This window comes from Acinetobacter sp. BMW17 (assembly GCF_001592855.1).
In the GTDB taxonomy this organism is placed as follows: Bacteria; Pseudomonadota; Gammaproteobacteria; order Pseudomonadales; family Moraxellaceae; genus Acinetobacter; species Acinetobacter johnsonii.
The window spans coordinates 1-56,487 of the sequence record NZ_LSOD01000025.1; the positions used below are offsets into that span (position 1 = coordinate 1).

The 56,487-nt window shown below is 40.7% G+C and carries 59 protein-coding genes and 1 pseudogene (1 of these 60 only partly in view); 35 read left to right on the plus strand and 25 right to left on the minus strand.

All coding sequences use genetic code 11. The features are described 5' to 3' along the window. Window positions 1-214 precede the first annotated feature (214 nt). Window positions 215-394, plus strand: coding sequence for a hypothetical protein (locus AXW61_RS07020; protein WP_062033624.1), 180 nt, complete (start codon window positions 215-217; stop codon window positions 392-394). A gap of 155 nt (window positions 395-549) precedes the next feature. On the opposite strand, the gene AXW61_RS07025 is transcribed toward AXW61_RS07020, so the two are convergent. Beyond that, the gene (locus tag AXW61_RS07025; RefSeq protein WP_062033627.1) at window positions 550-780 is read right to left on the minus strand and encodes a DUF2171 domain-containing protein; all 231 of its coding nucleotides are present in this window, start codon (window positions 778-780) and stop codon (window positions 550-552) included. Between the two features lie 183 nt (window positions 781-963). Next, complete coding sequence (locus tag AXW61_RS07030) at window positions 964-1,506, minus strand: DapH/DapD/GlmU-related protein (RefSeq protein ID WP_062033630.1); 543 nt, start codon at window positions 1,504-1,506, stop codon at window positions 964-966. 514 nt (window positions 1,507-2,020) lie between these two features. Here AXW61_RS07030 and AXW61_RS07035 point away from each other — a divergent pair. Further along, window positions 2,021-2,239, plus strand: coding sequence for a hypothetical protein (locus AXW61_RS07035; protein ID WP_004696033.1), 219 nt, complete (start codon window positions 2,021-2,023; stop codon window positions 2,237-2,239). Between the two features lie 336 nt (window positions 2,240-2,575). Here AXW61_RS07035 and AXW61_RS07040 read toward each other — a convergent pair whose 3' ends face one another. Both AXW61_RS07040 and AXW61_RS07045 read right to left on the minus strand, forming a co-directional pair. Further along, complete coding sequence (locus AXW61_RS07040; protein ID WP_062033633.1) at window positions 2,576-3,166, minus strand: hypothetical protein; 591 nt, start codon at window positions 3,164-3,166, stop codon at window positions 2,576-2,578. Window positions 3,167-3,255: 89 nt separating this feature from the next. Next, window positions 3,256-3,954 carry an exonuclease domain-containing protein gene (locus AXW61_RS07045; RefSeq protein ID WP_062033883.1) on the minus strand — a complete coding sequence of 233 codons (699 nt, stop codon included), beginning with the start codon at window positions 3,952-3,954 and terminating at the stop codon, window positions 3,256-3,258. Window positions 3,955-4,445: 491 nt separating this feature from the next. Between AXW61_RS07045 and AXW61_RS07050 the strand changes: the two genes are divergently transcribed. From AXW61_RS07050 to rnk, 3 genes are all read left to right on the plus strand, one after another. Next, window positions 4,446-5,690 carry an alpha/beta fold hydrolase gene (locus AXW61_RS07050; RefSeq protein ID WP_010327182.1) on the plus strand — a complete coding sequence of 415 codons (1,245 nt, stop codon included), beginning with the start codon at window positions 4,446-4,448 and terminating at the stop codon, window positions 5,688-5,690. A gap of 156 nt (window positions 5,691-5,846) precedes the next feature. Then, window positions 5,847-7,100 carry a serine hydroxymethyltransferase gene (gene glyA, locus AXW61_RS07055; protein WP_005400534.1) on the plus strand — a complete coding sequence of 418 codons (1,254 nt, stop codon included), beginning with the start codon at window positions 5,847-5,849 and terminating at the stop codon, window positions 7,098-7,100. Between the two features lie 170 nt (window positions 7,101-7,270). Further along, window positions 7,271-7,675: a nucleoside diphosphate kinase regulator gene (gene rnk / locus AXW61_RS07060; protein WP_004696044.1), complete on the plus strand. Its 405-nt coding sequence runs from the start codon at window positions 7,271-7,273 to the stop codon at window positions 7,673-7,675. 33 nt (window positions 7,676-7,708) lie between these two features. Here rnk and AXW61_RS07065 read toward each other — a convergent pair whose 3' ends face one another. After that, complete coding sequence (locus AXW61_RS07065; RefSeq protein WP_062033636.1) at window positions 7,709-8,374, minus strand: hypothetical protein; 666 nt, start codon at window positions 8,372-8,374, stop codon at window positions 7,709-7,711. 161 nt (window positions 8,375-8,535) lie between these two features. On the opposite strand from AXW61_RS07065, the gene AXW61_RS07070 reads away from it, so the two are divergent. The 4 genes from AXW61_RS07070 to ahpF all read left to right on the plus strand — a co-directional run bounded on the left by AXW61_RS07070 (window position 8,536) and on the right by ahpF (window position 13,172). Next, entirely contained in the window at window positions 8,536-9,324 is a 789-nt protein-coding gene (locus AXW61_RS07070) for a hypothetical protein (protein ID WP_062033640.1), read from the plus strand. A 19-nt stretch (window positions 9,325-9,343) separates the two neighbouring features. Continuing rightward, a complete protein-coding gene (locus AXW61_RS07075; protein WP_062033643.1) occupies window positions 9,344-10,477 on the plus strand; it encodes a toxic anion resistance protein in 1,134 nt (377 codons plus the stop codon). Window positions 10,478-10,510: 33 nt separating this feature from the next. After that, entirely contained in the window at window positions 10,511-11,437 is a 927-nt protein-coding gene (locus tag AXW61_RS07080) for a hypothetical protein (RefSeq protein WP_062033646.1), read from the plus strand. A 169-nt stretch (window positions 11,438-11,606) separates the two neighbouring features. Then, on the plus strand, window positions 11,607-13,172 hold the full coding sequence (gene ahpF, locus AXW61_RS07085; RefSeq protein ID WP_062033649.1) for an alkyl hydroperoxide reductase subunit F: 1,566 nt from the start codon (window positions 11,607-11,609) through the stop codon (window positions 13,170-13,172). Between the two features lie 286 nt (window positions 13,173-13,458). Here the strand turns inward: ahpF and AXW61_RS07090 are convergent, their stop codons facing one another. The 3 genes from AXW61_RS07090 to AXW61_RS07100 form a co-directional block, all read right to left on the minus strand. Continuing rightward, window positions 13,459-13,713, minus strand: a complete 255-nt coding sequence (locus tag AXW61_RS07090) for a YfhL family 4Fe-4S dicluster ferredoxin (protein ID WP_062033652.1) — start codon at window positions 13,711-13,713, stop codon at window positions 13,459-13,461. A gap of 14 nt (window positions 13,714-13,727) precedes the next feature. Next, complete coding sequence (gene yegQ / locus AXW61_RS07095) at window positions 13,728-15,128, minus strand: tRNA 5-hydroxyuridine modification protein YegQ (protein WP_062033655.1); 1,401 nt, start codon at window positions 15,126-15,128, stop codon at window positions 13,728-13,730. A gap of 463 nt (window positions 15,129-15,591) precedes the next feature. Further along, complete coding sequence (locus AXW61_RS07100) at window positions 15,592-16,023, minus strand: Cd(II)/Pb(II)-responsive transcriptional regulator (RefSeq protein WP_062033658.1); 432 nt, start codon at window positions 16,021-16,023, stop codon at window positions 15,592-15,594. Between the two features lie 76 nt (window positions 16,024-16,099). On the opposite strand from AXW61_RS07100, the gene AXW61_RS07105 reads away from it, so the two are divergent. Then, window positions 16,100-16,738, plus strand: a complete 639-nt coding sequence (locus tag AXW61_RS07105) for a cation transporter (protein ID WP_062033661.1) — start codon at window positions 16,100-16,102, stop codon at window positions 16,736-16,738. Between the two features lie 142 nt (window positions 16,739-16,880). Here the strand turns inward: AXW61_RS07105 and AXW61_RS07110 are convergent, their stop codons facing one another. Next, window positions 16,881-17,723, minus strand: a complete 843-nt coding sequence (locus AXW61_RS07110) for a hypothetical protein (RefSeq protein ID WP_062033664.1) — start codon at window positions 17,721-17,723, stop codon at window positions 16,881-16,883. A gap of 251 nt (window positions 17,724-17,974) precedes the next feature. On the opposite strand from AXW61_RS07110, the gene AXW61_RS07115 reads away from it, so the two are divergent. Then, entirely contained in the window at window positions 17,975-18,541 is a 567-nt protein-coding gene (locus AXW61_RS07115) for a TetR/AcrR family transcriptional regulator (RefSeq protein ID WP_062033666.1), read from the plus strand. A 389-nt stretch (window positions 18,542-18,930) separates the two neighbouring features. Here AXW61_RS07115 and AXW61_RS07120 read toward each other — a convergent pair whose 3' ends face one another. The 3 genes from AXW61_RS07120 to AXW61_RS07125 form a co-directional block, all read right to left on the minus strand. Further along, a complete protein-coding gene (locus tag AXW61_RS07120; RefSeq protein WP_240487441.1) occupies window positions 18,931-19,539 on the minus strand; it encodes a DUF2071 domain-containing protein in 609 nt (202 codons plus the stop codon). Window positions 19,540-19,574: 35 nt separating this feature from the next. Then, a complete protein-coding gene (locus AXW61_RS17770) occupies window positions 19,575-19,730 on the minus strand; it encodes a hypothetical protein (RefSeq protein WP_240487442.1) in 156 nt (51 codons plus the stop codon). Between the two features lie 108 nt (window positions 19,731-19,838). Further along, entirely contained in the window at window positions 19,839-20,618 is a 780-nt protein-coding gene (locus AXW61_RS07125) for a ferredoxin--NADP reductase (protein WP_004982408.1), read from the minus strand. Between the two features lie 102 nt (window positions 20,619-20,720). Between AXW61_RS07125 and tsaA the strand changes: the two genes are divergently transcribed. Beyond that, a complete protein-coding gene (gene tsaA, locus AXW61_RS07130) occupies window positions 20,721-21,431 on the plus strand; it encodes a tRNA (N6-threonylcarbamoyladenosine(37)-N6)-methyltransferase TrmO (RefSeq protein WP_062033669.1) in 711 nt (236 codons plus the stop codon). A 5-nt stretch (window positions 21,432-21,436) separates the two neighbouring features. On the opposite strand, the gene AXW61_RS07135 is transcribed toward tsaA, so the two are convergent. Beyond that, window positions 21,437-22,693 carry a DUF4010 domain-containing protein gene (locus AXW61_RS07135; protein ID WP_062033672.1) on the minus strand — a complete coding sequence of 419 codons (1,257 nt, stop codon included), beginning with the start codon at window positions 22,691-22,693 and terminating at the stop codon, window positions 21,437-21,439. Window positions 22,694-22,901: 208 nt separating this feature from the next. On the opposite strand from AXW61_RS07135, the gene AXW61_RS07140 reads away from it, so the two are divergent. The 4 genes from AXW61_RS07140 to AXW61_RS07155 all read left to right on the plus strand — a co-directional run bounded on the left by AXW61_RS07140 (window position 22,902) and on the right by AXW61_RS07155 (window position 27,267). Next, the gene (locus tag AXW61_RS07140) at window positions 22,902-24,659 is read left to right on the plus strand and encodes a GspE/PulE family protein (RefSeq protein ID WP_062033680.1); all 1,758 of its coding nucleotides are present in this window, start codon (window positions 22,902-22,904) and stop codon (window positions 24,657-24,659) included. Window positions 24,660-24,760: 101 nt separating this feature from the next. Continuing rightward, window positions 24,761-25,123 carry a NirD/YgiW/YdeI family stress tolerance protein gene (locus AXW61_RS07145; RefSeq protein ID WP_062033682.1) on the plus strand — a complete coding sequence of 121 codons (363 nt, stop codon included), beginning with the start codon at window positions 24,761-24,763 and terminating at the stop codon, window positions 25,121-25,123. A 144-nt stretch (window positions 25,124-25,267) separates the two neighbouring features. Then, window positions 25,268-25,930: a response regulator transcription factor gene (locus AXW61_RS07150; protein ID WP_062033684.1), complete on the plus strand. Its 663-nt coding sequence runs from the start codon at window positions 25,268-25,270 to the stop codon at window positions 25,928-25,930. After that, a complete protein-coding gene (locus AXW61_RS07155) occupies window positions 25,930-27,267 on the plus strand; it encodes a HAMP domain-containing sensor histidine kinase (protein ID WP_062033686.1) in 1,338 nt (445 codons plus the stop codon). Before AXW61_RS07150 ends, AXW61_RS07155 begins: the two co-directional genes overlap by 1 nt. 122 nt (window positions 27,268-27,389) lie before the next feature. On the opposite strand, the gene AXW61_RS17160 is transcribed toward AXW61_RS07155, so the two are convergent. Beyond that, window positions 27,390-27,557, minus strand: coding sequence for a hemin uptake protein HemP (locus AXW61_RS17160; RefSeq protein WP_004696105.1), 168 nt, complete (start codon window positions 27,555-27,557; stop codon window positions 27,390-27,392). A 150-nt stretch (window positions 27,558-27,707) separates the two neighbouring features. Between AXW61_RS17160 and AXW61_RS07160 the strand changes: the two genes are divergently transcribed. Beyond that, a complete protein-coding gene (locus AXW61_RS07160; protein WP_062033687.1) occupies window positions 27,708-28,607 on the plus strand; it encodes an NUDIX domain-containing protein in 900 nt (299 codons plus the stop codon). A 12-nt stretch (window positions 28,608-28,619) separates the two neighbouring features. Here AXW61_RS07160 and AXW61_RS07165 read toward each other — a convergent pair whose 3' ends face one another. Both AXW61_RS07165 and mrcB read right to left on the minus strand, forming a co-directional pair. Next, window positions 28,620-29,168 carry a hypothetical protein gene (locus AXW61_RS07165; RefSeq protein WP_062033690.1) on the minus strand — a complete coding sequence of 183 codons (549 nt, stop codon included), beginning with the start codon at window positions 29,166-29,168 and terminating at the stop codon, window positions 28,620-28,622. 21 nt (window positions 29,169-29,189) lie between these two features. Further along, window positions 29,190-31,586, minus strand: a complete 2,397-nt coding sequence (gene mrcB / locus AXW61_RS07170) for a penicillin-binding protein 1B (protein WP_062033693.1) — start codon at window positions 31,584-31,586, stop codon at window positions 29,190-29,192. Between the two features lie 151 nt (window positions 31,587-31,737). Here mrcB and AXW61_RS07175 point away from each other — a divergent pair, with 151 nt between their 5' ends. The 3 genes and pseudogenes from AXW61_RS07175 to AXW61_RS17775 all read left to right on the plus strand — a co-directional run bounded on the left by AXW61_RS07175 (window position 31,738) and on the right by AXW61_RS17775 (window position 33,574). Then, window positions 31,738-32,676 carry an NAD(+) kinase gene (locus AXW61_RS07175; RefSeq protein ID WP_004696112.1) on the plus strand — a complete coding sequence of 313 codons (939 nt, stop codon included), beginning with the start codon at window positions 31,738-31,740 and terminating at the stop codon, window positions 32,674-32,676. A gap of 3 nt (window positions 32,677-32,679) precedes the next feature. Further along, complete coding sequence (locus AXW61_RS07180) at window positions 32,680-32,946, plus strand: DUF1315 family protein (RefSeq protein ID WP_062033696.1); 267 nt, start codon at window positions 32,680-32,682, stop codon at window positions 32,944-32,946. Between the two features lie 204 nt (window positions 32,947-33,150). Then, a pseudogene (locus tag AXW61_RS17775) lies at window positions 33,151-33,574 on the plus strand (hypothetical protein). Between the two features lie 28 nt (window positions 33,575-33,602). Here AXW61_RS17775 and AXW61_RS07185 read toward each other — a convergent pair. Next, complete coding sequence (locus tag AXW61_RS07185) at window positions 33,603-34,598, minus strand: glycosyl transferase family protein (RefSeq protein ID WP_062033698.1); 996 nt, start codon at window positions 34,596-34,598, stop codon at window positions 33,603-33,605. Between the two features lie 411 nt (window positions 34,599-35,009). On the opposite strand from AXW61_RS07185, the gene AXW61_RS07190 reads away from it, so the two are divergent. Further along, on the plus strand, window positions 35,010-36,353 hold the full coding sequence (locus AXW61_RS07190; protein ID WP_004696118.1) for a dicarboxylate/amino acid:cation symporter: 1,344 nt from the start codon (window positions 35,010-35,012) through the stop codon (window positions 36,351-36,353). A 142-nt stretch (window positions 36,354-36,495) separates the two neighbouring features. Beyond that, entirely contained in the window at window positions 36,496-37,638 is a 1,143-nt protein-coding gene (locus AXW61_RS07195; RefSeq protein WP_005400559.1) for an acyl-CoA dehydrogenase family protein, read from the plus strand. 52 nt (window positions 37,639-37,690) lie between these two features. Here AXW61_RS07195 and AXW61_RS07200 read toward each other — a convergent pair whose 3' ends face one another. Next, window positions 37,691-38,209: a DJ-1/PfpI family protein gene (locus AXW61_RS07200; protein ID WP_062033700.1), complete on the minus strand. Its 519-nt coding sequence runs from the start codon at window positions 38,207-38,209 to the stop codon at window positions 37,691-37,693. Window positions 38,210-38,665: 456 nt separating this feature from the next. Between AXW61_RS07200 and pheA the strand changes: the two genes are divergently transcribed. The 4 genes from pheA to AXW61_RS07220 all read left to right on the plus strand — a co-directional run bounded on the left by pheA (window position 38,666) and on the right by AXW61_RS07220 (window position 43,658). Continuing rightward, window positions 38,666-39,775 (plus strand): prephenate dehydratase, encoded by a 1,110-nt coding sequence (pheA, locus tag AXW61_RS07205; protein ID WP_004696123.1) that lies wholly within the window; start codon window positions 38,666-38,668, stop codon window positions 39,773-39,775. A 64-nt stretch (window positions 39,776-39,839) separates the two neighbouring features. After that, window positions 39,840-40,931 carry a histidinol-phosphate transaminase gene (gene hisC / locus AXW61_RS07210; RefSeq protein ID WP_062033701.1) on the plus strand — a complete coding sequence of 364 codons (1,092 nt, stop codon included), beginning with the start codon at window positions 39,840-39,842 and terminating at the stop codon, window positions 40,929-40,931. 3 nt (window positions 40,932-40,934) lie between these two features. Then, window positions 40,935-43,184 (plus strand): bifunctional prephenate dehydrogenase/3-phosphoshikimate 1-carboxyvinyltransferase, encoded by a 2,250-nt coding sequence (locus AXW61_RS07215; protein ID WP_062033886.1) that lies wholly within the window; start codon window positions 40,935-40,937, stop codon window positions 43,182-43,184. Window positions 43,185-43,292: 108 nt separating this feature from the next. Further along, window positions 43,293-43,658 (plus strand): hypothetical protein, encoded by a 366-nt coding sequence (locus AXW61_RS07220; protein ID WP_058869966.1) that lies wholly within the window; start codon window positions 43,293-43,295, stop codon window positions 43,656-43,658. Window positions 43,659-43,771: 113 nt separating this feature from the next. On the opposite strand, the gene AXW61_RS07225 is transcribed toward AXW61_RS07220, so the two are convergent. Next, complete coding sequence (locus AXW61_RS07225; RefSeq protein ID WP_062033707.1) at window positions 43,772-44,212, minus strand: DUF2147 domain-containing protein; 441 nt, start codon at window positions 44,210-44,212, stop codon at window positions 43,772-43,774. 393 nt (window positions 44,213-44,605) lie between these two features. Beyond that, window positions 44,606-45,235, minus strand: a complete 630-nt coding sequence (locus tag AXW61_RS07230; protein ID WP_010327145.1) for a hydrolase — start codon at window positions 45,233-45,235, stop codon at window positions 44,606-44,608. Between the two features lie 126 nt (window positions 45,236-45,361). On the opposite strand from AXW61_RS07230, the gene yaaA reads away from it, so the two are divergent. Continuing rightward, the gene (gene yaaA, locus AXW61_RS07235) at window positions 45,362-46,141 is read left to right on the plus strand and encodes a peroxide stress protein YaaA (protein WP_062033711.1); all 780 of its coding nucleotides are present in this window, start codon (window positions 45,362-45,364) and stop codon (window positions 46,139-46,141) included. 16 nt (window positions 46,142-46,157) lie between these two features. Further along, complete coding sequence (locus AXW61_RS07240; protein WP_062033889.1) at window positions 46,158-46,784, plus strand: hypothetical protein; 627 nt, start codon at window positions 46,158-46,160, stop codon at window positions 46,782-46,784. Here the strand turns inward: AXW61_RS07240 and AXW61_RS07245 are convergent. Next, the gene (locus AXW61_RS07245) at window positions 46,781-48,208 is read right to left on the minus strand and encodes a deoxyribodipyrimidine photo-lyase (protein WP_062033713.1); all 1,428 of its coding nucleotides are present in this window, start codon (window positions 48,206-48,208) and stop codon (window positions 46,781-46,783) included. The genes AXW61_RS07240 and AXW61_RS07245 overlap by 4 nt on opposite strands. 228 nt (window positions 48,209-48,436) lie before the next feature. Here AXW61_RS07245 and AXW61_RS07250 point away from each other — a divergent pair, with 228 nt between their 5' ends. From AXW61_RS07250 to AXW61_RS07265, 4 genes are all read left to right on the plus strand, one after another. Then, a complete protein-coding gene (locus tag AXW61_RS07250) occupies window positions 48,437-48,676 on the plus strand; it encodes a hypothetical protein (protein WP_240487443.1) in 240 nt (79 codons plus the stop codon). A 369-nt stretch (window positions 48,677-49,045) separates the two neighbouring features. Further along, complete coding sequence (locus AXW61_RS07255; RefSeq protein ID WP_004696144.1) at window positions 49,046-50,368, plus strand: NCS2 family permease; 1,323 nt, start codon at window positions 49,046-49,048, stop codon at window positions 50,366-50,368. Window positions 50,369-50,435: 67 nt separating this feature from the next. After that, window positions 50,436-51,437 carry an adenosine deaminase gene (locus AXW61_RS07260; RefSeq protein WP_062033719.1) on the plus strand — a complete coding sequence of 334 codons (1,002 nt, stop codon included), beginning with the start codon at window positions 50,436-50,438 and terminating at the stop codon, window positions 51,435-51,437. Between the two features lie 54 nt (window positions 51,438-51,491). Further along, window positions 51,492-51,854, plus strand: coding sequence for a hypothetical protein (locus AXW61_RS07265; RefSeq protein ID WP_062033722.1), 363 nt, complete (start codon window positions 51,492-51,494; stop codon window positions 51,852-51,854). A 26-nt stretch (window positions 51,855-51,880) separates the two neighbouring features. Here the strand turns inward: AXW61_RS07265 and AXW61_RS07270 are convergent, their stop codons facing one another. Beyond that, complete coding sequence (locus tag AXW61_RS07270; RefSeq protein WP_171254056.1) at window positions 51,881-52,450, minus strand: cytochrome b; 570 nt, start codon at window positions 52,448-52,450, stop codon at window positions 51,881-51,883. 221 nt (window positions 52,451-52,671) lie between these two features. Between AXW61_RS07270 and AXW61_RS07275 the strand changes: the two genes are divergently transcribed. From AXW61_RS07275 to rnhB, 3 genes are all read left to right on the plus strand, one after another. Beyond that, window positions 52,672-53,049, plus strand: a complete 378-nt coding sequence (locus AXW61_RS07275) for a hypothetical protein (protein ID WP_062033729.1) — start codon at window positions 52,672-52,674, stop codon at window positions 53,047-53,049. Between the two features lie 138 nt (window positions 53,050-53,187). Continuing rightward, on the plus strand, window positions 53,188-53,550 hold the full coding sequence (locus tag AXW61_RS07280; RefSeq protein WP_004696154.1) for a hypothetical protein: 363 nt from the start codon (window positions 53,188-53,190) through the stop codon (window positions 53,548-53,550). A gap of 62 nt (window positions 53,551-53,612) precedes the next feature. Further along, on the plus strand, window positions 53,613-54,191 hold the full coding sequence (rnhB, locus tag AXW61_RS07285) for a ribonuclease HII (RefSeq protein ID WP_062033732.1): 579 nt from the start codon (window positions 53,613-53,615) through the stop codon (window positions 54,189-54,191). 57 nt (window positions 54,192-54,248) lie between these two features. Here rnhB and csrA read toward each other — a convergent pair whose 3' ends face one another. The 3 genes from csrA to alaS all read right to left on the minus strand — a co-directional run. Beyond that, complete coding sequence (gene csrA, locus AXW61_RS07290; RefSeq protein ID WP_004982340.1) at window positions 54,249-54,503, minus strand: carbon storage regulator CsrA; 255 nt, start codon at window positions 54,501-54,503, stop codon at window positions 54,249-54,251. Between the two features lie 273 nt (window positions 54,504-54,776). Then, window positions 54,777-56,057, minus strand: a complete 1,281-nt coding sequence (locus AXW61_RS07295) for an aspartate kinase (protein ID WP_010327134.1) — start codon at window positions 56,055-56,057, stop codon at window positions 54,777-54,779. 66 nt (window positions 56,058-56,123) lie between these two features. Further along, a protein-coding gene (gene alaS / locus AXW61_RS07300; protein WP_171254057.1) for an alanine--tRNA ligase crosses the window boundary here: on the minus strand, window positions 56,124-56,487 show its final stretch. The gene runs 2,330 nt beyond the window's last position; only the last 364 of its 2,694 coding nucleotides appear in the window; its start codon lies beyond the right edge, outside the window; its stop codon occupies window positions 56,124-56,126.

The window sequence follows — 56,487 nt, forward strand, 5'->3', positions numbered from 1 at the left end:
TGCTGGTATTTTTCTAAGTATAGAGAAACTTCATATTAATATATATATAATTTTTCTATTAAAATTACATTAGTTTTCATTAAGATAGTATTAAGAATACACAGTAGCGCATAATCAATCAAAAGCACTATTAAATTTTAATGAAAACAACATTAAATTGACATGCCTAAACGCAATAATGAGCTCTTTATTATTTCGATCATTGGAGAAAAATATGCATGTCTTTGGCATTGCATTGATTACTTTATTATCATTCATCGGGTTAGTGGCGCTCATTACTGGTTTCATTGTGGGTGAAACATTCTTTATCGTGATTGGCTTACTTTTATTTATTATGGCTTTTTGGGTTTGGTTAAGTATTAAAGATAAAGTTTCAAACCCTTTTAAAGATTAAGAATATTGTGGTTGAGTGATTTTTATACTTTTAGGATAGATCAATATTGATCAAGCTTAGGTAGATGGATGTAGATGACGTTCTTTGTATCTCCTTAGTGTGTATATCATATGAACTACCAGCCCAAAGGCTGGTAGCTTGGCAATTTTTGGGGTCTAGGCTTCAATCCAATTATCTTTAATTTCTTGGTCATCTTTGCTTAACATGACCTGATCCTCTCGAATTTCTCTCACCCATGCACTTGGGATAATATGGTGTTTCCCATCGCCATGTTTGGTCAGTTTGATCTCTTTACCTTCTATATGGTCAACAACTCCAACTTTAGTGCCACATACGGCAATTACACTAGAATGTTTTTTAATGTCTGAAATATTAATCGTGGTCATGATGTACCTCTATCTTATTCATCGAACAAAAGTGAAGATTTACCCTAACCTAATTTCTCCTATTCATGAGCTTTTGAAATACAGCACCAACATATTATTTCTTAAAATTTACGGAGTATAAAAATTGTCAGTCTATGTTTTATTTATAGAGTGCTAAGTTGATTAAATTATGCTGATGTTGTTTTAGTTGCAATTCAGCCAGCGTCTATTTACTGAATTTCCAGCATTATTATAGTGAATGACTTTTGCGTAATTACCTACGGCTGTTGCATTATCAGGAATATCTTTGGTGACCACACTACCTGCACCGATGGTGGCATTATCGCCAATTTTAACATGATCGATAATACAGACATTTGGGCCAATATATACATTGTCGCCAATTACAGCGGCCTGACGACCGCCATTGGCACCAATCGTTGTAAACTGAGAAAGGTTGACATTGTTTCCAATCACAGTCGTTGGGTTGACAATCAAAGGTCCCCCATGACCGATGAACAAGCCATAGCCAATTTTTGTGGTGCAGTGGATATCGATCCCGTATTTCTTCTTCTTATAATAAAAAATAGGGTAGGCCAGTTTGCCGATCCACGATTTTGAAGCCGAAAGACGTAACCAAACGCTAAAGTTAAAACCACGATTAAACAAATAAGTTTTGAGGAATGAACTTAGTTTTGTATTACCACAATACCGATATAAATCACTCAAAATCAATTGAACTAACATGGAAAAGAACTCATAGGTTGAATGCGCGATTTTACTTGATTTGACACTGAGATGTTATCTCGATTTTGCCTTCCAGTAGAGTCTCTTATTTTTAAAAAATATCAATTGGCTTTTATTTGTACAGTTGTTTCGAAATGTCATAGACCCTTGTCGATAGTGAAAAATGCTTTTATATTGTACTTACAGTAGGTCGATAACTAAGACGCTACGATGTAGTTGGACGGATCAATGACAGCTCGTTGAGTTTGAAACGAAATGTTCAAACAATAAATCAGCACTAGCCTTCCAACATAGAAAAGCTCGCAGCAATGCGAGCTTTTTTTATGTGAAAAAATATGACTATGTATCTCGGTTGTTAAACATATTTGATTTAAGTTTATGATTTATAGTTATGATTTTGAAAATATTTATATAAATTAACATTGCGATAAATTCTAACAACTCTAGGGGCGGTGTTGGAAAAAACTTGTGCTATAAGATTAAGCAGAGCTAAAAAAAGAAAAGGAAAATGACCATGACTCAGCTTGTAGATGTAAAGGTAAAAGACCAATACAGCCAAACGTATAATGTGAAGGCCCAGTTAAGACAAGTACCTGAAAACTCCGAAGCAGAACGTTTGGATTTGTTTAAACGAATTGAACATATTGTTGTTGATGGTGAAGTGATTCTGCCTAGTATTGAACTGTTATTTGAAAGTCGGCAAACGGAAAATATATACCGAGTTGTTGATTAACACTTTTGAAAAAAGCTCATGTTTACATGGGCTTTTTTATGGGCAATAAATGTCGAGTTAAGTTATCCGATTGCAGTATATAAGAGATAAATTTTTTTGAGCGATTATCTTGAAGGTCATAAAATAAAATCAGCATATCACTTCAAACATAGTTATTATTTATCAAGCTGTTTGATAAATGGTTCGAGTAACCATTGTGCCAAAGTCTGAAAAAGTCGATGAAAGACATTAAGATTCATTACCTGAATAAAATGTAAAACAAGAGTTTTTAATAAAACTTGTAGTCTTTAAATCTTAACTAAGACAGAAAAAGACTCAATTATTCGTTGAATTTATTTAAGCTGCTTGCAAACGCAACAGTGAATGATTGATCTGTTGTAAGTGTTGGTTGAGTACTGTGGGTTCTATTCGACTTTCCTGTAACGTCGTAATCCATTGCATTTGGCAGCGTTTGAGACTGTGTAAGTCTGTCGCCGATTGAATTTGAAGAATGAGTTGTTTTGCCATTAAGCCACAATAACGTTGTAATAAGCTCATCATCAAATCGCGTGTTTCTTCAAAGCTATAAGCTTTAAGCGGTGGGGCTGGGCTTTGTGTAGGAGCGGGTGGTGTAGGGGGCTGCGCTGTACTGTCTAAATATATTGGATTGACGTTATTTTGACTAATTTCTAGTACTGAGGCCGGTGGTTGAGGTTCCGATTGTATTGGGCTAGAGACGCGAGATGTTTGTGTGGAATGAATTAAACCTAATTCAATTAATTGTCCGAGGATTTCAGGCGTTGCGATGCGTTGTTTGAACTGGTCAGCCAATTGTTCAAAATCTTCTGTACCAATTAAAACCAATAGTCGTCTTTGACGCGCATTGAGTGGGATATGACGTTGTTGTAAAGCATCTAAACCTAATGCTGTTTTTTGATAATGATTCATACCTTAATTTACTCCCCCGAACAAATAAATTAAGGCTGAACATACAGGGTGAAAATTACAACAATATTAAGAATTTATGACAATACATTTTAGAGCGTTTTAATGCTCGTATTTTCTAACGCTTTACGTAAGTAAGGATCGAGTTCATCTTGACGCATTAACCACTGAATATAGTCAGCAGGGAGTTCGGCAATCGCTGTTCCGCGATGCTTGCCAAAATTAATGACTCGCGGAATACGAGCATCTTCAGAGACAGCAAATAATTGCTCCATGCTGTTTATTTTTAATTGATGAACCACATGCATTAAAATATTGGCCGTTAAAATAATATCCATATCGGCACGATGAGCCTTTTTAATCATTTCACGGGCTTTTTCACTGCCTTTTGAAATCATATAAATGAGTGCTGAAATATTGTGTGCTTCAGCATCAGGCCAGACCAAACGTGCAAGAGCGAGTGTACAAATCGCTTTAATATGAGAAGTATCGACACCACATTTTTCGATAGCACGAATATCATAATCAATATTATGACCAATGATATATTGCGTTTCGGTAGGTAGCTTAAAGGTCGTATAGTGTGGCTTTCCAACCAAATCAGATTCTAAAATATGATGCACTGCCATCGCAGCAAAAGAAATCGGTTCATCGACGGTATAGAGCTGATCAAAAACTTGGCTTTTATCTAGGCTTAATTTGCCATTTGCAATTTCAATCGGTGCATATGCAATCTCAATGGGTTGACCATTTAGGGTATGGGTTTCTGTGTCGAGAATAATGGCTTGCATGTGCATATCCGAAAATTAAAAGCTGAATAAATTTATCATTTCCAAGACTATCAAGACAGCCTATGACTGCCAGATTTGTGGTTTATTCGCTGATTTTGTGCGGTGATGTTGTTTAAATCATCTGGTGAACCTAGGTGATTAGAGATCAGACTTTATTAAGCAAGGGAAAAGTTGGAAGCTACTTGTCGATTTATTTAGGCAGATTGCAAGGAAAATGATTGCTTAAAATTAAAATAATTCTTTGGGATTCAGCTCAAACAAAGACTAGAGAAGAGCTCACTGCCTGAATTCAGTTGTAGGATCAGGATTTATTTTGAACTCCAAATTACTAGTTTTTATAACAATGGTGAGTGCGCATTTGCAGACCATGTTCACTTTGTATCGTTCTCGTAACTGGTCTTGCCATGTGTCATTTTGAGGCGTAAATCATTAATGTATTCAAGTGATTTGAATCGTTACAACAAGAAAAAATGTCATTAAGGAATTTTAAGATGAAAAAACATATATTGGCCGTGTTCGTCAGTAGTTCTATGCTTGTTTTAACAGCCTGTGGAGGAGGGGATGGCGATTCAACTTCTGTTGGTGTGGATGATGGGATTCCTAAAAATAATATTGTTAATCCAGTCGTAACTACGCCAACAGCATATACAGCTACAGATATGTCAGCTACCGCTGGTGAAAGCGTGGTCATGACTTATAAAATGCTGGGTCAGGACAATAAAGAAACTCGCGCAACTGCATTGCTTTTTACTCCTAAAACAGTAGCTCCGGCGAAAGGTTGGCCAATAGTGGTGTGGGCACATGGTACTACTGGTGTTGCTGATATTTGCGCGCCAAGTAAATCTTCTATGGATCCTGATGTAAAATCGATGATTAATGAGTTACTTAGCGCGGGATATGTTGTTGTTGCTCCCGATTACGAAGGACTGGGAGAGCCAAGTGGTACAGAAGCCCATCCTTATCTTAATTTAAAAAGTGAAGCTTTTTCGATTACAGATGCAGTAGTTGCAACACGTGACTACTTAACCAAGCAAGGTAAATCGGTTTCAAAAAACTGGGTGACGGTTGGGCATTCACAGGGCGGTCATGCTGCTTTAGGTGCTGGTGAATATCAAAGTCGCGCGCAGTTAGATTATAAAGGGACAGTTGCGATTGCACCTGCGTCTAATTTAAAAACGATCTTTCAAGTGGGGGCTGCAAGTGTTGCAAATTTGCCAGCAACTCAACAGGTTGCTACTTATACTTCACTGAATACCTATGCTGCACTCATCACTGCAGGTATGCAAAATCCACCCAATATAACTTTGTACGGGCAAGTGTTTGAGTCTGAAGCAGCCCGTATTGCACGAACAGCTGAATCGGCATGTTCAGGGACTGTTTCTGTAAATTACTATACGGAAATGTGGGCTTTAGCGACTGGTTATAACACATTAAATGGATATTACCCAAAAACAGGATTTCTAGATTTGCCAGTCATAAAAAACTTTTTAGATAACACATCTCAGCCTTTGAAGGTCAAACAAACAGCGCCAATTATTATTTATCAAGGCACCAATGACACGACTGTTCCAAGAGCGATTACGAATATTTTATATGCTGGAGCTTCTCAAGCTGGAAACAATATTCGTTATGTGACTGATGACAGTGAAACGACGAAATGGACCCATACCACATCGTTTAGTGAAAATATCGATGATATTGTTGACGATGTCAAAACTCTCATGCCAATTCAGTAATTTGCTTTGACCCAAATCGCTCATGGAGTTCTGCTTCGTGAGCGATTTTTTATTTAAAACTGCGTAAAGTTCGTTCTCGAAATTTATAAACTTCATGCTACAATACGCGCCAATCTTAGCACGGCTTAAAAGCCCTAATTTCATAGGACCTCGCTAATGTTTGCCAATATCTCAATTGCTGAATTTGATCCAGAAATCGCGCAAGCAATCACAAATGAAGATGCTCGCCAAGAAGCGCACATCGAACTGATTGCTTCTGAAAACTATTGCTCTCCAGCAGTAATGGAAGCGCAAGGTTCAAAACTTACAAACAAATATGCTGAAGGCTACCCAGGCAAACGCTACTACGGCGGTTGTGAATATGTAGACGTGATTGAACAATTAGCGATTGACCGTGCTAAAGAGCTTTTCGGTGCAGATTACGCAAACGTTCAACCGCATGCAGGTTCACAAGCAAACTCTGCTGTTTACTTAGCCCTTCTTAACCCAGGCGACACTGTTTTGGGCATGAGCTTGGCTCACGGTGGTCACTTGACTCACGGTGCAAAAGTTAGCTTCTCTGGTAAAACATATAACGCAATTCAGTACGGTTTAAACCCTGAAACTGGCGAGATTGATTACGAAGAAGTTGAACGTTTAGCAATTGAGCACAAGCCACGTATGATCGTAGCTGGTTTCTCTGCTTATAGCCAAATTGTAGATTGGCAGCGTTTCCGTGACATCGCGGATAAAGTTGGCGCTTACCTATTTGTAGATATGGCTCACGTTGCTGGTCTAGTTGCTGCTGGTGTTTACCCAAGCCCAGTTCAGATTGCTGACGTAACAACAACCACTACACACAAAACACTTCGTGGCCCACGTTCAGGTTTAATCCTTGCGAAAGCAAACGAAGAAATTGAGAAAAAATTACAATCAGCTGTATTCCCTGGTAACCAAGGTGGTCCATTGGTTCATGCGGTAGCGGCTAAAGCAATTTGCTTTAAAGAAGCAATGGCTCCTGAATACAAAGTTTACCAACAACAAGTGGTGAAGAACGCTCAAGCAATGGCTGAAGTTCTCATTGCTCGTGGTTATGACATCGTTTCTGGTGGTACAGAAAACCACTTGTTCTTGTTATCTCTTATTAAGCAAGATGTAACAGGTAAAGAAGCAGATGCATGGTTAGGTGCAGCTCACATTACTGTGAACAAAAATGCTGTGCCAAATGACCCACGCTCACCATTTGTGACTTCTGGTATCCGTATTGGTACACCGGCTGTGACGACTCGTGGTTTCGGCGAAGCTGAAGTACGTGAACTTGCTGGCTGGATCGCTGATATCCTAGACAGCAAAGGTGATGAAGCTGTGATTAACGCTGTTAAAGCGAAAGTTGAAGCTGTTTGTGCGAAATTTCCTGTTTACGCAAACTAAGTTCTGACTTGAGAAAGCCCCCTCAAGGGGGCTTTTTTTATAGCATTAAAAAATCAAAATCAGTTGAAATGTAATTTAGACTGCATTTCTGATATAACAGAAGTTATAGGCTAATAAATTATTTTTAATAAGAATTTTATTCATACCGTATTCAAATAGGAATGCAGCACATGGCAAACCCAGCAATTATCATTTCTGAGCAGGATCTTCATCGTTTAGAAACGATGTTAGAACATCAGCCTAAACTTACACCGACCATGCAGTTGCTTGAAGAAGAATTGGCACGCGCCGATGTTGTTGCTCCACAAGATATGCCTGCCAATGTGGTAACGATGAATGCAAAAGTTTTATTGACCATTGCGCCATCTACAGAAGCATCTGAAATTACCTTGGTTTATCCGCATGATTTTAAAGGCGAGAAAGGACAGGTCAATGTTGTAGCCCCAATTGGTGCAGCAATTCTTGGCTTAGCAGAAGGTCAAGAAATTGAATGGCCGCAGCCAGATGGTCAAATGATGAAAGTCAAAATTGAAAAAGTGGTTTATCAACCTGAGCGTGAAGGCGATTATTTATAATATTGAAACACCCCCATTTTAAAGCCATGTTGATCATGGCTTTTTTATGACTTTGAATATGTACTTTCTATAATGAAAGACAGTAATGCAAAAGAAAACAATAAAATAGAGTGCTGATTGATTGCGATTTTTTATTTCATTTAGATAGAGTTGTTTATATTGCTGATAGGCTTGTTCATAGCCGAAAATCTTTTTCCCATTCACATTTAATGCATACAAAATATCCTGATGGCTTTTTAGATAAGTGATGGGTTGCCCTGTCCAAGCGGTAATATCTAAAGGGACCTGCATTGCATCGAAAAGCCATTGGCAAGTATGAAAATAGCGAATAGGCAAATTCATTTTTTTCATTGGATTTTTCGGGCCTGTGTCAGAGGAGGTCTTAAGTGGTGCGTCTGGCCAACGATCACACCAAACTGTTTGAATTCGACCTTGGTTTTGGCTAAAGATACCGACCAAAAAGTGCGTTTTCCCCAAGCTGTTTAAGTTATAGGGTGCTTGATTTTTTTGATAAAGTTGGACGGCTGTTTCATTATCTAGCAGTGTGCCACTCACTTGTTGTAATTGGCTTGGATCATGCTCTAAAAATGTTTCGTGAATGTGTTTTGCTTTATAGTGTGCACCAACACTGATAAGTAAGGTTAATGCAATGCAGAAACCTAAACTATAACGAATGATGTGCTGAAGGCGAATGATCATAATTTTGAATAGATATAATTTTGTTGGAAACAGAAGCGATGATTAGCCAGATCAAGATAAACGGTTTTCACAGCATTTTTGCAAAAATCTACATGTTATTTGACATAAAAGCTGTACTATAAAAATGATTTTATTCAATTTCTTTATTGGGTTAAAGCACTATGGCACAAATTGACGTTCTTGTTCCTTTAAGGAATATACCAGTCAATTCAGATGAACTTTTAAGTATCCAGCGTAATGATTTGGTTCCGTTGCTGAACGATCAATATCGTCTCAATCATTATGCAGATAGTGTCATTCAAGCACAGTCTGTGCTGTTAAATGGAGTGGACCCGCAGCTCACTTTACAGTTGAGTCAGACCATTGAGCAACTGATACAGTCACTGGCTGACTCAAAAAAATACTTGAAGAAGCGTAAATTTAATGGGCTGCAAAAGTGGCTGGGAATTGATATTGAATATGGTTCAACCCAAGTTGAATACTATAAAAAACTGGATCAGTTGTTGGATCGAGCCAATCATCTCAGCCAAAAATTACAAATTGAAATTCAAAAGTCACAGGCGCGTTATCAGCAGTTAACAGGCTTACGTGAGCAAATGGCCAAATATGTATCTGCGGCTGAAGCATTTTTAATGGAATATCCTAAATTTGTGAAGAATGCACATCCTTTAGATAATTTTGAAGAACGTTTATCCAAGAAAATAAACAGCTTGCAGACTTTGCAAAGCAGTAATGATATTGCTATTACGCAAATGCAGTTGTCACAGCAGCTTTCATTGAGTTTGTTAGACCGATATAAAGAGGCTCAGCAGGTTTTGATCCCAGCATGGCAATATCATGTCAAACAATCGCAGCAATCAAGCTCGACAATTGAACTGGAAAAGCTCGATAATAGCCGTGAAAAATTGATTCGTACCTTAAAAAAATCACTACAGAAACCAACACTTTAAGAAATAGATTAGGTGAATTATGACCAACTCAGAACAAAACAGTCTTGTGGTAGAGCCAACCACCGAAGTGATTGAACATAAGTTTCAACAGTTAAATTTGCAAGAAATTGGCTTGCAACAAGATGACTTCAATGCGGTCTTGGCAGCACGGAAAGAGTTGGCAGAAATCAACCATAACGCCGTGGCGGAGTATGGTAAAAATATTGCGACACAAACCTCTGGATATACAGATGAGTTGCTTAATTTGGTTCAAAATAAAGATTTAGATGAAACAGGGCAAAAGCTGAATCAGGTGGTACAAGTCGCACAACAACTGAATACCTCCAGCATCTTAAATAAAAAGAAAAATTCAGGTTTCTTCGGTGGCTTGATGAGCAAAATTAAAGGCGCAAAGAATAATATTGATATGCACTTTAATACCACCAAAGAACAGATTGATACTTTGGTGAAAGAAATTGAAAAATCGCAGTCTGGTTTAAAAGCACGCGTCGATACACTCGATCGGATGTTTCATGGTGTGCAAAGTGAATATAAACAGCTGGGTGTCTATATTGCAGCAGGTAAGTTGAAACAGGATGAAATTCAGCAGGAAATCTCAACACTGACTTCACAGGCACAAGATCAAACCACGACACAGAGAGTTTACGACCTCAATCATTTAGCCAATAATTTGGAAAAACGTGTAAGTGATTTGCAGGTTTTACAACAATCGGCCATGCAAACATTACCGATGATTCGTATTATCCAGTCTAATAATTTGATGTTGGTCGATAAGTTTTATGCGATTAAAAACATCACATTGCCTGCATGGAAAAATCAAATTAGTTTGGCGATTTCTTTAAATGAGCAGAAGAATAGTGTGCAGTTGGCCAATACCATTGATGATGCGACCAATGACTTATTGAAGCGCAATGCCGATTTGTTACATCAAAACTCAGTAGATACGGCAAAAGCCAATCAACGTTCAGTGATTGATATTGAGACGCTTGAACATGTACAAAACACCCTCATTAAAACAGTAAATGACGTGATTCAAATACAAAAGGAAGGGATGCAGAAACGTGCTGAAGCAACCACACGGTTGCGTAGTTTGCAGGACAATTTGAATCAATTGGTTTTAGACTCGAGTTCTAATCGTACTACACCATCTTAATGCCGAGTTGGGTGGTCAATAGAGGAGAAGCGTTTGCCTTCCTTAGATGATTATGTTGTTCAGCCTCAGCACATTGAACAAGGCGTGGTTGCACTTAAACAACGTCAACGTAAACTGAGTTTATGGTGTATGTTGAGTGCAGCCTTGTTTATTGCCTCCAGCATTAGCTATTTTCTACAACCAGATTTTGTCTATAGCTTTTTTGGACTGAGCACTGAAATACAGCAACTACATATGCCCATGAGTGTCGATGCAAATTTAGCATTACTAGGGCATCAGCCAGATTATTTTCTGAATTTGCTGTCATGGTTTGGTTGGCTTGTGCTCAAGATCATGGTGTCTTTTATTGGGGCATTCATACTGGTGCACTATGCACGGAAAATTCATTTTTTCTATGTACGTTTTCAATCTTTTATACTGAAGTTTGTGGCATGGCTGATTGCCTTTATTCTGCTTTGGTCAGGGCTGACTTATGTGCAATATGATTTAAAAGATGATGAAAGCGAGGCTTTTCAGCAAATCGTACACTACGATAAAAACATTCAGCAAAGTGAAATAGCACAGTATTTGCAGCAGTCACAAATGCAAATGCCTGTAAAACATTATTTGCTTGCGCAAACGGCATTGTTACACCAACCTATCGATAAAAATGCAGCAATTCCGCATGTGCTTGCTCTGGTCCAAGCAGAAAAAACCAATTCACATTTTATTGAATATGGGTTTAAGCCTGAACAGTTATGGACGATGCAGCATCAGCTTTATGGCAAAACACTCACGCCGATGGCTGCAAGTGTAGAAAAACAAGTTCAGCAAGCAGCACAGTTTACTACGGTTATGCAATTCTTCTCGCTTATCTTGATGTTACTGATGGCAGTCCTGAGTCTTGTGTTGTTTGGTCTAACGCGTCAGTTAAAAGCCAGAACTTTAAGAATTGAACAGCGAATGCAGAGTGAATCTTAAGCTTTTACTTCATTTAAAGTCCTGCGTTTAGTGGGACTTTTTATGATGAATATATTTAAATCTATAAAACCGATTATTAAAATAAAAACAAACTGTTTTATCTATTTCTGGATTTACTCTATGATTCTTCTATCAAATAATTTTATAGACTGCTTTGGAGAGCTTAACAATGTTAGATCAAAATACTTCAGCTCAATTAAAAACACTTCTTGAACGCCTTGAAGGTCCGATTGAATTGGTTGCGACTTTGAATGGTTCTGAGAAATCAGACAAAATCAAAGAATTGGTTGAAGAGGTTGCAGCACTGTCCCCACTGGTGACTGCACGTTTTGATGGTCAAAACTCACGTGCACCTAGCTTTGGTGTAGCAAAAGCCGGTGAACAGCCGCGTGTCTTCTTTGCGGGTTTGCCGATGGGACATGAGTTTACCTCTTTGATTTTGGCATTGTTACAAACCTCAGGTTATGCACCCAAAGTATCGGATGAAGTTTTGGCTTCAATCAAAGGTTTGGGTATCCAGTCTAACTTTGATGTATTTGTCTCTTTAAGCTGTCATAACTGTCCAGACGTGGTACAAGCGTTGAACCTGATTGCTATTTACAATCCGGGCACGACAGCAACCATGATTGATGGTGCATTCTTCCAAGACGAAGTTGAAGAACGCAAAATCATGGCTGTACCAATGGTGTTCCAAGACAACAACCATATCGGTCAAGGCCGTATGACCTTGGAAGAGATTGTAGCCAAACTGGATACCAATTCCGCAGCCAAAGAAGCTGAAAAACTCAATGCCAAAGATGCTTTTGATGTTCTAGTAATTGGCGGTGGTCCTGCGGGAAATACCTCTGCCATCTACGCAGCACGTAAAGGCATTAAAACAGGGATCGTGGCTGAACGTATGGGTGGTCAAGTCATGGATACCATGGACATTGAAAACTACACCTCGATTCAAAAGACCCAAGGGCCGAAGTTTGCTGCTGAAATGGAAGCACATGTACGTGAGTACGGTGTGGACATCATGAACTTACAACGTGTTTCTAACATCAAAGGTGCAGATGAGACAGCGAATGGCTTGGTTGAAGTCACTTTAGAAAATGGTGCAAAGCTTGAATCTAAAACGGTAATCCTTTCAACAGGTGCACGTTGGAGAGAAATGAATGTGCCGGGCGAAGCAGAATACCGTACCCGCGGTGTTGCCTACTGCCCACACTGTGATGGTCCACTGTTTAAAGGCAAACGTGTAGCAGTGATTGGTGGAGGTAACTCAGGTGTCGAAGCTGCGATTGATCTTGCTGGGATTGTTGAACATGTAACTTTGGTTGAGTTTGATACCAAACTACGTGCCGACCAAGTGTTGCAAGACAAATTGCATAGCTTGCCTAATACCACAGTGATCCTAAATGCACTATCAACTGAAGTAGTAGGTGATGGTTCACAAGTGACAGCATTGAAATATAAAGACCGTGCAACCGATGTAGAACATACGGTTGAGCTTGCAGGGATCTTTGTACAAATTGGTTTATTACCAAACACTGATTTCTTAAAAGAAACAGCGGTTGAGCTTTCAAATCGTGGTGAGATTGTGATTAACGATCGCAACGAAACCAATGTCAAAGGTGTATTTGCCGCAGGTGACTGTACGACTGTGCCATACAAGCAAATCATCATTGCTACAGGTGAAGGCGCGAAAGCATCTCTGTCTGCTTTTGATTATATTATTCGTTCTGGACTGTAAGTGTGAAATGAAAAAGCCAATGCTCTCCCAAAATATACGTTGGCTTTTTCCTTTTATGTTGTATTGCTGATCTTTGGTTTTACCCTTGATAGGAACTGAGTCACTAACAGCTCAGTTCCTTTTTTTCGTTTAAAGCAAATATCTTCTACAAAGAAAAAGCCAAAGTGTTCCCCAGATCACTTTGGCTTTTTCATTTAGTTGTTGTTTATTGTTATTCTTTGCCCAGTTTTTGTTTTGAAACTCTGAGTGTGGTCAGTACTCGGTTTCTTTTCTACTTTCCCCAAGGTTAGGCGCTAAATAAGTTCAATCCTTTAAATTTTTCTAACAGTTGTTGCTGTGTTTCAAGGTGTTCTGGATGTGGCTCTATACAGGCAATTGGGCAAACATCCATACAGGTTTGGGTGTCATAAAAGCCGACACACTCGGTGCAACGGCTGACATCTATTTCATAAATTTTATCACCTTCAAAAATAGCGGTATTGGGACATTCGGGAAGACACATATCACAGTTAATACAAGCATCCGTTATTTGTAGTGCCATAGCATTATCCCCAGTCAGCTTGCAACATAAGCCAATGCAGGCGCTGAAATGTCGGCACTTGAATGCGGTAAGTTACGAATAAGTAGGGCATAGCGCATATCGACATCAGCAGGAACAGGTATTTCAACCACATGTCCTGAGCCTTTCGCTTCAAGTATTGGATTGCCTTTTTTATCGAGGATTTCTGTTAGTTTAAAAGTGATGTTGCCTGAAGTGGTCATGAGCTCGAGTACATCGCTCACTACAAAACGGTTTTTGACATCGACTTTAAGATAATCGCCATTTCGTTCCAGAATTTCACCGCAGTATTGTTGATGGTCAAAACTGGATGAACCATTTTCATAGTTTTGATATTCGCTATGCACGTGGCGACGTAAAAAACCTTCGGTATAACCACGGTTGGCTAGGCCTTCGAGTTGTGTCATGAGTGAGGAATCGAAAGGCTTACCTGCGAGCGCATCATCTATGGCTTTGCGATAAATTTGCGCTGTACGCGCACAGTAAAAATAAGACTTGGTGCGTCCTTCAATTTTTAAAGAATGGATCCCCATTTGGGTTAAGCGCTCAACATGTTGCACCGCGCGTAAGTCTTTAGAGTTCATAAAGTAAGTACCATGTTCGTCTTCTTCAGCAGCAAACATGTCTTCATCATGACGTTGTAGTAATACGGGTTCATCAAACTGATGTTGTGCTTGCATATGCAGTTCATCAGCATCAGAGCTTGAACAGCAATTGGAGTCTGTATTCAGATTCTGGACTGGGATTACATCACCATTTTCATCTTGTGTAGTCTCATGAACTTTGTATTCCCAACGGCAGGCATTGGTACATGCCCCTTGATTGGCATCACGTTTATTCATATAGCCTGAAAGCATACAACGTCCAGAGTACGCCATGCATAGCGCGCCATGCACAAAAACTTCAATTTCCATGTCTGCTACTTGCTGCTTAATTTCTTCAATTTCATCAATGGATAATTCACGAGACAAAATGACTCGAGTCAGGCCCATATTTTTCCAAAACTTCACAGTAGCCCAGTTAATGGCATTGGCTTGAACCGAAAGATGCACATCCATGTCTGGAAAATGCTCGCGTACCATCATAATCAGGCCTGGATCTGACATGATCAGGGCATCGGGTTGCATCGCAACCACAGGTGTGAGGTCACGAATAAAGTTTTTGAGTTTCGAGTTATGCGGTTGAATGTTGACGACCACATAAAACTTTTTGCCTAAGTCATGCGCTTCTTGAATGCCGATAGCCAGATTGTCATGATCAAATTCATTATTGCGCACACGTAAACTGTAACGAGGTTGTCCGGCATAGACTGCATCTGCACCATAGGCAAATGCATAACGCATATTTTTAAGCGAACCTGCAGGAGAAAGAAGTTCAGTAACGTGATGAATGCTCATGATCAAACTAAGGCATAAAAAAAATATGGGTTTATTGTAGGGCTTTAAAAAATAGATTCAACCTAGTAAACAACTCGGAATTTAAGCGGCGATAGACGCGAAAATCACACGTTCAAACGCTGAATTTGAGTGCTCAATTATAAATGTTTGAATATATGGTTTTATGTGGCTAAGGATAGGAGTAAATTTAAATATCCTTGTTTTATAAAGTAAAAGAGCGGTTATATAAAACTTACCAGAGGTTCTAATCATCAAAAAGCTAGTGTTCTTTGCGGCCTTTTATCAGAAATAATTGGGGATCATTTTTATTAGATTTGCTGTGAAGCTAGATTTTTTTATTTGTGAATTTATAAAAAAATTAAATAAAATAAGGATAAAAATCCTGCATTGCCCACGAATGGTTCGAGTAAATAGTTAGCAAAACTGAGTAATACCCATATTCTAAATTCTGCGTTGATGTGTTTTATGCATCTGAAAGCCCTGCTTCAAGATGTCTTAAAATTTGACAATCATCAATGGTTGATTGGGTTGCGCAAGACTGCCGAAGTTGTTGTAGTTGTATCTGAAATTTTTGCAATTCAATGATTTTTTGTTCGACTTGTTTTAAATGTTCATCGATTAGTTGATTGACCGCACTACAGTCTTGTTGAGGCTTTTGTTCCAGTTCAATCAGGTATTCAATTTCTTTGAGTGAGATATCCAGCGCGCGGCAACGTTTAATAAAAATGAGTCGTTTAAGCGCATCATCTTGATAATAGCGATAGTTATTTTCTCCGCGAAAAGAAGGCTCTAATAAATGCTTTTTTTCATAGAAACGAATGGTATCGGCACTTAATCCTGTTTTATGGACTAAGTCTTTCATCAAATAAATAGGAGATGAGTTTTGTTGATTCATTTTGCTTGACCTTAGAGCGACTCCATAGTTTTTAATCATAATAGAAAATGATTAGGTCTGAATAGAGGTTGTGTATATGGCATGTTCTTCTTGCAGTTGTGCACCTGCACCGCAAAAGCCAAATAGTAAGTTTAGAACGGCATTGTGGATTGCCTTATTGATCAATTTAGCCATGTTTGTGGTGGAGCTCATTGGTGGAGCTTATGCGCATTCGTCCTCTTTATGGGCTGATTCTTTAGATTTCTTTGGTGATGCAGTCAACTATGGTATTTCACTGGCGGTGCTTGGTGCAAGTTTATATTGGAGGGCGACAGTGGCATTGCTCAAAGGTATGACTATGGCGCTGTTTGGCTTAGTGGTGATTGGTAAAGTGATTTATGCCTATGCTTTGGGAATTCCACCTGAAGCCATGACCATGGGGGTGATTGGCGTGATTGCTTTGCTTGCGAATGTGGTTTGTGCCGTCATTTTATATGCCTTTAGAGAAGGTGACTCTAATATGCAATCGGTCTGGCTCTGTAGTCGGAATGATGCGATTGGAAATGTGGCGGTTATTTTTGCTGCAATAGGTGTGTTTGGTACAGGCAGTTTGTGGCCAGACATAATAGTGGCAGGCATTATGGCGACTTTAGGTATGACTTCGGGTTATCAAGTGGTGAGCAAAGCATTATCTGAGCGCAGAAAAAGTGTATTAGAAAATTCGACTGCACAATAAAAGTGAGAATACTTCTACGGTTTAATTCTAGATTTAATACTACTGCTGGAAATTAATGCTTGGCATTCATAAGATGTGAATTCACTCCATATTCAAGAGTTGGATACGTGAGTGTACAAGGACCTTTAGCTACTGAAGTGAATTAATGAGTTCGTAAACTCATTTTGCTCCAAAAGTTATTCCATAGACTTAAATATTCAGTTTGAAGTTGCTGGAAATACAGAGCCTGTTCAGGTTTATAGCATTGTGTGAATAGCACCCAAATGTCGTCTTCATGATTGTCATCGTTAGCAAGGGTTGTATCACATGTTTCTGCAAGGCCATGACATGCATAGTAGCCTTGGGTAAATAAAGGATCATAGGCTGCGAGATTAGTTCTGAGTGCTTCACTAAACTTAATCACTTGTAGTTCAGTACAAGCCAAAATGAGCAGCAAGTCTGCATAAGAATGAATATGTTCTTGAATAAATTGTGCGATTGCAAATGCTTCAGGCTCGGTCTGTTTTTGATCGGTGACATTGAGTTCAAGTTGCTGCATCAGTTGAAGGAAATAGACCAAATGCGATTTAGAGGGTGAGCTTTTCTCAAGTTGGTGGGTATTAAAACCCAATTCATCTAGAAGATTTAGTGACAACAAATAACGTGCATATATCTTGGCTGCAATGCGGTCTTGCTCCACGATATTGCTGTCGTGCTCAAGTTGCAGTGCTTGATACATAGCCATATTCAAAGCATCAGTGAAAATTTTGACAATGGCGGTAAAATAATTCAGATGAATAAATTTCAGCTGTGCAAGGCTCAGTTGGCATTGATGCAGCCGTGTCAGTATCGGATGTTGAAATAAAACATGTTCGGTTGTCGTTTGCTTTAAATGGCTGATCGCTTGAGTATTGGCTGCCCATGACGCTGAGCTTAAGGATCGTTCAATAAAGCGCAAAACTTCTGTGCGGGTATGTTCAGACTGGGTGAAGGAGAGAGCATTCATATACGAGGTAAATTTTAATTGTCATCATTTTTATCATAGTGAAAAAGATCCGACTCTTCTAGTGTTTTATTTATTTTAAAAACTATATATTTCAAATGCTTGAATTAATACCGGTATTGTTTTTTATAAAAAAACGGTGTTGCTCTAAATTTGATATATAATATCGTCTTCAATCGATGTATTTCGTTTTCATGTGCTGTTCTTTTGGGTTAATGGCTTAATTTTAAAGTTTTGTGCATCAGGTAAAATAAATGTCAAAAAAAGAAGACATCATTAACACAGCGCTTAATCTCTTTAACTCACATAGTTATAATTCTATCGGTGTGGATCGGATTATTAGCGAGTCTGGCGTTGCTAAAATGACGTTTTACAAATACTTCCCATCTAAAGCTAAATTAATTGAAGAATGCTTAGTGACCAGAAACCAAAATTTACAGCAGTCGCTTGAAGCGACGATTGCTGCATGTGACCCAAGTGATTATCTCTCCCATATTCGTGCAATTTTTGAATGGTACCATGCTTGGTTTCATACTGCGGATTTTAATGGTTGTATGTTCCAAAAGGCAGTTGAAGAAATTTCAAAAATTTATCCTTCTTCGCTACAGCCTGCAATTGATTATAAAGAATGGTTAAAAGGCAAGTTATGTCAGGCTTTGAATCGTCTAGGTGTGAAGCAGGATGAACAGTTGGCGGCTTTTTTATCGAGTATTTTGGATGGCATGACCATACAAGCGCAAATCGATCCGAAGCAAGTGCATTTGGAAGATTATTGGAAGCGTGTGAATACTTTAATTCAAATGGAACTTTCAGCTGCCTAATATATAAATTTCGATTTTAAGGTTAATCCAATACACTCATTATATTGCTGGCTTAAATGCGCTTAAAATAAATCACGTACAAATAAATAAGCGCGATAACGGTTAAGTTATCGCGCTTTGCTGATAATGATTATGTTCCATATCGCACATTATTTGACAATAATGCATGATATGGATATGAGCAACTTAATTTGCCTTCTTATATTTTTTGTACCCTCTGAATGTTTTCGGTCATTCAGTATTTCAGCAAAAATAGACAGACTTGTCTGTTTTGTTGAATTATAGAGACTTTATGGAGAAAAACAACCAATCTCTGATTATTTTGGCTGAAATTTATTCATCATGCTTAATATTCCTTAAAAACTGTAGGGTATTCATTATTTATTGTGTTATTCAGCCGAATGATTAAGGCACCTTGGGGGTAAATAAATGGTAAATTCATTGATTGGTTCAATCAGAACACTATAAGGTTTGAGCTGATCTTCATAGCATACAAGATTGAGCCTTGCTAACAGTTCAAAGCGAGCATAGTGCAGCGTTGCAGGTTTCGGATTTAAGCGATCATGCCACACACGATAGCTGCCGAGTTTTCCATCGCGGCGATGGTAAAATCCTGCCAAAGGATGAGTCAAGAAGACCTGATAACTTTCTAAATTGGGAAAGCCTTCAAAAAGCCATTGGTCATGTTCCGACTGAGACAAATATACATCTGAAGTGGCCCATGCCGATTGGGTACGCATTTTATATTGTGTATATCGACCCTCCGCATCTTGCAGACAATCAAACTCAATCTGTGCAGGATGCCACGGTAGTTGCCAAACATAACGAGGAACGATCAGTGTCCAAGAGTCCAAAGTCGTTCCTAAAAACCAAACACAACGTTGCTGTGTCTCCTGATCAATCACGTAGACTCGATAATTGGTTTGCCCCATAGTGAATTTTGGAAAAGGGTAAACTGCGGAGCTGAAATCGACATCGATGAAGGGCACTACCGACATCAGTGCGTGTTGTTTACCTCGGTATTCTATCGTGTCTAACTTAAACCGTACTGGAAGATCTCTTTAAAACGAGCAGGATCAATAGCATAAGTAATGAGGGCAAAATGCTGGAGTTTACACTGTACATCGAGGCCGCTGGGCTTGGGTTTCGGATGTAAATAGTCTTTAAATTTGAGTTCTGGAAAGGCCATGGGCTTAAATTCTAGATTTTGTTATTTTTTAATATTAGATAAAACTATACGTAGAGTAAATAAAAAACCGAAGCCTAAGCTTCGGTTTTTTAATATCTTTATATGATCTTATTTTTCAACGAATGCACGTTCAATCACGTAGTCACCAAGTACACCCATACGTGGCGATTCTTTTAAACCATGTTGGTCTAGAAGTGCAGCAACGTCATCGAGGAATGCAGGGCTACCGCAAAGCATTGCACGGTCTGTTTCTGGGTTGAAACGTGGTAAACCGATCTTCTCAAAAATCTCACCAGTTTCAATCACAGTTGTGACACGACCTTGGTTTGGATAGTCTTCACGAGTAACCGTTGGGTAGTAAACCAATTTGTCTTTAATGCCTAATTCTTCAAAGAACTCATTGTTCGGAAGTTCGTCTAAAATGAGGTCTTGGTAAGCCAACTCAGAAATGAAACGTGTACCATGAACCACAATCACTTTCTCAAAACGTTCGTACGTTTCAGGATCACGAATGGTTGCTAAGAACGGCGCAAGACCTGTACCAGAAGAAAGTAGGTATAAGTTTTTACCTGGGTTTAAGTCATCAAGTACTAAAGTTCCAGTCGGTTTTTTAGATACCAGAATTTCGTCACCCACTTTAACTTTTTGTAAAATAGAGGTTAACGGGCCATCTGGAACTTTAATTGAGAAAAACTCAAGTTCTTCTTCGTAGTTTGCACTAGCAATAGAATAAGCACGCATTAACGGTTTGCCATTTACTTCAAGGCCGATCATCACAAATTGACCGTTTTTAAAACGTAGAGCAGTGTCGCGCGTCGTTTTAAAAGAGAATAAAGTATCATTCCAATGGTGGACGTGAGTAATCTTTTCGACGTTGAAAGCAGCCATTAAAGGTCTCAATAAATTATCAAATTAGAACAGGTTGCTATTCTAATCTAAAATCATTCTCGATAAACTGAATATATTTAATTGAGCTTATTAGAAAAAGTGATGATGATTGAGTTAACCTTGCCAATTATTGGCTATATGCACTCTTCTTATAAGGAAAAGTTTGGTATTCCTCGTCAGCCTAATTTGGTTCAAGTGGAATCGTATATTGAAATGTCAGCACCCTATAATGATGTTCTAGCCTTTGAAGGAATTGAGGCATTTAGTCATTTATGGTTGGTGTGGCAGTTTCATGACAATAAAAATCCAGAAAAAACCCAGTTTCGTCCACAAGTTCGTCCGCCACGCTTAGGAGGGAATAAAAAAATAGGGGTATTTGCTACGCGCAGCATGTATCGTCCTTCACCGATTGGTCTATCGGTGGTAAGGCTCAAGTGTGTCAAAAAAGAAGGGAAGTCAGTTCGTGTGTATGTCACAGGAAGTGATTTACTAGATGGTACCCCGATTGTCGATATTAAACCTTATATTCACTACTCAGATGCAGTTATAGATGCGGAAAGTGGCTATGCGCAAGATGAACCTAAACGTAAATCGGTGATATGGTCGGATTGGGCGATCGAACAGAAGCAGCAGCTTTTGATGAGTGGAAAATTGTCTGTACAGACTGCACAAGAGCTTGAAGCCGTTTTATCTTTAGATCCCAGACCGGCGTATCAGGATGATGAAGCACGGGTATATAAAATGAAATTTGCTGCTGTTGATATCGCTTTTACAGTGGGTGAAACTACAGTGAATATCACGGCCGTAGAATGAGAGACTTAAAGAGAGAAGCTCCAATACAATAGCCCAATCAAAACCACCATATGCAAAATCTGAATCGGGGCAAAAGCAATAAAGTATTGCTTACCACCTGTTAAGGCGGCATTAACGGACTTGGCAACAGCGTGTGCAGTCAAACCTAATATAAATGCAGACATTGCTGCCGTGTCTGCTGGTGCTCCTTGCATGACCACAGTTGCCATCGCTGCATGGATTTCAAATAAAGAAGCGAGCAAAGTCCCAGCGATTAAACCTGCATCTCCCAGCCAAAGGTTAAGTCCATACACCCCCGCTTGGATAAACGTCAAAGTCAGGGCAATAATGCCAGCCTCTTTTAAGCTAAACATGCGTGAATCAGGGGGTTGATGTTGTTCTTGTGCAGGGGCAGATCGTACCAACGCATAAGCACAGATCCCTAAAAGGACACTTGCTACAAGGGTCGGAAGCAGTATGGTTTTGAGCCAAAGTACACTCACACCTGCGACTATAATCAGCAGTTGCAATAAAGTCGCAATACAGGACATGAGCGCTGCACCTGCATTGGGTTTGGCGAGTGCTCGACCTGCACGTACTTCCATGCCTAAGCTAGCAACTGTCGCTGTACTCGATACAAAACCTGAAGCGATTGCCGATAAAATCATGGCATTTTTTGTGCTCAGTAGCCGTTTGGCGATATGTGCAAGCGCTTGAACAGCAAGAATGAGCGTGACTAATTTTAAAATAATATAGGGATTCAGCACAGCACCCCATAAAGGCGTATTCGGCGTTAAGGGCAAGGCAACTAGAATCAGTGCTAGAAGAAAGATACCGTCTTTAAACTCAGCCTCAGTAATCCATTTCCCCGCAATGCTGTGCATCGGATGTTTGGTCATTAAAATAATGGTCAGGAGTACCGCTAAACCCGCAGCAAGTGATGTATTCCACAAGCACATCGCCCCGATAAAATATGTCATGACAAAGGCAAGTTCAGTGGTTGAACCCAAATCTTCTGTTTGGTTTTTCATTGAGAATATAACGATGCCACCGATGATGAGCGCACCGACAATGCCAATATTGACACCAAATAAAAAACAAATAGCACCGAGAAGGGCACAAATGGCAAAGGAGCGTAGTCCTGCAAAGCTCTGTTGGTTTTCACGTTGTTTACTTCTTTCACGTTCTAGACCAATCAACAGGCCACAGCCCAATGCCGAAGCCAAGGTGATGAGGACCTCAGATAAAGCCAAGTTGTTGATGGAAATTGCGCTGAAGTCCAAGCCTATCTCACAAAATCTAATGATCTGTCTAAAATATAGGCGAATGCTGAAGGTGGATTCAAGTTAAAAGATCAAGATTTGTGAGTAAATTCGTGATTATATTGATGAGCTTGGCTACTCCTCGATATTTGTAGGATTTGCTTATGCTTTGTGCGAATGAATACAGAAAATCTTGCTATAGTGGGGTTATGTTTGGGGACGTATAACAATGAATTTTAATTTTGAAATTGATACCACTTGGTGCTTAGATCAACTGTTTAAAGATGGGCGAATTACTGAAAAAGAAAAAAATCTAGTACAAACCTCGCACCGTCAACGCGATCAATTGAAGTGGCATCCCTTACAGTGGATTGCTCATTTTAATCTGGTGGATCAGTTGCATCCACAGTCGAGACTGACATTAAATCGGCTGTGTCAATGGTTAGCCGAAAAGACCCAATTACCGTTTTATGTGATTGATCCACTCAAAGCCGATGTGCAAGCTTTGACTTCGGTGATGTCTCAAGAATTTGCCTTCCGAAATAAAATCTTGGCTGTTGAAGTTCAGGCAAATCAAGTGTTGATTGCAACAGATCAGCCGTATATGAAAGATTGGATCGCAAATTTGGAGCACAATGTTGCGCCGAAAAAAATCCAGCGTGTATTACTCAGTCCTGAACAATTACAGCGCTATTTGGTCGAGTATTATCAGGTGAGTCGCGCTGTCAGTAATTCACAGAAGTCTGGGAGTTATGACCGTGATAATAAAGGCGTTGAAGCACTTTTACAGTTGGGGGATAGCCAAAACCCTGATGCGAATGACCAACACATTGTTAAATTAGTCGACTGGGTTTTACAGTTTGCTTTTGAGCAAGGTGCCAGTGATATTCACTTAGAACCACGTAAAGACAACGGCAAAGTGCGTTTCCGTATTGATGGAGTGCTGCATACGATTTATAACATGCCTGCCAATACTTTAACCGCAGTGATTTCACGGATTAAAATTTTAGGTCGAATGAACGTGGCAGAGAAACGTAAACCACAAGATGGACGTTTAAAAACACGGACACCGAAAGGGCAAGAAACAGAACTGCGTCTTTCGACTTTACCAACTGCTTTTGGTGAAAAGTTGGTGATGCGTATTTTTGACCCTGAAGTTTTAGTGCGCAGTTTTCAGCAGTTGGGCTTTGAAGGGCATTTACTCAGTGATTGGCAAGCGCTGACTTCGCATAGTCACGGCATTATTTTAGTAACAGGGCCAACGGGTTCAGGCAAAACTACCACGCTTTATTCTTCTTTGAAACAATTAGCTACGGAACAGGTGAACGTCTGTACCATTGAAGACCCGATTGAAATGTTAGAACCGAGTTTTAACCAAATGCAGGTGAATACAGGCATTGATCTTGGGTTTGCCGATGGTGTTCGCGCACTGATGCGTCAAGACCCTGACATTATTATGGTCGGCGAGATTCGTGACCATGATACGGCCAATATGGCGATTCAGGCCGCACTTACAGGGCATTTGGTATTGTCCACTCTGCATACTAATGATGCACCTTCCAGTCTGACGCGTTTGCATGATTTAGGCGTACAACCGTTCTTAACCGCGGCAACCATTTTAGGGGTATTGGCACAGCGTCTCGTACGTCGTTTATGTCCACATTGTAAAGTTGAAAAGGAAATCAATAGCCAAGAATGGGAGCATCTGACTTTTGATTACATTATGGAGATGCCTGAAAAAGTCTTTACCGCAGTGGGATGTGAAGAGTGTCGTCAAACGGGCTACAAAGGACGAGTCGGCATCTATGAGTTTATGCCCGTGAGTTTAGAGGCAAAGCAACTGATTGGTGCCAATGGTGACTTGACCGCACTGCGTCAACAAGCCAAAAAAGAAGGCATTGAGCCTTTAAGAATTGCAGGGGCTCGTAAAGTTTTAGAAGGCATCACGACACTAGAAGAAGTGTTACGTGTCGTCCCACTCAACTAAGTGTTTAATACGTTACTTGACGCTTTCTTAAGATTCAGCTCATCTAGCTTTGGTTTAATGACTTCATCAAATAGATGAACAATTAAATAGAGGTACTGGATATGAATATGATGATGAAAGCGTTATTGGTTGCTGGTGTTATTGGTTCAACCACTGTCGCTGTAGCAAACACCGCAGTGAACCAAGCGGCAGTTGCTGCTTCAACACCAACTACGGTTAAGCATGCGTTAACATTAAAAGATGACAGTCACGTCCAGTTAAAAGGTTATGTGGTCAAAGCCATTGGGGATGAGAATTATGAATTCCGTGATCAAACCGGTTCAATTACTGTCGACATTGATGATGAATTATGGGGTGGCAAAGCAATTTCGGCTAAAACACCTGTAACCATTATCGGTGAAGTAGATATTGACTACAAACCAGCAAAACGCGTTGAAATTGACGTAGATCAAGTGAAATTCTAAACACACTTGCCCAAGCTCAATTCAATGTGATTGGACTTTCTTAAAAAACCGCAGGGCTTTGATTGGATATTAGCCCTGTGGTTTTTTGTATTTTGAGCCATTTCACGGCATGATCTAAACAATAGTGATTAGGCAGGTTAAGCAGTGCGGATATTATTGGCAGAAGATGATGCCTCTCAAGCTGAGAGTATTAAAACTTGGCTTGAAATGGATGGCTACAGTGTCGATTGGGTAGAACGGGGCGACCATGCCATTTTAGCCATTGAACAGCATCAGTATGACTGTGTGCTTTTAGATCGTGGTTTGCCGCATGCCACAGGCGATGACATTTTGCTGAAGGTCCGTGCTCAAAATCTGTCGACCCCTGTGATTTTTTTAACAGCGCGTGACAGTATTCGAGATCGAGTCGAAGGGCTGGACTTGGGTGCCAATGATTATTTGGTCAAACCTTTTAGTCTAGAGGAATTATCAGCTCGAATTCGCTTACAACTTCGGCAGCAACAGCATAGCAGCTCGCAGGTATTGAGCTATGCCAATATCCAACTAGACCCACAAGCCAAAAGTGTGACTCAAAATGGTCAAGCTGTTAATTTAACCGCCAAAGAGTTTCAAATTTTGCATAAATTGATGCTCAAGCCCGAATATGTCGTTACGCGGGAACAACTCGAAGAAAGCCTTTATGCATGGGGCGATGAAATCGAAAGTAATGCGATTGAGGTTTTTATTTATCAATTACGAAAAAAACTCGGTAGCCATTGTATTAAAACTATTCGTGGTTTGGGCTACAGAATGAATCAGGACACATAATGGCTCAGCCAATTTCATTACAGCGTCAGCTTGTTAAAAGTTCGCTCCTCAGTTCGATACTGGCGGGGCTTTTGGCATTGCTGATGTTCATTGGGGTGTCGGTTTATCAGACCATGTCTATGCAAGATGAAATCATGGATGAAATGGCCGATATGTTGTTGGCAGATGATTTAACGGTCAGCAATGGTCAAGCTTTGGCAGAGCTTAGTGATGAGTTTGATATTCGCTATCGACTCGATAATGCACAGCAACTTTTGACTGCATCCGAAGATGTACCTGAAAAAATTACCGTTGATCATTTGAGTTTGGTTTCAGATGCACCTTATGGTTTTTATTGGTCAGAGCAGAAACTGTGGCGTATTTATACTGCGCAGGATAATCACGGTTTACAGGTTCAAGTGACCCAGTCGATGTCCGAACGTTTCAATGCATTTTGGCAAAGCATCCTAGTTTTCAGCGGTGTGTTGTTTTTAGTCTGGTGTGTACAGTGGTTGTTGATGCATTTTGCCATTCGACGTAAATTTCGGGTGATACATCAAGTTTCAGAGCAAATTTCAAATAAATCGGTCAATGATTTAGCACCTATTTCTATGCCAGAACCTGAGCTGATTGAGTTGCAACCGATGCTATCGCAGCTGAATGCCTTATTGGCGCGTTTAGACCAAGCTTTAGTGGCAGAGCAGCGCTTTACCGCGGATGCTTCACATGAGTTACGTTCTCCACTCTCCGCGATACAAATGCGACTTCAGGTGCTCAAGCGCAAGTTTCCTGAACTTGAAAATGAGTTCAAACCGATCCAACAAGATGTCAGTCGTGGGGTGCAGGTGTTGGATAATTTGTTGTTGCTGGCACGTCTAGACCCTGAGCAAAAGGAAAGCTTAGCGAAGACTAAGTTTGACTTCAGTCTGCTAATGCTGGACGTGATTAAAGCTTTACAGCCTTTTGCAGACTCAAAACAGATTAAAATTAACGTGGTGCTTGCAGAGCAAGCCTGTGTCTTGGCCAATGAGCAGCTCTTATTTAGCGCACTTCGCAATTTACTCGACAATGCCATTCGCTATAGCCCTGAGCAGGCACAAGTTTTTGTCAATCTCACGATTGAAAAACAGCAGCTCAGACTGAGTATTGAAAATAGTGGACACGGTGTCGACGCTGCGGTTATCCAGCGTTTAGGTGAACGCTTCTATCGGGCTTTAGGTACAAAAACACAAGGTTCAGGCTTGGGCTTATCCATTTGTCAGAAAATTGTCGATTTACATGTAGGGCAGCTGTTATTTAGTTCATCCGACTTAGGCGGTTTAAAAGTGGAGCTGCTGTTAAATACGCTTGAGACTTAGATATGCAGATTGTGATCTGTGATAAAACAGCATAAATGATCAAACTTAAAGACATTAAAAAGCAGTACGCGCTGACATACTGCTTGTTTCCACGATTATTGTTATTGGGTTTTTTATAGTTCTTATTTGGTAAGAATGAGTCGATTATTGCGAGTGAGTCGTAGACGATACTCTTCTCCAGCATGCATAATGCGAATTTCACGGCCTAGAGCAAATAAGTTGTTTGAGTGTAGCATTGGTAGTGAATGGGCTGTTTCGTTACGAGTAAATAAGCTAAATGGTGCGTTCATTCTGGCGACTCCGTGGTATATGTTGAACGATTTAAATGATAATCATTATCGAATAAGGCTGTCAACATTTTCTCGCTGAAAATATAAAAAACTTCAATATCGTTACATGCAGTCACTCAATACACTACACATCTGAAATGGAATCTGATTATGTCAAAACCTTTGGTTCAAGTTGCTATAGCCATCCTTTTACATCAAGGCAAAGTTTTGGTGGGCTGGCGCCAGGCGGAACAGCATCAGGGCAATAAACACGAATTTCCTGGGGGAAAGGTGGAAGCAGGCGAAACGCCTGAGCAAGCTTGTCGCCGTGAAGTGTTAGAAGAGGTTGGAATTGATATACAAGATTGGCATGCTTTTGACTGTATTCAGTTTGAATATGACGATGTGATTGTCAATTTGCATTTATTTCATGCTGTAGTTTCAAATCATCTATTGGCAGACATTCACTCACCATGGGCGTGGTTCAAGCGTGCCGAATTACAAGACCTTAACTTTCCAAAAGCCAATCAGGCCATTTTGAAGCGACTTTATGCTGCACCCGTGATTAAAATTTCAGATCAAATCGATGTGTTAAAGGATTTGCCTGAACAACAAGTGCTGTATTGGCGAGTGCCTGCCAGTCCTGAACATATTTTAAAAATTGCAGAACTGAGTGTAGAACAATTGGCACGGGTGATTGTCAATATAGAACTATGGAAAGGTTTAAATCCACTACAACAGCAGGCAGTTGCGGCCATACACCTGAAACAATCTCAACTGATGCAATTGAGTAAAGGGGAGTTGAACGTTGGGCAGCGTTATATAGCGGCCTGTCATGACCGTAGCAGTGCTGAACATGCACAAGAAATTGGCTGTGATGCTCTTTTACTCAGCCCTGTACTTGAAACACTAAGCCACCCAAATAGTGAAACTTTGGGTTGGCAACAGTTCAGTTTGATTGCAGAAGAGATTCATATCCCAATTTTTGCTCTCGGCGGCTTACAGTTAGCCGATTTAGCCAAAGCACAAAGTTATGGTGCTTATGGTATAGCAGGGCAGCGCTCCATCTAACGGAGCGTGCTTTTAAGACAGACTTTTGATTGCTTTTTGGGCTTGTTGAATGGTTTTCTGATTCTTCTGCATTTGACCTGCTTTTAAGATAATGCTCCAAAGCTGCTTTTTCATGGCATTGCTTTGAGCATAACTCAAGCCGCGACGTGCAAGCGATTCCGCATTTGCAGGTTGTTTTTGTTGATTAGCAATTAAAGCCAAATACAAAAAGGTCTCACTCGACTGTGGTGCTAAACGCTGTGCTTGCATGGCGTAGCTTTGTGCTTGACTCCACTGGCCTTGGCGATAGGCCGTTTGTGTTTTTTGCATCAGACTTTTAAAAGCAGGAAGCTGTCGCCCATCATCAAACTGTTGTTTGCTTTTCTGCTCAGGAATCACAATCTTCTGACGTTGAATTGCTTCGCGATCATAAGGATGAATTTTGACCCCTGAAGGTGTTTTCTGCTCTTTATCCGACTGTGTCGCCTTTTCAGGTCTCTTTTTTTCAGCTGGCTGTGGGAGACTTTGACAGCCTGCCACAGTCACGATGGTTGCTAAGATAATTAAACGTTTAAACCACATCAAAATTTAAATCCGTCCTATTTATTCAGGTTGATAGCTACCACTCGAAATGACTTGCGTCTCATCTTCTAAGTTACGCTGCATGTTCGATTCACTTTCACGAATATAGTTATCTATGCTGTCGCCTTGTTCAGGTGTAGCTTGGTAACCATCTGTTTCAGGATTGTAAGTGGGTTCAACTTGATAATGCGGTAAGCCACATGCGGTTGCTTTGCGCGGTACGGTGTTCCGTAAGAGGGGGATATACATCGCGCCTTCACAACCTTGCGCAGCAAGATAACCCGTGCCACGATCAATCCAATGCCATTGCACATCATCTGGTTGGCGTAAGTTAACTGGTTTTTGACGCAGTTGGCTCATTACATTGGTCCACACTGGCAACGCACCTGAAGAACCGGTTAAGCCAGTTTGTTTGTTGTCATCTAAACCTAGCCAAACCACAGAAACATAGTTGCCCGAGTAACCTGCAAACCATGAGTCTCGGGTGTCATTGGTGGTTCCAGATTTGCCTGCAAGCTTAAGCGAGTTCGGTAGAGTGTTATACGCTGAACGACCTGTACCTGAAGTCATCACTTGTTGTAGACCATAGTTCAGGACATAGGCAGAAGCAGGGTCAATGGTTTGTTGGACATTTAAACCGTAACGGGTCAGCAAGCGACCATTTTGATCGACAACAGTACGAATAGATTTAGTCGGATACTTAAAACCGCCTGTGGAAAAGTTGCCATAAATGCTGAGCATTTCCATCGGAGACATGTCTACCGCACCCAAGAAAATGGATGGATAGGTTGGAATATTACTGGTCACACCAAAACGTTTTAGGTGGTTACTAAACGTCGATAAACCAAACTCTTGACCAAGGCGAACTGCTGACAAGTTATATGAATTAGACAGTGCCTGTACCATCGGCACAACGCCATGTTCGCCACCGCTATAGTTCTTGGGTGTCCATGCTTTACCATTGGATTGAATACTAATACTGCTATCTTCAATTGGGCTGGCCCAGTTGTAACGTCCCGATTGAATCGCACTGAGGTAAATCACAGGTTTAAGTAGTGAACCGACTTGACGTTTGGCATCGAGTGCACGGTTAAAACCAGTAAAGTCTTGGGTTGAACCAACAGCTGCAACCAATTCACCATTTTCAGGATGAGCAACCAAAACCGCACCTTGTAGCTCTTTTAGACGGCTTGAGCCACGGCTTAAGCGACCAACAGTTGATTTAAACGCATCTTGAATTTTGGTTTGGGCAATTGGATCGAGCGTTGTAAAGATGCGTAGACCTTGGTTGGTCAAATCACCTTCTTGGTATTCGGTACGTAACTGACGACGTACAATGTCTAAGAAATCTGGGAAACGTGAAGGGCCGAGAGTCGGTTTGGCAATCACATTTAAAGGGCGAGCTGTTTCAGTTTCATATTGTTCTTGGGTCAGATAGCCCATGACCAACATGTTGTTTAAAACAATATTACGGCGCTTTTTCGCAGCTTCTGGGTTACGCCAAGGGTTATATAAGGTTGGACCTTGTACCAGACCCACCAAATAAGCTTGTTGCGCAATATTTAGCTCACGCAAAGGCATCCCGAAGTAAAACTGCGAAGCCAAACCATAGCCATTAATAGAATAGTTGCCGTTTTGCCCGAGGTTCACTTCATTGAGATAGGCTTCTAAAATTTCATCTTTGTCATAGTGAAACTCGACCAATAAAGCCATAAATGCTTCATTGACTTTACGCTTAATGGTTTTTTCAGGGGTGAGGTAGAAGTTTTTCACCAACTGTTGGGTCAGTGTTGAACCACCTTGACGTTTTCCACCCGTGACATTACTCACAATCGCACGTGCCGTACCACGAATTGAAACGCCGTGGTGACTATAGAAATTACGATCTTCTGTTGCAATTAAAGCCTCAATTAAAGGCTTAGGGACTTTGTCGAGTTTAATCAGGACACGGTCTTCATTATGCTGCGGATAAATCCCGCCAATCAGCATCGGCTCTAAACGTGCAATCCCTGTAGAAGAGGGTTTAGTTGCACTGACTTCAGCCACTTGCTCATCGGCAAAGGTGACTTTAAGCACTTGTTCAGGCTCGACACTATCACCGAAGTCAAAGCCACGGGTATGTACATATAGCTCATTGCCAGAACTGACAAAGTTCCCTGATTTGGTATAGTTTTCCGAGGACTTATAGCCCAAAAGTTTTAACTCTTGAGTGAAGTCAGCCTGATTGACAGGGGCATTGGTATACACTTCGAGTGGGCGTGCGAATACCTTCGCAGGAATGTCCCAGCGCTTGCCTTCAAACTTGTCACGTACAACGGAGTCGAGTCTTATTAAATAAATACTAAACACCAAGAATGCTGCAATGACTAAGATGCAGAAGATCAGTGCAATTAAACCTATGCCACGTTCTGACTTCATAAATACGAATAAGATCCTGAGAAATTGTGCTAATCATGCGAAGCTTTTCGCTAATTTGCAATAATTAAACTGTGAACAAACTGAAATATAGACAATTCCGTGTGTAGCAGCAGTCACTTTAGTTTTTGAATCAATTTAAATAAATAATGTTATGATAGGCGGGAATCGTAGCGGAGCGATGTTGCAGGTGCAAATTTCACATAAAACATTTCGAAACATAGGCTTAATTGGACGTCCAGATAAGTCTTCAGTCGTCGAAACCTTATGTCTTATTCATGATCATCTACTCAGCTTAGGGTTACATCCCGTTTTTGATGCGCAAACCGCTGAACTGGTTCCTTATAAAAACACGCAAACGGTGAGTCGTGCGCTTCTGGGTGAAGTGGTCGATTTGGTGATTGTGGTGGGCGGGGATGGCTCACTTCTGCATGCTGCACGTGCCTTGGTCAAATTCAATACCCCTGTAATGGGTGTAAACCGAGGGCGTTTGGGTTTTTTAACCGACATCAAGCCGACTGAAGTGATTTTTAAGCTCGATCAAGTCTTAAAAGGTGAGTTTCAGCTAGATCGTCGTTTCTTATTGGAAATGGAAATTCGCTCAAAGGGCGAGACGATTTATGATGCGATTGCGCTAAACGATGTGGTATTACACTCGGGTAAGTCGGTGCATATGATTGACTTCGAACTGAATATCGATGGCCAATATGTCTACCGTCAACACAGTGATGGTTTGATTGTATCGACGCCAACGGGTTCAACAGCCTATTCGTTGTCAGGTGGTGGTCCAATCGTGCATCCGGGGATGGATGCGATTGCTTTGGTACCGATGCATCCGCATACTTTGTCTTCACGCCCGATTGTGGTGGGTGGTCATAGTGAAATTAAGCTTCTGATTCGTGAAAACCGTGTCTTGCCGATGGTCAGTGCCGATGGTCAACACAGTGTTTCGCTCAATGTGGGTGACAGCTTACATATTCGTAAGCACCCCTTTAAACTGAATTTATTACATCCACCGGGTTATGATTTTTATATGTCATGCCGTACTAAACTCGGTTGGAACCAAGATTTTGACTCTTTTCAACAGGATTAAATCATGAATATTGAACAGATGCTTTCTATTTTAGATGCCGATATTGTTGAGCGTTTAAAAACAGCTATAGAAATTGGTAAATGGCCGAATGGCGTTGCGTTGACTGCTGAACAACGTCAAACTTGTATGCAAGCCGTTATTGCTTGGGAGCATCAGAATACGCCTGAAAAAGAACGTACGGGTTATATCGATAAAGGGCACAAAGAGGAAGGTGAGGAGTGTGATTCTCATGTTCCTGAACCAGAATTTAAACCTATTCGCTTTATTTAATTGATTAAAAAGACGTTGAATCGCTTAGCAAGAGATGCTTGGTGATTCAACAACTCAATTTAAAAGAATAACCTTCAAACTTTTTCAATCTTTATGCTTATAAAATAATAAAGCTCACTCGACTCAGTTTATTCTTCATTACTGCAATTTCGATCAATGTATAGCTGAATACTTAATTTATTATCACACCTAAAACCATAGGAAATGAGGTTTTACAGATGTTTCCATGTGCTAGTGTTTTTAGAATTTAGCTATATTTGCTGAGACAGCAACTGATGCAAGAAAAATTGAATGTTTATTAGATGTTTCTGTGTTACCGAGTCAAAATTTTCAAAATGCCGTCACACAATACACATCAATGAAAAATGATGGTTATCCGATGTTATTGATTGGGATAAACATCTATAACGCCCATGCAGGCTAAGTATCAAAAAAGATAAAAAGCCATCAAATCTATTGTTCAAGCCTCATTGGACAACAAAAAGATGTTTATTTATCTGGCCCTCATGAATCTCAAAAAATCGACATTCATATTGGTGATCAGTTGAATCTCAGAAATATTCATTCTTCAGGAAAGCATTATCCTTACTGGGCCGACTTTTACTGGATCGAAAAGCGTGACGAATAACGTTCACGCTTTTGTTTGTCCCTTAAGCTTAGAAACGAGTGCGCCAAAACTGCTTGGCCTGTTGCATGGCATCGTTATATGTATCGCAGACTCCCATGGTATAGAGCGCAATGCCAATGGTTTCAGTCACTGCCATTTCACCATATTCATGCTGTTTTTCACCCAGCCAAACTGCTTTAAACTCAGCCAAATCCAGTTCTTCTTCAATTGGGCTTCGATTGTCGGTAAGTTTGGGTAGCTCATGTTCGTAGAGTTCACCATTTTTAATGCCGCAGATCAGTGTTTTGGCATCTGGGTTACGTTCAAATTCACCGCCTTCACCTTTAATGACCGCACTATTTTGATAGCCCAGTTTAAATGCCGCTTGCTGATGCGAACCACGATAAGCAGGGTGGAAAATAGCTTGCAAGGTCGCTTTGGCATTAAATGGATTGATCAGGCGCGCAAGGGTATGAATGGGTGAGCGAAGACCCATAACATTTCGTAAAGAAATTAGGTCACTTAAAATTGGGGAGATGGCATGCAGCGGTAGATACGCAAAATTACGCGTCGCTAATTCCTGTTCCACATCTGCTTGAGTTTGGCAAATATTAAAATCGAGATATTCCAATACCTGTTCAGTATAAATACGGTTAATGGTATGACCTGATGCACCGTGCATCACGACTTTATAACCTGCTTTAGCCAAAGTCAGCGCCGCTAAGAGAAACCATGGATAGTGTTTACGCTTGCCGGCATAAGAAGACCAGTCTAAATCGACCTCTAAAGGCGTGAACGGCAGTTGATCTCGTGTGGCTTGAACAAAGCCTGCCAGTTCATCTACAGACTCTTCCTTAACTCGTAGTAGCATCAGAAATGCACCGATCTGTACATCTAACACTTGATTTTTCAAGATCATATCAAAGGCTTGGTAAGCTTCTTCATAACTGAGTGAGCGCGCACCATTTTTCCCTTTGCCAATAATGCGAACAAACTGGGCAAAAGGGTGCTCAGCATCTTTATAAATATTTCTTTTGTTGTTCATGGAAAAACCAAAGTAAGTGAAGGCTGTGTTGTGCTATTTTAGTGGAACAATCAAAAAAAACAGCACTTTTAATTTTAAATAAATTTTCCACCATTAGACTAAAGTATGAGCCATATTGTTTAGATTTTATACATTATGATTGAAATCAGTTTACTTTGATTAAAGAATGTTAGGTAAAATTTACCCAATAATTGTGACTCGCTAGTTTTTAGTCTCTCCCATTGCAGTAAATGTGAATGAACTGTGATTTTTGTCACAGTGCTGTTGTATGTACACCATGATTTTTTTTACCCGGTGTTTGGATGCGGTCCAAACTGTGGGCTTTTTTGTGTTTATCAGAAAGCCAACTACCTATGAGGAAGTATAGGTATACCGATTTTTTCAGTCTTTTGATTTACAGAAGTATTCGTTATGACTAAGAAACCAATCTATAAGTCACTATATTTTCAAGTTATTGTCGCGATTATTGCGGGTATCTTAGTAGGACATTTTTTCCCTAGTGGTACGCAAGTTATCAATGGCGTTGAAAAATATGTACCCGGCTGGGGCGAGCTTTTTTATCCTCTAGGTCAAGGCTTCATTAAGCTGATCAAGATGATTATTGCACCAGTAATTTTCTGTACCGTCGTGAGTGGTATCGCGGGTATGGAAAGTATGAAGTCTGTGGGTAAAACAGGCGGTGTTGCGCTACTTTACTTTGAAATTGTATCGACTATTGCACTATTGATCGGTTTACTGGTCATTAACATCTGGAAGCCAGGTGTGGGCATGAACGTTGACCCTTCAACATTAGATACTTCTGGTATCTCAAAGTTTGTTGAATCTGGTCAGCAGCAATCGACTGTCGACTTCTTTATGCATATCATTCCAAACACGGTTGTTGGTGCATTTGCTGAAGGTGAAATCCTGCAAGTGCTACTCTTTGCTCTGATGTTTGGTTTTGCATTACATAAATTGGGTGATGCAGGTAAACCTGTACTGAAGTTCATCGATCAAATTTCGCATGTGTTCTTTAACATTGTAAATATGATCATGAAACTTGCTCCAATTGGTGCTTTTGGTGCAATGGCATATACCATCGGTAAATATGGTATTGGTAGCTTGGCGCAGCTTGCTCAGTTGATTATCTGTTTCTACATTACTTGTTTACTTTTCATTTTCTTGGTTTTAGGCACAATTTCACGTCTTTGTGGCTTCAGCATTTTGAAAATGATTCGTATGATTCGCGAAGAGTTGTTGATCGTACTGGGTACGTCATCTTCAGAATCGGTTTTACCACGGATGCTGAAAAAGCTTGAAATTGCAGGTTGTGAAAAGTCAGTGGTTGGTTTAGTTATTCCAACGGGCTATTCATTTAACTTAGACGGTACCTCAATCTATTTAACGATGGCTGCGATCTTCATTGCACAAGCGACCAATACTCAGCTCGATCTTATGCACCAAGTGACTTTATTGGGTGTGTTATTGATTTCATCGAAAGGTGCTGCGGGTGTAACAGGTTCTGGTTTTATTGTGATGGCAGCGACTTTGTCAGCCGTTGGTCATATTCCAGTGGCGGGTCTTGCGCTCATCTTAGGTATTGACCGTTTCATGTCTGAAGCACGTGCTTTAACCAACTTGGTGGGTAACTCATTGGCAACGATTGTTGTTGCGAAATGGGTAGGGCAGCTTGACCAAGAAAAATTAAACTTCGCACTTGCAAATCCAGAAGAAGTAGACCGCTTGATGGCTGTTGAAGAAAATGCTCACGCATAATTTCAGTTCATCTTAAAAAGGAAGCCCAAGGGCTTCCTTTTTTATTGGAATATAAAATGGCCTGATGCGTTCATGACAGTTGCCTTAAAAATGGCTAGCATGTGAGCTGAATAATAAAACAACGTCACTACAAGGAAGAAGCATGTTGAATTACGATGCAGACCTAGAACTATTTCGCGATAACTTTCGTCGTTTTATGAATGAACACATTGCGCCACACTATGAACAGTGGGAACGAGAAGGCTTAATGCCGCGCTCAGTCTGGAATGCCTTGGGGGAAAATGGTTTCTTATGTGTCGATGTTCCAGAGGAATATGGCGGTTATGGGGTTCCAACGCATTATTCACTGATGTTGGTGGAAGAGTCGGCACGTGCAGGTTTTAGTGCTTTATCGACAGGTATTTCTTGTCACTCTGAAATTGCTGCGCCTTATATTTTGCACATTGGAACGGAAGCGCAGAAGCAGTATTGGTTGCCGAAAATGGTGTCAGGTGAAGTGGTCGGTGCGATTGGAATGACAGAACCGGGTGCGGGTTCAGACTTACAAGCCATGCGAAGTAATGCCATTTTGCAAGGGGAGCATTATATTTTAAATGGCTCTAAAACCTTTATTTCAAATGGGCAGCATGCCGACCTTGTGGTATTGGCGGTGAAAACTGATCCGCAAGCCCGCGCAAAGGGTGTTTCACTGATGTTGGTCGATACCCACTTAGACGGGTTTAAAAAAGGCACCAACCTCGACAAAATTGGGCTACATTCACAAGATACCTCTGAGTTGTTTTATGACAATGTAAAAGTCCCGAAAGATCAATTGTTGGGACAAGCAGGTCAAGGTTTTGCCTATCTGATGCAAGAGTTACCACGTGAGCGTACGGCAATTGCAGCCACGGCTATAGGTGCAATTCGCGGTTCGATTGATGTCACCATCCAATACGTCAAAGAGCGCCAAGCTTTTGGTCAACATATTTCGCAGTTCCAAAATACCCGCTTTGTTTTGGCTCAAGCTAAGATTGATGAACAAGCCACAGCTGCTTTTTATAATCAAAACGTTGAGCTTTATATGCAAGGTAAGCTGGATGTCGAAACCGCAGCTGCGCTAAAAAGTTTTTCAACAGATATGCAAATGAAGGTGGCAGATAATTTATTGCAGCTCTTTGGTGGCTATGGCTATATGAGTGAATATCCAATTTCACGTTTCTTTGTCGATGCACGTATTCAACGCATCTACGGCGGGACCAATGAAATTATGAAAGAAATTGTCGCGCGTAGCTTACTTGGGCGCTAAGCCTTAGGTGTTGATATAAACATGCGTAAAAGAGCCTCAAGTAGGCTCTTTTTTATCTGTTCAGTACCAATAAACTTTCTTGTATAAAGGCGGGGAGGTCATATTGGGTTTGTGATGAAATGTATAAATTATTGTCATTCACAACACCTGTGTCATAAAGCACGGCACCTGCATCTTTTAAGTCTTGATGAAGGTGATGGATACACGTCATGCGTCTACCTTTCACAACCCCAGCATGCATTAAAATTTGCGGAGCGTCTGCACTGCATAAAATAGGTTTTTGCGTGTTTGCAAAGTGCCTGACAAATAAGACATAGCGTTCATCTTGGCACAGGTTGTCTGGCGAAAACCCACCTGGGATGAGTAAGGCATCGAAGTCATGCACAGAGGCATCATCGATACTTTGGTCAATGGTGACAAAAGCTTTACGCTTTTTGCCATAAATGATTTTGCCAGCCTGACTTTCAAGATTAATAATACTATGCCGAGCTGCTCGAAATGCTTCTACGGGTTCAGCATATTCAGCATCCTCAAAGTCATAGGTGACCAAGACTGCAATTTTTTTGTGCATGACAGTACCTACAGTTCATTATTGTTTTGTTTTATTGAGACTATAGAGCAATCGCTACTGCTGCATACTCTCTTTGTTATGAATACGTCAACTTAAGTAAAGCATATTTTAAAACAAAGTCTAACGCACTGAAATACAGATAAATGGTGATTTTGGTGAAGGTGTAGCAAAATTTTTCGAAAATTAGACGGAGCTTTAAAAGCGCTGAGTTAAGACCCAAATACCATCGTCTTAGAGTTTTGATTGAGCGATGTTCTATGCATAACAGCACGAAGAAAATAGGCAGGGCTCAGTGGTTTTATTGATGTCTATTATTGGAGCAGTTTATTGATAAACTTGATGATTAAATCAACTGTATGTTTTTAGCACTGAAACACGTAAAGTCTTATTGCGCAAGATTTCAAAGCTAACTATTGTTATACTGTTTGCACAATGTATATGAAGGGCGACATAACAATGATCCAAGACGATCAAAACACAACGACTTCTCTTGACCTCAATCAAATCCGTCAGGATATCGACTCTGTTGATCAACAGATTCAACAACTTATTAACCGTCGAGCGAAACTGGCGGAAGCTGTTGCAAAAGCAAAATTTGCTTCTGAAGAGAATCCAATGTTTTACCGTCCAGAACGTGAAGCGCAAGTTTTACGGAATGTTATGGAGCGTAATGAAGGCCCTTTGTCTGATGTGACCATGGCACGTTTGTTCCGTGAAATCATGTCTGCATGTTTGGCTCTAGAAGCACCGCAAAGTATTGCATTTTTAGGCCCTGTCGGTACGTATACACACTCTGCAGTGTTGAAGCACTTTGGACATGATGCTGTGGTTCGTCCTTTACCGACCATTGATGAAGTGTTCCGTGAAGTGGAAGCAGGTAGTGCGCACTATGGTTTGGTGCCTGTAGAAAACTCATCAGAAGGTGTGGTCAACCATACTTTAGATTGTTTTAAGGCCTCACACTTAAATGTGATTGGTGAAGTTGAATTGCGTATTCATCACCAGTTTCTTGTGTCTGAAAACACGCGTAAAGACAGTATTAAACAAATTTATGCGCATCAGCAAACTTTGGCACAGTGCCGTGCATGGTTAGACGCACACTATCCAGGTGTGGAACGTGTAGCTTTAAGCTCGAATGCTGAAGCGGCACGTCGTATTCGTACTGAATGGCATTCGGCTGCTATTGCATCTGATGTTGCAGCAAGTATTTATGATTTAGAAATTTTACACAGTAATATTGAAGATAATCCTGAGAACACCACGCGCTTCTTGGTGATTGGTCGTGAAAGAATCCCGCAAAGTGGTAATGATAAAACGTCATTGCTGATTTCTGCACATGATCGCGCAGGTGCATTATTGGAAATCCTTGCACCATTTGCAAAGCACAACATTAGTTTGACCAGTATCGAAACGCGTCCTGCATTGCCTGAAAAATGGGCTTATGTCTTCTTCATCGACTTAGAAGGGCATGTGGAACAAGACAATGTTAAAGCGGCGATTGAAGAGATTCGTCCACTCGTGAAAGAAGTTCGAGTGTTAGGTTCATACCCAATAGCAGTATTGTAATCTCCGCTTTGGTTGAGTGTGTTATGCACTTAACCCCGTACACCACTTTAAATGGAAAGGTCACATGTCGTTTGCTCCAGCCAATGCAGGTATTTCGAAGTTAAAACCATATCAACCAGGTAAACCCATGAGCGAATTAGAGCGTGAATTGGGCATTACCGATATAGTCAAATTGGCCTCAAATGAGAATCCATTGGGTTGTTCTGAACAGGTTAAAGCAGCGGTTGCAGCAGAGTTGGCTGAAATTGGACGATATCCAGATGGCGGTGGTTTTATTTTAAAAGACCAAATTCATAGCCAGTTTGGTGTGGCACATGACTGTATTACCTTAGGCAATGGTTCAAACGATTTACTTGAAATGTTTGCGCGTGCTTTTGTTTCGGAGCAAGATTCGGTGGTATATAGTCAGCATGCGTTTGCGGTCTATGCTTTGGTCACGCAAGCCATCAATGCTGAAGCGATTGAGGTACCTGCTCATGGTTTTTCGCATGACCTTGACGCGATGGCGGCGGCAATTAAAGACAATACCAAATTGGTATTTATTGCAAATCCCAATAATCCGACAGGAACTTGGTTTGAAGAGGCCGAATTTGAGCGCTTCATGCAACAAGTACCGAGTCATGTGATCGTGGTTTTAGATGAAGCTTATGTGGAATATTTCCCAGAAAACTTTAACAGCTTAAAGTTTTTAGCACAGTATTCAAACCTGATTGTTAGTCGTACTATGTCGAAGTGCTTTGGTTTAGCGGCATTACGTGTTGGCTTTGCTTTGGCATCGGCAGAAGTGACAGACTTCTTAAACCGTATTCGTCAGCCGTTTAACGTCAACCATTTAGCCATGGTGGCAGCAGTTGCTGCACTGAAAGATGAAGATTTCATTGAGAAATCACGTGTGGTCAATAAAGCTGGCATGGTGCAACTTGAAGCAGGTTTTAAAGCGCTAGGTCTAAACTATGAGCCTTCTCGTGCTAACTTTATTCTGGTCGATATACAAGCCGATCCTACACAAACTTTTAATGCTTTATTAAAAGAGGGGGTGATTGTTCGTCCCGTGGGCATAGCCAATCATTTACGAGTATCGATTGGAACTGAAGCTGAAAATACGAAATTTCTAACGGCTTTGGCCAACGTACTAGGTTTAGAGGCGAACGCTTAAATGATGTCTGCGCCACTGTTTGAAAAAGTTGCATTTATTGGTCTTGGACTGATTGGTTCGAGTCTTGCAAGGGTGATGATCGCTGAAGGTTTAACCCAAAATATTGTAGCCTCTACACGTTCTGAAAAAACCTTACAGGATGCCAAAGCTTTGGGCTTAATCCAACAGGGGTATAGTGATCCTGTGCAGGCGGTTCAAGGTGCGGACTTGGTGGTTTTAGCCTTACCCGTTCGTGCAACGCAAAAAGTCTTGGAAACCATCAAACCCTATTTGCAAGAACATACGATTATTACCGATGTGGGCAGTACCAAAGGCAATGTGGTCGACGCGGCCAAAGCCGTGTATGGCGAAGCATTACCTGCTGGGTTTGTACCGGGGCATCCGATTGCGGGGGCAGAACACACGGGTGTGCATGCAGGTAAGGTCGATTTATTTGCAAATCATAAAGTGATTTTGACACCATTACCGACCAGTGCTGATTGGGCTGTAGAGAAACTGATTCAACTATGGCAAGCTGCGAAAGCAGAAGTGATTTGTATGGATGTGGCCAAGCATGATGAAGTCTTGGCGCATACCAGTCATCTTCCGCATTTGATGGCTTTTAACTTAGTTGAACAACTGGCAAACCGTGAAGATAATTTAGATATTTTTCGCTATGCTGCGGGGGGCTTCCGCGATTTTTCTCGAATTGCGGCAAGTGACCCACAAATGTGGCATGACATCTTTTTTGCCAATAAAAAAGCCATTTTAAATGCCGTAGATGGTTTTGAAAACCAACTGGCTACGATTCGTAAACTCATTGAAGATGAAGATTCACATGCTTTAATGGGCTTGCTTGGACATGCGCAAGCAGCGCGCCAGCATTTTAACCATATGCTCGCTCAAAAACCTTTCATGGAGAACAATAAAGTGACGACACAGCAATTCACCATATTACCGGGTAAAAAGAGTTTCCAGGGTAAGTTTAGCGTGCCAGGTGATAAATCTGTGTCACACCGTTCAATCATGTTTGGTGCAATTGCGGAAGGAACGACGCATGTGACAGGTTTCTTGGAAGGTGAAGATGCGTTAGCAACCTTACAAGCCTTCCGTGATATGGGAGTCAGCATTGAAGGTCCTAAAAATGGTGAAGTGACGATTCATGGTGTGGGCGTAAATGGCCTAAAAGCACCAGCAAGTGCGCTTTACATGGGTAACTCAGGGACTTCGATGCGTCTGCTTTCAGGCATGCTCTCTGCACAAAAATTTGACTCTGTAATGACGGGTGATGCATCACTGTCAAAACGTCCAATGGAACGTATTGCTAAACCATTACGTGAAATGGGTGCACAGATTCAAACCACAGGTGAGCGTGGTACACCTCCTGTTTCGATCACTGGAAACCAAGCTTTGCAAGGCATTCACTATGATTTGCCAATGGCATCTGCGCAGGTGAAATCTGGGATTTTATTGGCAGGTTTGTGGGCAGCAGGTGAAACATCGGTCACAGAACCTGAACCTACACGTGACCATACTGAACGTATGCTACGTGCATTTGGTTATGATGTGAAAACAGAAGGCAACCGTATTTCACTGCAAGGTGGCGGTAAGTTAGTTGGTACAGAGATTCAAGTGCCATCAGATATTTCATCGGCTGCTTTCTTTATGGTGGGTGCTGCGATTACTGAAGGTTCAGATGTCACTTTAGAAGCCGTGGGCATTAACCCAACGCGTACAGGTGTGATCGAGATTTTGAAGCAAATGGGTGCGGATATTACGGTTGAAAATGAACGTATTGCTGGCGGAGAGCCGATCGCAGACATTCGTATTCAAGGCACACGTACACTCAAAGGTATTCATATGCCTGAAGATCAAGTGCCATTGGCGATTGATGAATTCCCTGCATTGTTTATTGCTGCGGCATGTGCTGAAGGACAAACCGTATTAACGGGTGCTGCTGAGCTCCGTGTGAAAGAATCAGATCGTATTCAAGTGATGGCGGATGGTTTAAAAACCATGGGTATCGATTGTACGCCGACTGACGATGGTATCATCATCGAAGGTAAAGGTCATTCGGGCGAGTGGGGCGCGATTTTTACCGGTGGCGAAATTGAATCACATCATGATCACCGTATTGCGATGAGTTTCTCAATGGCCGGTTTACGCACCTCTGGTGAAATTAAAATCATTGGCACTGAAACGGTTGCCACGAGTTTCCCGACCTTTACACAATTGAGTAATCAAGCCGGTTTAGCGATCCAAGTCACTGAATAAGACTAAAGCTTAGATATTTTGTGTGAAAACAGCCAAGCTTTTGCTTGGCTGTTTTGTGTTAAGTCATTATGCTAAACCCATATAACAAAAAAGCCTTTGGGATGATCAATGAGAAAATTACAATTTACAGCACAGCATGGACAGCAGCAGGATGTAAATGAAAGCGGTGTAGTACAGAAGCAAGTACAAGACCTACTGGTTCAAAAGTTAGGTCAATTTGGTTTTGAAACTTTGCCACAAAGTGGTGATCAAGTGGCTGTGAGTGTCGATAATCATACTTTGCCCCTGTCTATTACGTGTCAAGGTCATGACAGCGAAGGAAATCTGGTGTGCGAAATTGCGTCTTATCCAGATGAAGAGCAAGACTGGTTAGACCGAATTGCTGAACGAAGCTTGTTAAATCAATTGGCACAAGCGGTTGAAACTACACTAAAAACAGATAAAAGTTTTACTGAGTTTGAGTGGAAAGGCTAATTGAATAGATAAAAAATGCTGAATTGGTTTTTCCTAATTCAGCATTTTTTAGGATAGAACACGTGTAATATTTTGATGGGTCAACGCACCTATAACAGAATGTGCTATAAGACTTATTCCACACGTAACCAAGTTTGGCTACGTCCTACAGCAGAAACGCCTAAATAACCTCTTAAGAATAGCTTTTTACCATTTGGGCTAATTTTACCTTTTAGGCTATATAGCTTGCCTGAAATGGGATCGATGATTTTGCCATGCGTATAATTAATATTATTTTCAGTTTTTAAACCTGTAATCACTTGCATGCCAATAATAGGCTTATCGGTGTAAGGTGCAGGGCAGTTGGTGCAGAATTCTTTAGCTGTATAGCCTGGACGAGGTGTTGCTTTCAGTGCAGTTCCAGCATAAGTCCCATTGGCTTGCTTTTCAATTTTCACCAGACCTTTGGGTTCTCCAGTTTTATCATCGATATAACGCCAAGTTCCTATAATGTCCTGAGCACAGGCAGATGTGGTGGCTATAGTGACTAAAACTGCCCCGAGAATTGTTTTCATAAAATCCCTGAATATTTTAAAAATTATTTAAATGAATAGCTCTCACGAGCTAAGATGTTGATTGTATAACTTATTATTTGAATAATGATGTGCAGAATATATCAAGTTCAAGCGTAGATTGTTGCATAAACTACCATTAGCAGGATTCAAGCCTCACTTATTTTTAATACAGGTATTTGATGGAGGTAGTGCTGATTGAGTTTAGCGCTCAACAGGAAGCTTGAAATTATTTTGGGAACAGAAGAGATATAAGGGAAGACTAATGAAGCTGCTGGAAATGGCTTATTAAGCGTTGGAATAGAAAAAGAGATAGGTCTAGATTAAAAATAAAAGTTCAAGAAAGAAAGGGGGGTAATGTTAGATAGCCATTTCTTTCCTGAACTGAGTGATGTGTTAAATCCACAGGAAACGTGTAATCGCAATACGTAACTGTTTTAAGTAACCGGTAAAGAAATGGTTTGCACCAGGTAATACAGTCACTAAATGGCGCTGCGGTTTAGCCCATGTAATCATGTCAGACAGTAAGGTTACTTCATCGGCTTCGCCATGGATGAATAAGATGTCACCTTTAAGTTGTGGTGTTACATAGTGGCGTACACCTGCGACCGTTGCCGTTGGTAGACCACATAAAATGGTTTGTTTTGGTCGAATTTCTTCTTGTAAAGCATCATAGCATTTCGCCATGACATGCGCACCGAAACTAAAACCACCCGCATAGAAGGGTAAAGTTGTATGTGCTGCACGAGCATGCTTAATCACTTCAAGAACATCATCAGTTTCGCCATGACCTTCGTCGTGTAGACCAACACTTTGACCTGAGCCACGGAAACTTGGACGGTACACAATACAACCGCGTTCTAAGAACATTTGCGCAAGCAATGCTGGAACCTTGTGTTGAGGCGTACCACCTTGGAGTGGATGGGGGTGAGTAACTACCGCGAATCCTTTCACTTCACCCTGCGGATAATCTACAAAAACTTCAATTTGCCCAACTGGACCTTGAATGAACATCTGCTCAGACATAGAGAATCGATACATATAACAGGAGAATGGGCTAGTTTAACCGTTTATGCTTATTAAAAACACAGATTGGCAATAAAATAAGTCTACTGATATAGTCTGTTTAATTGTTTTTTAATCAGGTTATCTATGCTTGCCCTTGTTTCTCCTGCCAAAACTTTAGATTACCAAACTGCTTTACCTACCGATGCGTATACACAACCCAGATTGCTGCAACATTCCCAAGAATTGATCGAAGTTAGTCGCAAACTGTCAGCAAGTGAAATTGCAAGCTTAATGAGCGTCAGTGAAAAAATTGCCACGTTAAACGTCGATCGTTTTCGCGATTGGCAGCCAGAATTCAACTTTGCCAATGCGCGACAAGCCTTGTTTGCTTTTAAAGGCGATGTCTATACCGGTTTAGATGCTTATCATTTGTCAGAGTCGAACATTGAATATGCACAGCAACATTTAAGAATGCTCTCAGGTTTATATGGTTTGCTACGTCCATTGGACTTGATGATGCCGTATCGTTTAGAGATGGGAACCAAGCTGGCTAACCCACGCGGACATAATCTGTATGAGTTTTGGGGCAATCATATTACCGATTTAATTAACCAAGATTTAGAACAGGCAGGTTCTAAAATTTTGCTGAATATTGCTTCGGATGAATACTATAAATCTGTGAAAGCAAGCAAAATCCAAGCTGAAATTATTAAACCTGTGTTTTTAGATCAGAAAAATGGCAAATATAAAGTCATTAGTTTTTATGCCAAAAAAGCACGTGGTTTGATGGCGCGTTACATGATTGAAAACCAAATTGATCAAATTGAAGGGTTAAAATCATTCCAGACAGATGGTTATTACTTTGATGCCAACAGCTCATTAAAAGGCGAGTTGGTCTTTAAACGAGATGAACAAGCGGCATAATGTAATGGGCATTCCAATGGTGCAGTATACAAAACAGTTTCAGGACTATTGGGCGCTCACCGCAAAGCAACTGAGTTTGGATGACGATACCACTCAAAATTTCTATGCATCGCTGTATGGCGCCTATAGTGAAGTACAGCGACATTATCATAGCATTCAACATATTGTTGAATGTTTAGAGCATTTTCATCAGATCAAAACCTACTTAGACGATGCTTTATCTGTTGAGTTGGCCATTTGGTTTCATGATGTCATTTATAACCCGCAAGCACATGACAATGAGCAGCAAAGCGCCGACTATATGCAACAGATGCTTAAAAATATGCTTGGAGCTGAGCAAATTGCAAAGATCTATGCATGGATTTTGGCAACTAAAGCACATGTACGGACAACTGACACTGATTTGGCTTATCTATTGGATATTGATCTGGCTATTTTAGCCAGCGATTCTATGCGTTTTGCTGAATATGAACACCAAATTCAGCAAGAATATGCTTGGGTTGAGCCCTCACTTTATGTGCAGAAGCGCCAACAAGTGTTAAGGCACTTTTTAGAAACGCAGCCACTGTACCAGACCCCATTTTTCCAAAAGTGCTATGAGCGTCTGGCTAAGCAAAACTTAGCCCAAGCTTTGACTGTTTAAAGCCCTTTAAATGCTTCGATGGCACGAATACGACTCGATTTTAAATCGACGATTGGTTGGGGATAGTCCAATTCCATATTCGGCTGCTTCGCGTAAGGCTCATGAATGCTTTTGGCATCTAAATGTGCAAGCTCTGGTAGCCACTGTCGAATATAATCACCATTACTATCAAACTTCTGAGACTGGCTCACAGGGTTAAAGACTCGGAAGTAAGGTACAGCATCGGTGCCCGTGGAGGCACACCACTGCCATCCGCCATTATTGGCAGCTAAGTCACCATCAGCCAAATGTTGCATAAACCATTGCTCGCCCAGTCGCCAATCAATCAACAAGTTTTTAGTTAAGAACATTGCGACAATCATACGAACTCGATTATGCATCCAGCCTGTCGCAAGGAGTTGTCGCATGCCTGCATCCACAATTGGAATACCAGTACGACCTTGTTGCCACGCGTTTAAATCTTCAGGCGAATCTCGCCATACAATACGCTGTGTATTGGCTTTAAAGGGCAGATGTTTAGAGACATGTGGAAAATCAAATAAAATATGCTGATAAAACTCCCGCCAAAGTAATTCATCTAACCAAGTCTGCTGACCTGTGTTATCAATCATAAATTGACCGTGTTGAGCACGAAACAGGGCATTGAGACACTGGCGAATCGACACGATCCCGAGATTTAAATAAGTTGAAAGTTGACTGGTGCTATTTAAAAATGGAAAGTCTCTCTCTTTTTGATAGTCACTAACTTTGTGATCAATAAAATCATCGAGCACTGAAAGCGCATATATTTCCGTTTCAGGCCAATAGGCTTTAATTTGATTTAACTCCTTCGTATTCACATCAATCAGCGATTCAATGAGTGGAATGGTTCTATTTAAATCGGCAGGAAGCTGAATAGGTTGCTGTGCAGAAGGGAGAGGGTAGCACTGCGGTAAGCCAATATTTAAGCGCTCATAACAGGTTTTTTTAAAAGCGCCAAAGACTTGATAGGGCTTATCAGATTGGTTACGAATACTGTTTAAGGGAAAGAGGGTTCGATCTTGGAAGAGCGTAAATTCAATGTGCTGCTGATTTAAGCATTGTTGAACTTCGGCATCGCGCTTAAGCTCATTCACGCCCATTTCGATATTTGCAAAGATCTGTTGTACTTGCAGTGTATGACACAAAGATGAAAGCTGAAGTGGAATATCTTGCCACAGCGGAATATTTAGAATGAGCAAAGGTATATTTAGCTGAGCAAGACTCTGTTTTAAATCGTGCAATTGTCTGACATATAAATCAATTTTTACAGCTGCATCATGATGTAATAGCCACTGTTGTGGGGATAGGATCACTAAAGCCAGCATAGGTCCATGTTGGCTTGCATGCCAAAGTGCAGCATGGTCGTGTATGCGAAGATCTTGTCTAAACCAAATTATGTTCATAAAAGGTTAATCAACTGTAATTTTTTGAAATATAAAATATTACAAAATTGAGCACTTTGATCATATTTTTTTCTCACTCGTTTAACTTAATCTTATGTTATTGAAATAATTAAATCAGAAAAAACTATAAAGTGTGAAGATGCTTTTTATCTGATAAATGTGTGACCCTTTGTATTATTTGTTATGATTTGTAATCATGCTAAAGCAGTTGTGGATATTGTGAATGTCATGAAAAAAATTCTAATCCCTATTTTTGTGGCTGCAGTTTGTTTGCTTGGGTTTGCTGTTTTTCAGGATACAGAAACGAAAAAACAGCAACAGTTGAATCAACTCATGAACAGTGCTGAGCCTAGAGTACAAAAGTTGAGTCCTTTCTCAAAGGCAAAGGTCGTGCCTGAAAAAGTCAGTAACCCGCTTCAAAGTGATGCTGAAGCAATAATCGAGCAGGTCTCTATTAAAGTACTTTGACGCTTAAGATAGAATAAAATCATGTGTAAATGACTTATCATGTTGAATTTTAATTAAAAATAAATTTAAAACAATTAAAAATCAGTGTGTTATAATTTGCGCCAAGATATATTGAATTTTAGATTTTGAGTCTAAAATGACGTTTTTATTGAAAGCTGCATACGGTTTATGCGGCTTTTTTGTTTAGGTATATATGGTTCGACCCTGCGTTTGAACCATTCATGGCTAAATAAACTTTTCCTGAATTGAGGAAATTTGGCATATTCATTGCTTTAACTTCCAGAAATTTAATCAGATTTTCATCGTACTGAGTGTCGAAATTTTTTGGCAGTTATACAGTTTTAAAAGTTTATTTACAGGGGCTAGGTCATGACGACTCCTAATCCATCTTCAGAAAATATGCTCGAGCGTATGTTCAAACTGAGTGAAAATAAAACCAGTTTTCGTACAGAGCTTCTTGCAGGTGTAACCACATTCTTAACCATGTGTTACATCATTATTGTGAATCCAATGATTTTATCCGAAACGGGGATGGATCATGGTGCTGTCTTTGTAGCGACTTGTCTTGCAGCCGCAATTGGCTGTTTGGTTATGGGTATTGTTGCAAATTATCCAATTGCATTAGCACCGGGTATGGGCTTAAACGCTTACTTTACCTATTCGGTGTGTATGGGTATGGGTGTGCCTTGGCAGACTGCTTTAGCTGCAGTGTTTGTATCAGGTTTGGTGTTCATTGCGATCAGTATGTTTAAGATCCGTGAAGCCATTGTGAATGCAATCCCAATGTCGCTTAAGCTTGCGATTGGCGGCGGAATTGGTTTATTCCTTGCGTTGATTGCTTTAAAAAATGCAGGCGTTATTGTGGACAATCCAGCGACTTTGGTTGGATTGGGCGACTTAAAGCAACCGACTGTTCTTTTGGCTTTATTTGGCTTCTTGATGGTGGTTGTACTGCATCACTTTAAAGTGCGTGGTGCCATTATTATTAGTATCTTGGCTTTAACTGCAATTTCAACAGCTATGGGCTTAAGCGAGTTTAAAGGTGTTGTTGGTGAGATTCCATCAATTGCTCCAACATTCATGCAAATGGACTTTGAAGGTCTATTTACGGCAAGCTTGGTTGGTGTCATCTTTGTATTCTTCTTGGTCGATTTATTTGACTCAACAGGTACATTGGTTGGTGTGTCACACCGTGCAGGCTTACTGAAAGATGGCAAGCTTCCACGTTTGAAAAAAGCATTATTTGCAGACTCAACCGCAATTGTTGCAGGTGCAGCATTAGGTACATCTTCGACGACACCATATATTGAGTCGTCTGCGGGTGTTGCTGCTGGTGGCCGTACAGGTTTAACCGCAGTCGTGGTCGGTGTGTTATTTATCTTATGTTTGTTTTTAGCACCCTTAGCTCAATCTGTACCTGGTTTTGCAACAGCTCCAGCATTGTTATTTGTTGGCGTGTTAATGATTCAGGGGATTACCCATATTGATTGGGATGATATTACTGAAGCCGTTCCTGCGTTCTTAACCATTGTATTTATGCCATTTACCTATTCAATTGCAGATGGTATTGCGATGGGCTTTATTAGCTATGCATTGGTTAAATTGTTCACCGGTAAAGCGGCGACTGTACCGTACATGGTGTGGATTGTGGCTGTGCTTTGGGCATTGAAATTTGCGTTATTTGGTGGTTAATTCATCAAATAGTGATAAGGGTGTAAACTCAGTTTACGCCCTTTTTTATTTTTAAAGAGGAAAAGATATGAGTCAATTGGAGCTCATTCGTGCTTTACCAAAAGCTGAATTGCATGTGCATATTGAAGGGACATTTGAGCCAGAACTCATGTTTGCAATCGCACAGCGTAATCAAATAGACATTCCTTATAAGTCGGTTGAAGAAGTAAAACAGGCTTATAATTTTCACAATTTGCAATCGTTTTTAGACATCTATTATGCAGGCGCAAATGTACTGATTCATGAGCAAGATTTCTACGACTTGGCTTGGGCGTATTTTGAAAAATGTGCCGAAGATCGTGTAGTACATACCGAAATGTTCTTTGACCCACAAACGCATACAGATCGTGGTATTGCTTTTGAAACAGTGATTAATGGTCTGCAACGCGCATGTGATGATGCCAAGGCAAAATTCGGCATTAGTTCGCATTTGATTATGTGTTTCTTGCGTCATTTAAGTGAAGAAGCAGCCCTTGAAACTTTAGCACAGGCATTGCCTTATAAAGATCAAATCATTGGTGTGGGCTTGGACTCAAGCGAAGTGGGGCATCCTCCTTCAAAGTTTGAACGTGTCTTTGCTAAAGCGCGTGAAGCAGGCTTTTTAGTGGTTGCGCATGCGGGTGAAGAAGGCCCAGCAGAATATGTGTGGGAAGCTTTAGATTTGCTTAAAGTGAATCGTATTGACCACGGTGTACGTTCTGAAGAAGATCCTGTATTAATGCAGCGTTTGATCGCGGAGAAAATGCCACTGACAGTTTGCCCACTCAGTAACTTAAAGTTATGTGTCGTTGACGATATGGCACAGCACAATATCCGCCGTTTGTTGCAACAAGGTGTGCAAGTGACAGTAAATTCAGATGATCCATCGTACTTTGGTGGTTATATGAATGATAACTTTATTGCCATTACAGATGCGTTAGACTTAACAGCAGCTGAGCTAAAACAATTGGCGCTGAACTCTTTTGAAGCGTCGTTTATTTCGGCAGAAGAGAAGCAAAAATGGGCGGCTGAAATTGCAGCCATTGCTTAATCTGATGTCCTTTTAAAGACAGAGTTCGCTCTGTCTTTTTTATGTGAGGTCAATATGAAAAAAATCATTGCATTGCTTGTGGTTATTGTTGTGCTCTTTGCAGTTTATTTGCTCAAAACGGATACTGGGTTAACGCAAAAACTACTAAAGCCAGTGGTGATGTATCAGTGCGGTGTAGAGCTTGAAGCGACAAGGCTGTGGAAAGTCAGTACAGCATTGCTTGGTGAAGAGAAAAAGAATCAGCTCCAAACGCAAATCTGTGGTTGCGTGGGTGAAAATGCGTTAAACGATATTCCTGCAACAACTTTGTTGCGTGCAGTGGTTGATGAACAAGTCAAAAAACAGGTGGTACAACAGGGTGTGTTGAATACGCTTAAGGGATGTGTGGTGGATGAAGTCCTAAAAGCAACAGATTGATGCTTTTAGGCTGGTTCAACTTGGTCTTACTTTGCTTGTTTGGTCATGCTATTTAACACATTATCTTTATCAATAAAGTGGTGTTTCAGTGCTGCTGCAATATGACCTACTAACAGTAATCCAGCTGCCCATGAAATCCAGATATGTAAAGGTTTTACGATCGCGAGTAACTGTGGATTGTCTTGTACTAAACGGGGAATTTCAAAAAGGTACAATACAGGTGCAGGGTGCCCAGCACTCCAGCTAAATAAACAGCCAGTAATTGGCAAAGCTAACAAAATGAAATATAAAGCCAAATGACCGAGGTGTGCCATTTTTTGCATTAATGGTGACATACTGTCTGGAAGTTTGGGTGCAGGGTGGGTATAACGCCAAAAGATACGAATCACCACTAGAAAAATAATTGTGGTTGCAATGTTCTTATGTAAGGTAATGACATCCCCTTTAAAGCTACCATCAGCATCATAACTGAGGAAGTTTCCGCTATAAAACCCAATCAGCCAAGCAGCAATAAAGATAATTGCCATGAGCCAATGCAGAATTTGAGCGGTACGCGTGTAATGGGTGTTTGCCGAGTTCATTAGATTCACATCCATTTTTATGTTGCGCTATTTTATAGAACTATAGATAGGTCAAAAATGTAGTAGATGCAACATAGCGTTGATATTCTGCAACGCTGCACAGACCAATGGCGCATGACTGATCTAAAACTGTGCAATAAGCGAAAGATATTAAAATGGCATGGAAATAGTGTTTCCGTAAATAGCAAAGATTCGGCAAAATACGCGCACTTTAACTGTTATAAATGGATAACTCCGTGAAAAAAATGAATGCAGTGCTTGCTCCTTTGGCTTTGATCCTTTCGGCTTGTACAGCGACTGATATGGCAACGACCAATACGACGACCACCACGCAACAACTGGGTACAGCAGCGCTTAAAATTGCCATTAATGCAAAATGTACGACTGAGTTGAATAATCTGCCAGCATGGAAAACAGCAACCAAATTTATGACTGCTGACCAAAAAACCGATATTCAAACCGAAATTTGTGGTTGTGTCAGTGAGAAAGCCCCACAAAATATTACCGCTGTCGATGTGGCAACAGCGGCCATTGACCCTGCGGCGCGTACAACCATTATTAGCAATGCTGTGACCAAAACCATCAATGCATGTGTGGCTGAAGCGGTGAATTAAGTTGTGATATATCAAAGAAGCGGGGGACATGCCTCGCTTCTTTGCGGTTTTTTTGTACTTTTTGGTGTTTATCTTTTATATTGATGTGAATAATAACAATTGAAGCCTGATTCCTTTTACAACAAAGGGTGTATCTGTATGAAAAATGATAAGTTAATTCTCTGTTTGTTTGGCTCGCTTATGCTTTCCGCGTGTGTGTCGAATCCTTTATCTAGCTCAGATGATGATGGAATCTCGGCTATTAAAATGGCCTCACATGCAAAATGTATGGATGAAATCGAAACTAATCCGACATGGATCATGGGCAGTAAGCTGTTATCAGAAGACCAAAAACAAAAGAAAAAACGTGAAGTATGTAACTGTGTAGGTGATAACTCTCCCAAAGTATTGTCTAAAGAGCAGTTGGCTTTGGCGGCAATTGATCCCAAAGCAAAGGCAACCTATGGCGCTTTAGCCGCAACAAAAACAACAGCCACATGCGCCTCCGAAATGCTAAACTAAGCCGAATAAATTGTTAAATTTTTAGAATGGCTGTTATCAGCCATTTTTTATGAGAGTAGAAAATGCAAATTGCAGGTGCAGATGAGGCAGGGCGCGGCCCTTTGGTGGGTTCAGTGGTCGCTGCTGCGGTAATTCTAGACCCCAATAACCCAATACAAGGGTTGAATGATTCCAAAAAATTGACTGAAAAAAAACGTGAAAAACTTTTTGTCGAAATTCAGGAAAAAGCATTAGCATGGGCGATTGCTGAGGCGAGTGCTGCTGAAATTGATGAGATCAACATTTTACAAGCATCTTTGCTTGCGATGCGCCGCGCGGTTGAACAGCTTGCAATACAGCCCGAACATGTCTTGGTTGATGGTAATAAAATTCCACAAGGCTTGAGTATGAGCTGTGAGGCAATTGTGGGCGGGGATGCTTTACATGCTGAAATCTCAGCGGCGAGTATTTTGGCCAAAGTGACACGTGACCATCAAATGATTGAGATGGATCGAAAATATCCTCAGTTTGGTTTTGCCAAACACAAAGGTTATCCAACCAAAGCGCATTTTGAGGCGATTGCTGAACATGGGGTCATTGACGAGCATCGTCGCAGTTTTGGGCCTGTAAAGAAAGTGATCGAGGCGCTTGAGCAAAAATAGACTGTATAAAAATTTAAAGCGGCCAATCGGGCCGCTTTATATCTGAATGTTTCAATCTTAACGATTGAAATTATTCTGCTGTGCACCTTCATCTTCAAATGCAGGCTGGTAATCCTGATCAAGATGTTGAAGATGTTCATGCATTGCACGTTCATGCTGAATGCGTTGATAAATCTCTTCACGATGTACAGATACTTCTTTGGGAGCATTGACACCAATACGAACTTGGTTGCCTTTGACACCAAGTACAGTAACACTTACTTGATCCCCAATCATTAATGTTTCACCGACGCGTCGGGTCAAAATCAGCATGTTTATCTCCTTGCAAAACGCTAAACCTGCAGTTGTACTAAAGTAAAATACATAATTTTTTGTATTTAAAAAAATTTAAACAAATGTTTAATACAACCGCATGACACTTGAATTTTTAGATATCTAGTGACATTAGGTATAACATTCATCTAAATTTAAGAAAGCCTCGGGCTTAATATAACAGAGCCACTATAGAAAAAACTATAGTGGCCCCTGATTTTTGTAGTCTTTTGCAAAAACTGTCAGACAATGACAAGTTTTTCGCAAGATTGCTTAAGCACGTGCGCTTGATTCACCATGTTCACGGTCTAAACCGAAAGCAGTGTGTAAAGAACGTACAGCAAGTTCTAAGTAGTTTTCTTCAATAATCACAGAAATTTTGATTTCTGAAGTTGAGATCATCAAAATGTTGATGCCTTCATCAGCTAGGGCAGTAAACATTTTACTTGCAACACCTGCATGCGAACGCATACCCACACCTACGATGGACACTTTAACAATGTCATCACGTGTAGCAACTTCGCGCGCACCAATAGCTTGAGCAGTTTCTTGAAGAATTTTTGTTGCTTTTGCAAGTTCGCCACGGTTTACCGTGAAAGTGAAGTCAGTTGTACCATCTTCTTCAACATTTTGGATAATCATATCCACTTCAATGTTGGCATTGCCAATTGGCGATAAAATTTTAGATGCAATACCTGGTTCATCAGGAACACCTAGAATCGTAAGTTTAGCTTCGTCACGGTTAAATGCGATACCAGAGATAATTGGTTGTTCCATGTTGTCTTCCGCCTCAGTGGTGATTAGTGTTCCGACGTTCTTTTTAAAGTCTTCGTCGAATGCGCCATCATCGTCATTATCAAAACTTGATAATACGCGTAAAGGCACTTGGTATTTTCCTGCAAATTCAACCGAACGAATTTGTAGAACTTTAGAACCAAGTGATGCCATTTCCAGCATTTCTTCAAATGAAATACGGTCTACTTTTTTCGCTTTTGGTGCAACGCGTGGGTCAGTCGTATAAACGCCATCTACATCGGTATAGATTTGGCATTCATCTGCTTTTAATGCCGCAGCAAGTGCTACACCAGAAGTATCTGAACCGCCACGGCCGAGGGTGGTGGTGTTGCCATCGGCATCGAAGCCTTGGAAACCAGCAACCACGATCACACGACCGGCATCTAAATGCGCAGTCATGGTGTCAGTATCAATCGACTCGATACGTGCTTTGGTAAACGCATTGTCTGTTTTGATACCGACTTGGCGACCCGTAAGTGACTTAGCTTCAACGCCAATAGAATTGAGCGCCATTGCTAACATTGAAATCGTTACCTGTTCACCCGTAGAAACCATTTGGTCTAATTCTCGTGGGTCAGGGGTTTCGGTAATGGCTTTCGCTAAAGCAAGTAGACGATTGGTTTCGCCACTCATTGCTGATACAACCACTACAACCTTGTGGCCGTGGTCATGCCAACGCTTTACACGACGAGCAACATTTAAAATGCGCTCTGGAGTACCCATAGAGGTACCGCCATATTTTTGAACGATTAATGCCATAGTTGTTCCATATAAACCATGACCCTGAATGCATCATTCAGGGTCAGTTACACAAAAGGTGAAGTTTTATTTCGCTTCAAGCCAAGCAGTTAAATCTGCCATCACTGTTGCAAACTTCTCGTTTAGTGGCGCGCCACCTTGTGCTAAGTCAGGTTTGCCACCACCTTTACCACCAAGCTCAGTTGCTAGATGTTTGATGATGTCACCTGCTTTAATAGAAGCAGTAAAGTCTTTTGCTACAGATGCAATCAGGCTAACTTTGTCACCTTCAACACCAGCAAGTACGATGACTGCATTTTCTAATTTTGATTTCACACCGTCATGTAGGTTGCGAAGTGATTTCGCATCCATGTTTTGAACAGTCGTGATTAGCGTTTGACGACCCGCAAGCGTTTGAACTTGGCTAAGCAGTTCAGCAGCTTGGAAGCTG

Excerpts from the sequence above, each read along its gene's own strand:
- AXW61_RS07040 (WP_062033633.1), bottom strand. The coding sequence starts at position 3,166 with ATGAATCATTATCAAAAAACAGCATTAGGTTTAGATGCTTTACAACAA.
- AXW61_RS07160 (WP_062033687.1), top strand. The coding sequence starts at position 27,708 with ATGTCAAAACCTTTGGTTCAAGTTGCTATAGCCATCCTTTTACATCAA.
- AXW61_RS07115 (WP_062033666.1), top strand. The coding sequence starts at position 17,975 with ATGTCAAAAAAAGAAGACATCATTAACACAGCGCTTAATCTCTTTAAC.
- glyA (WP_005400534.1), top strand. The coding sequence starts at position 5,847 with ATGTTTGCCAATATCTCAATTGCTGAATTTGATCCAGAAATCGCGCAA.
- AXW61_RS07050 (WP_010327182.1), top strand. The coding sequence starts at position 4,446 with ATGAAAAAACATATATTGGCCGTGTTCGTCAGTAGTTCTATGCTTGTT.
- AXW61_RS07185 (WP_062033698.1), bottom strand. The coding sequence starts at position 34,598 with ATGAACAACAAAAGAAATATTTATAAAGATGCTGAGCACCCTTTTGCC.
- rnk (WP_004696044.1), top strand. The coding sequence starts at position 7,271 with ATGGCAAACCCAGCAATTATCATTTCTGAGCAGGATCTTCATCGTTTA.
- AXW61_RS07125 (WP_004982408.1), bottom strand. The coding sequence starts at position 20,618 with ATGGCTGCTTTCAACGTCGAAAAGATTACTCACGTCCACCATTGGAAT.
- hisC (WP_062033701.1), top strand. The coding sequence starts at position 39,840 with ATGTCGTTTGCTCCAGCCAATGCAGGTATTTCGAAGTTAAAACCATAT.
- AXW61_RS07255 (WP_004696144.1), top strand. The coding sequence starts at position 49,046 with ATGACGACTCCTAATCCATCTTCAGAAAATATGCTCGAGCGTATGTTC.
- AXW61_RS07180 (WP_062033696.1), top strand. The coding sequence starts at position 32,680 with ATGAATATTGAACAGATGCTTTCTATTTTAGATGCCGATATTGTTGAG.
- AXW61_RS07105 (WP_062033661.1), top strand. The coding sequence starts at position 16,100 with ATGGCATGTTCTTCTTGCAGTTGTGCACCTGCACCGCAAAAGCCAAAT.
- AXW61_RS07280 (WP_004696154.1), top strand. The coding sequence starts at position 53,188 with ATGAAAAATGATAAGTTAATTCTCTGTTTGTTTGGCTCGCTTATGCTT.
- AXW61_RS07270 (WP_171254056.1), bottom strand. The coding sequence starts at position 52,450 with ATGGATGTGAATCTAATGAACTCGGCAAACACCCATTACACGCGTACC.
- AXW61_RS07020 (WP_062033624.1), top strand. The coding sequence starts at position 215 with ATGCATGTCTTTGGCATTGCATTGATTACTTTATTATCATTCATCGGG.
- AXW61_RS07110 (WP_062033664.1), bottom strand. The coding sequence starts at position 17,723 with ATGAATGCTCTCTCCTTCACCCAGTCTGAACATACCCGCACAGAAGTT.
- AXW61_RS07145 (WP_062033682.1), top strand. The coding sequence starts at position 24,761 with ATGAATATGATGATGAAAGCGTTATTGGTTGCTGGTGTTATTGGTTCA.
- AXW61_RS07195 (WP_005400559.1), top strand. The coding sequence starts at position 36,496 with ATGTTGAATTACGATGCAGACCTAGAACTATTTCGCGATAACTTTCGT.
- AXW61_RS07245 (WP_062033713.1), bottom strand. The coding sequence starts at position 48,208 with ATGAACATAATTTGGTTTAGACAAGATCTTCGCATACACGACCATGCT.
- AXW61_RS17160 (WP_004696105.1), bottom strand. The coding sequence starts at position 27,557 with ATGAACGCACCATTTAGCTTATTTACTCGTAACGAAACAGCCCATTCA.
- AXW61_RS07100 (WP_062033658.1), bottom strand. The coding sequence starts at position 16,023 with ATGAATCAACAAAACTCATCTCCTATTTATTTGATGAAAGACTTAGTC.
- AXW61_RS07240 (WP_062033889.1), top strand. The coding sequence starts at position 46,158 with ATGGTGCAGTATACAAAACAGTTTCAGGACTATTGGGCGCTCACCGCA.
- AXW61_RS07165 (WP_062033690.1), bottom strand. The coding sequence starts at position 29,168 with ATGTGGTTTAAACGTTTAATTATCTTAGCAACCATCGTGACTGTGGCA.
- AXW61_RS07120 (WP_240487441.1), bottom strand. The coding sequence starts at position 19,539 with ATGTCGGTAGTGCCCTTCATCGATGTCGATTTCAGCTCCGCAGTTTAC.
- AXW61_RS07230 (WP_010327145.1), bottom strand. The coding sequence starts at position 45,235 with ATGTCTGAGCAGATGTTCATTCAAGGTCCAGTTGGGCAAATTGAAGTT.
- AXW61_RS07295 (WP_010327134.1), bottom strand. The coding sequence starts at position 56,057 with ATGGCATTAATCGTTCAAAAATATGGCGGTACCTCTATGGGTACTCCA.
- AXW61_RS07190 (WP_004696118.1), top strand. The coding sequence starts at position 35,010 with ATGACTAAGAAACCAATCTATAAGTCACTATATTTTCAAGTTATTGTC.
- ahpF (WP_062033649.1), top strand. The coding sequence starts at position 11,607 with ATGTTAGATCAAAATACTTCAGCTCAATTAAAAACACTTCTTGAACGC.
- tsaA (WP_062033669.1), top strand. The coding sequence starts at position 20,721 with ATGATGATTGAGTTAACCTTGCCAATTATTGGCTATATGCACTCTTCT.
- yegQ (WP_062033655.1), bottom strand. The coding sequence starts at position 15,128 with ATGAGCATTCATCACGTTACTGAACTTCTTTCTCCTGCAGGTTCGCTT.
- AXW61_RS07045 (WP_062033883.1), bottom strand. The coding sequence starts at position 3,954 with ATGCAAGCCATTATTCTCGACACAGAAACCCATACCCTAAATGGTCAA.
- AXW61_RS07250 (WP_240487443.1), top strand. The coding sequence starts at position 48,437 with ATGAAAAAAATTCTAATCCCTATTTTTGTGGCTGCAGTTTGTTTGCTT.
- csrA (WP_004982340.1), bottom strand. The coding sequence starts at position 54,503 with ATGCTGATTTTGACCCGACGCGTCGGTGAAACATTAATGATTGGGGAT.
- AXW61_RS07225 (WP_062033707.1), bottom strand. The coding sequence starts at position 44,212 with ATGAAAACAATTCTCGGGGCAGTTTTAGTCACTATAGCCACCACATCT.
- pheA (WP_004696123.1), top strand. The coding sequence starts at position 38,666 with ATGATCCAAGACGATCAAAACACAACGACTTCTCTTGACCTCAATCAA.
- AXW61_RS07175 (WP_004696112.1), top strand. The coding sequence starts at position 31,738 with ATGATAGGCGGGAATCGTAGCGGAGCGATGTTGCAGGTGCAAATTTCA.
- AXW61_RS07215 (WP_062033886.1), top strand. The coding sequence starts at position 40,935 with ATGTCTGCGCCACTGTTTGAAAAAGTTGCATTTATTGGTCTTGGACTG.
- AXW61_RS07260 (WP_062033719.1), top strand. The coding sequence starts at position 50,436 with ATGAGTCAATTGGAGCTCATTCGTGCTTTACCAAAAGCTGAATTGCAT.
- AXW61_RS07265 (WP_062033722.1), top strand. The coding sequence starts at position 51,492 with ATGAAAAAAATCATTGCATTGCTTGTGGTTATTGTTGTGCTCTTTGCA.
- AXW61_RS07075 (WP_062033643.1), top strand. The coding sequence starts at position 9,344 with ATGACCAACTCAGAACAAAACAGTCTTGTGGTAGAGCCAACCACCGAA.
- AXW61_RS07070 (WP_062033640.1), top strand. The coding sequence starts at position 8,536 with ATGGCACAAATTGACGTTCTTGTTCCTTTAAGGAATATACCAGTCAAT.
- AXW61_RS17770 (WP_240487442.1), bottom strand. The coding sequence starts at position 19,730 with ATGGCCTTTCCAGAACTCAAATTTAAAGACTATTTACATCCGAAACCC.
- AXW61_RS07025 (WP_062033627.1), bottom strand. The coding sequence starts at position 780 with ATGACCACGATTAATATTTCAGACATTAAAAAACATTCTAGTGTAATT.
- AXW61_RS07035 (WP_004696033.1), top strand. The coding sequence starts at position 2,021 with ATGACTCAGCTTGTAGATGTAAAGGTAAAAGACCAATACAGCCAAACG.
- AXW61_RS07140 (WP_062033680.1), top strand. The coding sequence starts at position 22,902 with ATGAATTTTAATTTTGAAATTGATACCACTTGGTGCTTAGATCAACTG.
- AXW61_RS07065 (WP_062033636.1), bottom strand. The coding sequence starts at position 8,374 with ATGATCATTCGCCTTCAGCACATCATTCGTTATAGTTTAGGTTTCTGC.
- AXW61_RS07155 (WP_062033686.1), top strand. The coding sequence starts at position 25,930 with ATGGCTCAGCCAATTTCATTACAGCGTCAGCTTGTTAAAAGTTCGCTC.
- AXW61_RS07200 (WP_062033700.1), bottom strand. The coding sequence starts at position 38,209 with ATGCACAAAAAAATTGCAGTCTTGGTCACCTATGACTTTGAGGATGCT.
- yaaA (WP_062033711.1), top strand. The coding sequence starts at position 45,362 with ATGCTTGCCCTTGTTTCTCCTGCCAAAACTTTAGATTACCAAACTGCT.
- rnhB (WP_062033732.1), top strand. The coding sequence starts at position 53,613 with ATGCAAATTGCAGGTGCAGATGAGGCAGGGCGCGGCCCTTTGGTGGGT.
- AXW61_RS07220 (WP_058869966.1), top strand. The coding sequence starts at position 43,293 with ATGAGAAAATTACAATTTACAGCACAGCATGGACAGCAGCAGGATGTA.
- mrcB (WP_062033693.1), bottom strand. The coding sequence starts at position 31,586 with ATGAAGTCAGAACGTGGCATAGGTTTAATTGCACTGATCTTCTGCATC.
- AXW61_RS07090 (WP_062033652.1), bottom strand. The coding sequence starts at position 13,713 with ATGGCACTACAAATAACGGATGCTTGTATTAACTGTGATATGTGTCTT.
- AXW61_RS07030 (WP_062033630.1), bottom strand. The coding sequence starts at position 1,506 with ATGTTAGTTCAATTGATTTTGAGTGATTTATATCGGTATTGTGGTAAT.